General features: G+C 69.8%; 45 protein-coding genes and 2 pseudogenes (1 of these 47 cut by a window edge). 14 read left to right on the forward strand and 33 right to left on the reverse strand.

The genetic code is table 11. From position 1 onward, the window contains the following. The 3 genes in view from ABS73_RS07830 to ABS73_RS07840 are tightly spaced (each overlapping or abutting the next) and all read left to right on the forward strand, a layout consistent with a single transcriptional unit that may run on beyond the window. On the forward strand, positions 1-113 hold the end of the coding sequence (locus tag ABS73_RS07830) for an ABC transporter permease (RefSeq protein WP_277019619.1). Its footprint begins 994 nt before the window's first position; 113 of the gene's 1,107 nt are visible here — the last part of the coding sequence; its start codon lies beyond the left edge, outside the window; it ends in the stop codon at positions 111-113. Then, complete coding sequence (locus ABS73_RS07835) at positions 110-1,138, forward strand: ABC transporter permease (protein ID WP_277019621.1); 1,029 nt, start codon at positions 110-112, stop codon at positions 1,136-1,138. Before ABS73_RS07830 ends, ABS73_RS07835 begins: the two co-directional genes overlap by 4 nt. After that, complete coding sequence (locus ABS73_RS07840; protein WP_277019623.1) at positions 1,122-1,928, forward strand: purine-nucleoside phosphorylase; 807 nt, start codon at positions 1,122-1,124, stop codon at positions 1,926-1,928. The genes ABS73_RS07835 and ABS73_RS07840 overlap by 17 nt, the downstream gene beginning before the upstream one ends. Here ABS73_RS07840 and yghX read toward each other — a convergent pair. From yghX to ABS73_RS07855, 3 genes are all read right to left on the reverse strand, one after another. Next, positions 1,916-2,797 (reverse strand): YghX family hydrolase, encoded by an 882-nt coding sequence (gene yghX / locus ABS73_RS07845; protein WP_277019625.1) that lies wholly within the window; start codon positions 2,795-2,797, stop codon positions 1,916-1,918. The two genes, ABS73_RS07840 and yghX, sit on opposite strands and share 13 nt — an antisense overlap. Before the next feature lie 105 nt (positions 2,798-2,902). Beyond that, complete coding sequence (gene mnmH / locus ABS73_RS07850) at positions 2,903-3,958, reverse strand: tRNA 2-selenouridine(34) synthase MnmH (RefSeq protein WP_277019627.1); 1,056 nt, start codon at positions 3,956-3,958, stop codon at positions 2,903-2,905. A 2-nt stretch (positions 3,959-3,960) separates the two neighbouring features. Beyond that, a complete protein-coding gene (locus ABS73_RS07855) occupies positions 3,961-4,521 on the reverse strand; it encodes a L,D-transpeptidase (RefSeq protein ID WP_277019629.1) in 561 nt (186 codons plus the stop codon). A gap of 387 nt (positions 4,522-4,908) precedes the next feature. Here ABS73_RS07855 and ABS73_RS07860 point away from each other — a divergent pair, with 387 nt between their 5' ends. Then, positions 4,909-7,317 carry a heavy metal translocating P-type ATPase gene (locus ABS73_RS07860; protein ID WP_277019631.1) on the forward strand — a complete coding sequence of 803 codons (2,409 nt, stop codon included), beginning with the start codon at positions 4,909-4,911 and terminating at the stop codon, positions 7,315-7,317. Beyond that, complete coding sequence (locus tag ABS73_RS07865; protein ID WP_277019633.1) at positions 7,314-7,958, forward strand: arylesterase; 645 nt, start codon at positions 7,314-7,316, stop codon at positions 7,956-7,958. The genes ABS73_RS07860 and ABS73_RS07865 overlap by 4 nt, the downstream gene beginning before the upstream one ends. 9 nt (positions 7,959-7,967) lie before the next feature. On the opposite strand, the gene ABS73_RS07870 is transcribed toward ABS73_RS07865, so the two are convergent. From ABS73_RS07870 to meaB, 5 genes are all read right to left on the reverse strand, one after another. Continuing rightward, positions 7,968-8,453 (reverse strand): copper chaperone PCu(A)C, encoded by a 486-nt coding sequence (locus tag ABS73_RS07870; protein ID WP_277019635.1) that lies wholly within the window; start codon positions 8,451-8,453, stop codon positions 7,968-7,970. A gap of 31 nt (positions 8,454-8,484) precedes the next feature. After that, positions 8,485-8,811 (reverse strand): hypothetical protein, encoded by a 327-nt coding sequence (locus tag ABS73_RS07875; protein WP_286693427.1) that lies wholly within the window; start codon positions 8,809-8,811, stop codon positions 8,485-8,487. A gap of 149 nt (positions 8,812-8,960) precedes the next feature. After that, positions 8,961-9,257 (reverse strand): 50S ribosomal protein L28, encoded by a 297-nt coding sequence (gene rpmB, locus ABS73_RS07880; RefSeq protein ID WP_136855416.1) that lies wholly within the window; start codon positions 9,255-9,257, stop codon positions 8,961-8,963. Positions 9,258-9,383: 126 nt separating this feature from the next. After that, the gene (locus ABS73_RS07885; protein ID WP_277019640.1) at positions 9,384-10,418 is read right to left on the reverse strand and encodes a bifunctional transcriptional activator/DNA repair enzyme AdaA; all 1,035 of its coding nucleotides are present in this window, start codon (positions 10,416-10,418) and stop codon (positions 9,384-9,386) included. 70 nt (positions 10,419-10,488) lie between these two features. Then, positions 10,489-11,460: a methylmalonyl Co-A mutase-associated GTPase MeaB gene (gene meaB, locus ABS73_RS07890; protein WP_277019642.1), complete on the reverse strand. Its 972-nt coding sequence runs from the start codon at positions 11,458-11,460 to the stop codon at positions 10,489-10,491. A gap of 127 nt (positions 11,461-11,587) precedes the next feature. On the opposite strand from meaB, the gene ABS73_RS07895 reads away from it, so the two are divergent. The 4 genes from ABS73_RS07895 (at position 11,588) to ABS73_RS07910 (ending at position 14,471) form a co-directional block, all read left to right on the forward strand. Further along, positions 11,588-11,995: a SoxS protein gene (locus ABS73_RS07895; protein WP_277019644.1), complete on the forward strand. Its 408-nt coding sequence runs from the start codon at positions 11,588-11,590 to the stop codon at positions 11,993-11,995. Further along, a complete protein-coding gene (locus ABS73_RS07900; RefSeq protein ID WP_423805160.1) occupies positions 11,992-12,306 on the forward strand; it encodes an ArsR/SmtB family transcription factor in 315 nt (104 codons plus the stop codon). The genes ABS73_RS07895 and ABS73_RS07900 overlap by 4 nt, the downstream gene beginning before the upstream one ends. 77 nt (positions 12,307-12,383) lie before the next feature. Next, positions 12,384-13,676 carry a serine--tRNA ligase gene (gene serS, locus ABS73_RS07905; protein ID WP_277019700.1) on the forward strand — a complete coding sequence of 431 codons (1,293 nt, stop codon included), beginning with the start codon at positions 12,384-12,386 and terminating at the stop codon, positions 13,674-13,676. A gap of 51 nt (positions 13,677-13,727) precedes the next feature. After that, positions 13,728-14,471 carry a hypothetical protein gene (locus tag ABS73_RS07910; protein ID WP_277019646.1) on the forward strand — a complete coding sequence of 248 codons (744 nt, stop codon included), beginning with the start codon at positions 13,728-13,730 and terminating at the stop codon, positions 14,469-14,471. Here the strand turns inward: ABS73_RS07910 and der are convergent. The 9 genes from der to ABS73_RS07955 all read right to left on the reverse strand — a co-directional run bounded on the left by der (position 14,468) and on the right by ABS73_RS07955 (position 24,376). After that, the gene (gene der / locus ABS73_RS07915) at positions 14,468-15,952 is read right to left on the reverse strand and encodes a ribosome biogenesis GTPase Der (RefSeq protein ID WP_286693428.1); all 1,485 of its coding nucleotides are present in this window, start codon (positions 15,950-15,952) and stop codon (positions 14,468-14,470) included. The genes ABS73_RS07910 and der overlap by 4 nt on opposite strands. Further along, complete coding sequence (locus ABS73_RS07920) at positions 15,949-17,265, reverse strand: outer membrane protein assembly factor BamB family protein (protein ID WP_277019648.1); 1,317 nt, start codon at positions 17,263-17,265, stop codon at positions 15,949-15,951. Before ABS73_RS07920 ends, der begins: the two co-directional genes overlap by 4 nt. Positions 17,266-17,320: 55 nt before the next feature. After that, the gene (locus ABS73_RS07925; protein WP_277019650.1) at positions 17,321-17,962 is read right to left on the reverse strand and encodes a tetratricopeptide repeat protein; all 642 of its coding nucleotides are present in this window, start codon (positions 17,960-17,962) and stop codon (positions 17,321-17,323) included. A 135-nt stretch (positions 17,963-18,097) separates the two neighbouring features. Beyond that, complete coding sequence (locus ABS73_RS07930; protein ID WP_277019652.1) at positions 18,098-18,697, reverse strand: superoxide dismutase; 600 nt, start codon at positions 18,695-18,697, stop codon at positions 18,098-18,100. Positions 18,698-18,806: 109 nt separating this feature from the next. Beyond that, complete coding sequence (locus tag ABS73_RS07935; protein ID WP_277019654.1) at positions 18,807-19,325, reverse strand: sarcosine oxidase subunit gamma; 519 nt, start codon at positions 19,323-19,325, stop codon at positions 18,807-18,809. Further along, positions 19,318-22,248, reverse strand: a complete 2,931-nt coding sequence (locus ABS73_RS07940; RefSeq protein WP_277019656.1) for a sarcosine oxidase subunit alpha family protein — start codon at positions 22,246-22,248, stop codon at positions 19,318-19,320. The genes ABS73_RS07935 and ABS73_RS07940 overlap by 8 nt, the downstream gene beginning before the upstream one ends. Then, complete coding sequence (locus ABS73_RS07945) at positions 22,245-22,592, reverse strand: sarcosine oxidase subunit delta (protein ID WP_277019658.1); 348 nt, start codon at positions 22,590-22,592, stop codon at positions 22,245-22,247. Before ABS73_RS07945 ends, ABS73_RS07940 begins: the two co-directional genes overlap by 4 nt. A 165-nt stretch (positions 22,593-22,757) precedes the next feature. Continuing rightward, entirely contained in the window at positions 22,758-23,018 is a 261-nt protein-coding gene (locus tag ABS73_RS07950; RefSeq protein WP_136855404.1) for a hypothetical protein, read from the reverse strand. 92 nt (positions 23,019-23,110) lie between these two features. Then, the gene (locus ABS73_RS07955; RefSeq protein WP_277019660.1) at positions 23,111-24,376 is read right to left on the reverse strand and encodes a sarcosine oxidase subunit beta family protein; all 1,266 of its coding nucleotides are present in this window, start codon (positions 24,374-24,376) and stop codon (positions 23,111-23,113) included. 188 nt (positions 24,377-24,564) lie between these two features. On the opposite strand from ABS73_RS07955, the gene ccmI reads away from it, so the two are divergent. The 3 genes from ccmI (at position 24,565) to ABS73_RS07970 (ending at position 26,555) form a co-directional block, all read left to right on the forward strand. Next, positions 24,565-25,782: a c-type cytochrome biogenesis protein CcmI gene (ccmI, locus tag ABS73_RS07960; RefSeq protein WP_277019662.1), complete on the forward strand. Its 1,218-nt coding sequence runs from the start codon at positions 24,565-24,567 to the stop codon at positions 25,780-25,782. Continuing rightward, positions 25,779-26,255 carry a Holliday junction resolvase RuvX gene (gene ruvX, locus ABS73_RS07965; RefSeq protein ID WP_277019664.1) on the forward strand — a complete coding sequence of 159 codons (477 nt, stop codon included), beginning with the start codon at positions 25,779-25,781 and terminating at the stop codon, positions 26,253-26,255. Before ccmI ends, ruvX begins: the two co-directional genes overlap by 4 nt. Before the next feature lie 114 nt (positions 26,256-26,369). Further along, positions 26,370-26,555, forward strand: coding sequence for a DUF1289 domain-containing protein (locus ABS73_RS07970; protein WP_136855400.1), 186 nt, complete (start codon positions 26,370-26,372; stop codon positions 26,553-26,555). Here ABS73_RS07970 and ABS73_RS07975 read toward each other — a convergent pair. Both ABS73_RS07975 and ABS73_RS07980 read right to left on the reverse strand, forming a co-directional pair. Next, positions 26,519-27,469, reverse strand: a complete 951-nt coding sequence (locus ABS73_RS07975; protein ID WP_277019668.1) for a DnaJ C-terminal domain-containing protein — start codon at positions 27,467-27,469, stop codon at positions 26,519-26,521. The two genes, ABS73_RS07970 and ABS73_RS07975, sit on opposite strands and share 37 nt — an antisense overlap. A 57-nt stretch (positions 27,470-27,526) precedes the next feature. Then, positions 27,527-28,585 carry an aldo/keto reductase gene (locus tag ABS73_RS07980; protein ID WP_277019670.1) on the reverse strand — a complete coding sequence of 353 codons (1,059 nt, stop codon included), beginning with the start codon at positions 28,583-28,585 and terminating at the stop codon, positions 27,527-27,529. 309 nt (positions 28,586-28,894) lie between these two features. On the opposite strand from ABS73_RS07980, the gene ABS73_RS07985 reads away from it, so the two are divergent. Continuing rightward, complete coding sequence (locus tag ABS73_RS07985) at positions 28,895-29,566, forward strand: helix-turn-helix transcriptional regulator (protein WP_277019671.1); 672 nt, start codon at positions 28,895-28,897, stop codon at positions 29,564-29,566. On the opposite strand, the gene ABS73_RS07990 is transcribed toward ABS73_RS07985, so the two are convergent. The 9 genes from ABS73_RS07990 to ABS73_RS08030 all read right to left on the reverse strand — a co-directional run bounded on the left by ABS73_RS07990 (position 29,563) and on the right by ABS73_RS08030 (position 38,453). After that, positions 29,563-31,059 (reverse strand): phospholipase D-like domain-containing protein, encoded by a 1,497-nt coding sequence (locus tag ABS73_RS07990; protein WP_277019673.1) that lies wholly within the window; start codon positions 31,057-31,059, stop codon positions 29,563-29,565. The genes ABS73_RS07985 and ABS73_RS07990 overlap by 4 nt on opposite strands. Before the next feature lie 141 nt (positions 31,060-31,200). After that, positions 31,201-32,598, reverse strand: coding sequence for a GntP family permease (locus tag ABS73_RS07995; protein WP_277019675.1), 1,398 nt, complete (start codon positions 32,596-32,598; stop codon positions 31,201-31,203). A gap of 50 nt (positions 32,599-32,648) precedes the next feature. After that, positions 32,649-33,578, reverse strand: coding sequence for a D-erythronate dehydrogenase (denD, locus tag ABS73_RS08000; RefSeq protein WP_277019677.1), 930 nt, complete (start codon positions 33,576-33,578; stop codon positions 32,649-32,651). Continuing rightward, entirely contained in the window at positions 33,575-34,357 is a 783-nt protein-coding gene (locus ABS73_RS08005) for a DeoR/GlpR family DNA-binding transcription regulator (protein WP_277019679.1), read from the reverse strand. Before ABS73_RS08005 ends, denD begins: the two co-directional genes overlap by 4 nt. Further along, entirely contained in the window at positions 34,354-35,142 is a 789-nt protein-coding gene (gene otnI, locus ABS73_RS08010; RefSeq protein WP_277019681.1) for a 2-oxo-tetronate isomerase, read from the reverse strand. The genes ABS73_RS08005 and otnI overlap by 4 nt, the downstream gene beginning before the upstream one ends. 1 nt (position 35,143) lies before the next feature. Further along, positions 35,144-35,770: a 3-oxo-tetronate 4-phosphate decarboxylase gene (gene otnC, locus ABS73_RS08015; RefSeq protein ID WP_277019683.1), complete on the reverse strand. Its 627-nt coding sequence runs from the start codon at positions 35,768-35,770 to the stop codon at positions 35,144-35,146. Then, positions 35,767-37,014, reverse strand: a complete 1,248-nt coding sequence (otnK, locus tag ABS73_RS08020; RefSeq protein WP_277019685.1) for a 3-oxo-tetronate kinase — start codon at positions 37,012-37,014, stop codon at positions 35,767-35,769. The genes otnC and otnK overlap by 4 nt, the downstream gene beginning before the upstream one ends. After that, entirely contained in the window at positions 37,011-37,919 is a 909-nt protein-coding gene (gene ltnD, locus ABS73_RS08025; RefSeq protein ID WP_277019687.1) for an L-threonate dehydrogenase, read from the reverse strand. Before ltnD ends, otnK begins: the two co-directional genes overlap by 4 nt. A 99-nt stretch (positions 37,920-38,018) precedes the next feature. Then, positions 38,019-38,453 carry an Lrp/AsnC family transcriptional regulator gene (locus tag ABS73_RS08030; protein ID WP_277019688.1) on the reverse strand — a complete coding sequence of 145 codons (435 nt, stop codon included), beginning with the start codon at positions 38,451-38,453 and terminating at the stop codon, positions 38,019-38,021. Between the two features lie 132 nt (positions 38,454-38,585). Here ABS73_RS08030 and ocd point away from each other — a divergent pair. Next, positions 38,586-39,511, forward strand: a pseudogene (ocd, locus tag ABS73_RS08035) (ornithine cyclodeaminase). A 211-nt stretch (positions 39,512-39,722) separates the two neighbouring features. Here ocd and ABS73_RS08040 read toward each other — a convergent pair. The 5 genes and pseudogenes from ABS73_RS08040 to ABS73_RS08060 form a co-directional block, all read right to left on the reverse strand. Then, positions 39,723-40,517 carry an SDR family oxidoreductase gene (locus tag ABS73_RS08040; protein WP_277019690.1) on the reverse strand — a complete coding sequence of 265 codons (795 nt, stop codon included), beginning with the start codon at positions 40,515-40,517 and terminating at the stop codon, positions 39,723-39,725. A 154-nt stretch (positions 40,518-40,671) separates the two neighbouring features. Further along, positions 40,672-41,514 carry a DMT family transporter gene (locus ABS73_RS08045; protein WP_277019702.1) on the reverse strand — a complete coding sequence of 281 codons (843 nt, stop codon included), beginning with the start codon at positions 41,512-41,514 and terminating at the stop codon, positions 40,672-40,674. A 130-nt stretch (positions 41,515-41,644) separates the two neighbouring features. Continuing rightward, positions 41,645-42,784, reverse strand: coding sequence for an ABC transporter permease (locus tag ABS73_RS08050; protein WP_277019692.1), 1,140 nt, complete (start codon positions 42,782-42,784; stop codon positions 41,645-41,647). Beyond that, on the reverse strand, positions 42,781-43,932 hold the full coding sequence (locus tag ABS73_RS08055; RefSeq protein WP_277019693.1) for an ABC transporter permease: 1,152 nt from the start codon (positions 43,930-43,932) through the stop codon (positions 42,781-42,783). The genes ABS73_RS08050 and ABS73_RS08055 overlap by 4 nt, the downstream gene beginning before the upstream one ends. Before the next feature lie 9 nt (positions 43,933-43,941). Further along, positions 43,942-44,033, reverse strand: a pseudogene (locus ABS73_RS08060) (IS5/IS1182 family transposase); the annotation flags it as partial.

Raw genomic sequence — 44,033 nt, forward strand, 5'->3', positions numbered from 1 at the left:
TGATCCAGGCGCTGGTCATCCTGTTCACCGGCGCGCTGGACAACATGGTCCGCATGCCGCTGGAGCGGCTGTTCCTGACCATGAAACGGACCAGCCGGGGGGCGGTGAAATGAACATCCGCGAATCGCTGATCGCGATCATCGTCCTGTCCATCTGCGTGATCTGGGCGCTGGCCGACGGGGCCGCCGCCCAGCAGGGCATCGGCAGCGCGCTGCGCCTGATGACGCCGCTGCTGCTGGCCTGTCTGGCGGGGCTTTATTCCGAACGCGCCGGGGTCTTTGACATCGGGCTGGAAGGCAAGATGCTGATGGCGGCCTTTACCGCCGCATCGGTCGCCTATCTGACCGGCAGCGCTTGGCTGGGCCTGGCGGCGGGCATCGCGGGGTCGCTGTCGCTGTCGCTGATCCACGGGCTGGCCTCGATCACCTTCATGGGCAACCAGCTGATCTCGGGCGTGGCGATCAACTTCCTGGCCTCGGGGCTGACCGTGCTGATCGGGCAGAACGCATTCGGCCTGGGCGGGCGGACGCCGTCCCTGACCGGGGCGGGTCGGTTCCAGCCGATCACCCTGCCCTTTGCCGATGCCCTGCGCGATGTGCCGGTGCTGGGGCCGATCTATTCGGGGCTGATCTCGGGGCAGACGATCTTGGTCTATGTAGCCTTCGCGATGGTGCCGATCACCTGGTGGGTGCTGTTCCGCACCCGTTTCGGCCTGCGCCTGCGGGCGGTGGGGGAAAACCCCGCCTCGGTGGACACGGCGGGCGTGTCGGTCACCCGGCTGCGTTATACGGCGGTGGCGATCTGCGGCATCCTGTGCGGCATCGCGGGCGCCTATCTGGCGACCGGCCTGTCGGCGGGCTTCGTCAAGGAGATGACCGCCGGGCGCGGCTTCATCGCGCTGGCGGCGCTGATCTTTGCCAAGTGGCGGCCCTGGCAGGCGCTGTTCGCGACCTTCCTCTTCGGTCTGCTGGAGGCGATCGCGAACCTCTATCCGAACCTGGATCTGGGCATCGTGGTGGTGCCGTCGATGTTCATGAACGCGCTGCCCTATATCCTGACGGTGGTGATCCTGGCCGGTTTCGTCGGCCGCGCCATCCCGCCCCGCGCCGGAGGAGAGCCCTATGTCAAAGAGCGCTGAGCTGGCCGCCCTGATCCGCGACCGCGCGGGCCCGGAGGCCCCGGAATACGGGCTGATCCTGGGATCGGGCCTGGGGCATCTGTCGGGCCAGGTCGATGGCGTGGCGATCCCCTATGACGATCTGCCGGGCTTTCCCCATGCGGGCGTGTCGGGCCATGTCCCACAGCTGGTCATCGGCCAGCTGGAGGGGCGGCGCGTCGCAGTCTTTGGCGGGCGGTCGCATTACTACGAATCGGGGCGCGCGGACGCGATGCGGCTGCCGCTGGAGGTGCTGGCCGCCTTGGGGACGACCAAGCTGATCCTGACCAATGCGGCAGGCTCGCTGCGCGCCGACATCCCGACGGGTGGGCTGATGCTGCTGAACGACCATATCGCCTTTGCCGGCACCAACCCCCTGATCGGAGAGGCAACCGACGCGCGGTTCGTGCCCATGACCGACGCCCATGACGCGGAGATGCGCGCCGCCCTGCGCGACGCCGCCGCAGCCGAAGGGGTCGAGATGCCCGAGGGGGTCTATTGCTGGTTTTCCGGCCCCAGCTTCGAGACCCCGGCCGAGATCCGCGCCGCGCGCATCCTTGGCGCGGATGCGGTGGGCATGTCGACGGTGCCCGAGATCATCCTGGCGCGGTTCCTGGGGCTGCGCACGGCAGCGATCTCGGTCGTCACCAACATGGGGGCCGGGCTGTCCGACGAATCGATCAGCCACGACCACACCAAGGCGATGGCCCCCCTGGGCGCGGCCAAGCTGGAAACGGTGCTGCGCCGGTTCCTGAAGGGTCAGGTCAGGTAGCGGGCGAACCAGTCCAGCGTCCGCTGCCAGGCCAGATCGGCGGCCTCGGGGTCGTATCGCGGCGTCGAATCGTTGTGAAAGCCGTGGTTGGTGCCCGGATAGACATGCGCCTCATAGGTCTTGCCCTCGGCCTGCAGGGCGGCCTCATAGGCGGGCCAGGTGGCGTTGACGTTCTCGTCGATCTCGGCGAACTGGAACAGCAGCGGCACCTGGATCTTGGGCACATCCGCCACCGGCGCCTGTCGCCCGTAAAAGGGCACCGACGCGCCCAGCTCCGGATAGGCCACCGCCAGCGCGTTGCAGACCCCGCCGCCATAGCAGAATCCCACCGCGCCGACGCGGGTGGCATCGTCGCGGCCCATCAGATGCTCGGCCCCGGCAAAGAAATCGTTCATCAGCAGGGTGGGGTCAACCTCGGCCTGCAGGGCGCGCCCCTCCTCATCGTTGCCCGGATAGCCGCCCTTGGAGGTCAGCCCGTCGGGGGCCAGCGCCAGATAACCGGCCTTGGCCAGCCTGCGGGCGACATCCTCGATATAGGGGTTCAGCCCGCGATTCTCGTGGATCACCAGCACCGCGGGCCAGGGGCCGTCGCCTGCGGGTGCGACCTGATAGGCGCGCACCGCGCCATGCCCCTCGGGCGAGGGATAGGTCACGTATTCCGGCACGATGTCGGGGTCGTTGAAGTTCACCTGCTGGGCCAGCGCGTAATTCGGGCGCAGCATGTTCAGCAGCGCCAGCGCAGTCACGCTGCCCACCGCGAACTTGCCCGCGCGGTCCAGGAACTGCCGCTTGGTGATGCGGCCGTGGGCGTAGAAGTCATACAGCTCCAGCAATTCCTGCGGGAAATCCTTGGCACTCATCCGGGTCATCGGGCTCTCCTTGGGTGGCACGACGCGGAGCCTAGGTCGAACCCGCGCCGCCGCCCGATCACAAAAGGGCGACCTGTGCCGCGCGGCCCTGCGGCCAATGCCCCCTCAGCGGGCCATGACCGCCAGCGCAGCCTCGACCTGACCGGTCGCGGCGTCCAGGTCGGCCAGCCCCTCCAGTGCGACGATCTGTCCGCGCCCATCGTCATGCCGCGACCGGTGCTTGTCATAGCGCGGGTCGTAATGGTCGCGCAGCAACCCCTCGGACAGGGCCTGCCATTGGCCCTGCGCCAGTGCCGCGCGCCAGCCCTCGACCCGCTCGGCGGGGTGCAGGGGGGCCATCAGGTCCAGGATGGCGGCGACCTGATCGGGGTCCGCGACCATGTCGCGATAGGTGGCGGCGGTAAAGGCCGCGCGGGCCGCGACGGGCACCCGCAACTGCAGGCGCGGCGCGCGGCAGATGGCCTGCCACATGGCCTTGGGGACGGCGATCTGGCCGATGCGGCTGCTTTCGGCCTCGACCAGCAGGGGGCGGGTGGGGTCCAGACGCTCCAGCGCGACGGCCAGGCGACCCTCGAACATCTTCTGGCTGGGCTGGCCCTCGGGGTGGCCGCCGAACAGGCTGCCGCGATGGTTGGCCAGGCCCTCGAGGTCGATGACCTGATGGCCGCGCAGGGCCAGCCGCTGCAGGATCGCGGTCTTGGCGCTGCCGGTATTGCCGTCCAGCACGATCACCGGGGCCGCGATGGGCCCTTTCTGCACCCGGTCCACCACCAGCGACCGCCACGCCTTGTAGCCACCCTCGACCCGGCCCACGCGCCAGCCGATCTGGCCCAGGATGGTGCCGAAACTGCCCGAGCGCTGCCCGCCGCGCCAGCAATAAACCAGCGGCTTCCACGCCCCGCCCCGGTCGGCCAGCACCCCCTGCAGATGCCGCGCGGCATTGGCCGCGACCAGCGCCGCGCCCAGCTTGCGCGCGTCGAACGGCGACACCTGCTTGTAGATCGTGCCGATCCGGGCGCGTTCGTCGTCGGACAGCACCGGCAGGTTGATGGCGCCGGGCAGGTGATCCTCGGCGTATTCCGCAGGCGCGCGGACATCGATGATGTCGTCGTACCCGGCCAGGACCGGGTCCGCCGCACTGGCCAGCCGCAGCGCGTCCAAGATCAGAAGACGTAGACGGGCGTGCCGATCGGCACCTGGTCGAACAGGCTGATCACGGCCTCGTTGCGCATGCGCAGGCAGCCGTTGGACACCGCCCGCCCGATGGAGCCGGGATCGGTCGTGCCGTGGATGCGGATGGCGGTGTCGTTGCCGCGGTCGTCATACAGATACAGCGCCCGCGCCCCCAGGGGGTTCTGCGGCCCGCCCGGCATGCCGTCGGCGTATTTCTGATAGGCGTCGGGGTTGCGGGCGATCATGTCGTTGGTCGGGCGCCAGCTGGGCCATTCGACCTTGCGGCCGATGGTGGCCTTGCCCTTCCAGACCAGCTCGGCGGTGCCCACGGCCACGCCGTAGCGGATCGCCCGGCCGGGGGCCACGACGTGATACAGATAGAAATCGCGGCTGACCACGACGATGCTGCCGGTCTCGAAATCGTCGCGGATGGCGACCTCGGTCGGGGCAAAGCGGTCGCCTCCGGTGGCCGCAGGGGCGGCCTGCGCCATCGCCAGGGCGGGGGCGGCGGCCATCAGGGCGGCCAGCGAGATCATCTGACGACGGTTCATGGCGTGGTCCTTGGGGTCAGTGTGGTTTTCCCCCGGATACAGCCAAACCGCCCCGGCCCGCAACTCACGTCGGCGTTCTTGGAGCAGCCGGGCTTGACCGCGCGGCCCTGTGGCCACATCTGTAGGGCATGGACAGCCCCCGCCCCTGCTGCCGCACCCGCGCGGCGACCACCCGTCCGGCGCATCTGTGCCGGGGCCGGGGCGACCGGGCCTGCCGGTGCCACATGTCGGCGCGGCCCCGCCATGCGCGCCCCGCGCCCCGGCCCGCCCCGCGCGTGGCCGATGCCTGGGCGCGGCGCGATCAGCCCGACCGGGCCCCCGCCCGACCGCAGGCGCCCCCTGCCGCGATGATGCAGCACCCTCTTTGCATCATCAGCGGATATGGACATGACCACAGACATCACCCTTGACCTGCCCCTGCCGGGGATCAGCTGCGGCGCCTGCGCGGGCCGCGTGACCCGCGCGCTGAGCGCCCTGCCGGGCATCGCCGACCTGAGCGTGAACCCGGTCACGAAACACGCGCGGATGCGGCTGGACGGCGCGACCCTGCCGCAGGTTCAGGCCGCGCTGGACCAAGCGGGCTATCCCGCTGATCTGCCCGTCACCCGCCTGGACATCGCAGGGATGAGCTGCGGCGCCTGTTCGGGCCGCGTCGCCCGCGTGCTGTCGGCCCATCCGCAGGTGGCCGAGGCGCAGGTGAACCTGGCCACCCATCGCGCGCAGATCACCCATGCCCCCGACCTGACCCCGCAGGCGCTGGCGCGGATCGTGACCGATCTGGGCTATCCCGCGACCGTGGCGGATGACCGCCCCGCCCCCCCGCCCGTGGACGAGGCCCCCGCCCTGCGCCGCGCCTTCCTGACCGCCGCCGCCCTGTCCCTGCCCGTCGTGGTGCTGGAGATGGGCGGCCATCTGGTCCCGGCCTTTCATCACTGGCTGCACGGGCTGGTGCCGATGCGCGGGCTGTGGCTGGTGCAGATGGCGCTGACGCTGGCGGTGCTGGCGGGACCGGGGCGCGGGTTCTTTGCCAAGGGCCTGACCGCGCTCCGCCGCGGCGCGCCCGAGATGAACAGCCTGGTGGCCCTGGGCGCGGGGGCGGCGTTCCTGTTCTCGGCCGTGGTCACGCTGGCGCCCGATCTGGTGCCCGCGCCATCGCGCCATGTCTGGTTCGAGGCCGCCGCCGTCATCGTCACCCTGATCCTGATGGGCCGCTGGTTCGAGGCCCGCGCCAAGGGCCGCGCCGGGGCCGCGATCCGCGCGCTGGTGGCGCTGGCCCCCGATCATGCGACCGCCTTGCGGGACGGCAGGCCGGTCCGGGTCGCGGTGGCCGATCTGCGACCCGGCGACACGGTCCTGCTGGCGCCGGGCGAACGCATTGCGCTGGACGGCGTCCTGACCGAAGGGACCGGCGCCATCGACGAATCGATGCTGACCGGAGAGCCGGTTCCCGTGGTGAAATCGCCCGGCGACCGGATGACGGGGGGCACCGTGAACGGCAATGCCGCGCTGACCTGCCGGGTCACGGCGACGGGGGGCGACACGGTCCTGGCGCGCATCGTGGCGCTGGTCGAACAGGCGCAGGCCGCGCGCCTGCCGGTGCAGGCGCTGGTCGATCGCATCACGCGGGTCTTCGTTCCGGTGGTGATTGGGCTGGCGGCGCTGACATTCGCGCTGTGGCTGTCATTCGGGCCGGATCTGGCGCATGCGGTCGTGGCAGCCGTGTCGGTGCTGATCATCGCCTGCCCCTGCGCGATGGGGCTGGCGGTGCCGGTCTCGATCATGGTGGGCAGCGGGCGCGGCGCGCAGTTGGGCGTGCTGTTTCGGCGCGGCGACGCGCTGCAAAAGCTGGCGGGCGCGCGGGTCGTGGCGTTTGACAAGACCGGCACGCTGACCCAAGGCCACCCCCGCGTGACCGGGACCTGGGTCGCGGGGATCGCCCCCGATCAGGCCCTGCGCCTGACCGCCGCCGCCGAGGCGCGGTCCGAACACCCCCTTGCCGCCGCGATCCTGGAGGCCGCGCGCGACCTGGACCTGCCGCCCGCGCAATCGGTGACCGCCACGCCGGGTCGCGGCCTGACCGCCACGGTCGAGGGTCACGCCCTGCTGATCGGCAACGCGTCGGCGCTGACAGAGGCGGGCATCGCCCTGGACCCCACGCTGGCAACCCATGCGGACGCGGCCGCGCGCCAAGGCGCGACGCCGGTGCATCTGGCCGTGGACGGCACGCATCGCGGGGTCTTTGCCCTGGCCGACCCCGAGCGCCCGGAGGCCGCGGCCACCATCGCCGCCCTGGACGCGATGGGGCTGGGCACAGTCATGCTGTCGGGCGATCTGCCTGCGACGGCACAGGCGGTGGGCGCCCGCCTTGGGCTGGGCCGCATCCAAGGCGGCCTGTCGCCCGAGGCCAAGCTGGACGCGATCCGCGATCTGGGTCCGGGCAGCGTCTTCGTGGGCGACGGCATCAACGACGCCCCCGCCCTGGCCGCCGCCGAGACCGGGCTGGCCATCGGCACCGGCACCGACATCGCCATCGAATCGGCCGATGCGGTGCTGATGTCGGGCGATCCGCAGGGGGTGGTGCGCGCCATCCGCCTGTCGCGGGCGGTGATGCGCAACATCCGCCAGAACCTGTTCTGGGCCTTTGCCTATAACGTTGCGTTGATCCCGGTTGCCATGGGCGTGCTGGTGCCTTTTGGTGGACCGCAACTGTCGCCCATGCTGGGGGCGGGCGCGATGGCGCTGTCCTCGGTCTTTGTGGTGACCAATGCCCTGCGCCTGAGGACTGCCGCCCGATGACCCTGACCCGCCGATCCCTGCTGGCCGCCGCCGCCGCCCTGCCGCTGGCCCGCCCCGCGCGGGCGCAGACCCTGCCCCGCATCCTGTGCTTTGGCGACAGCCTGACCGCGGGGTATGGCCTGGCGCGCTCCGAGGGGTTGGTGCCGCAGCTGTCGGCCTGGCTGGCGGCGGCAGGGCGGCCTGCGGATCTGATCGACGGGGGACTGTCGGGGGACACGACCTATGGCGGTCGCGTGCGCCTGCCGGTGTCGATGCGCCGCCACCGCCCCGATGCCGTCATCGTGGAACTGGGCGGCAACGACATGCTGCGCCGCTGGCAGCCCGCCCAGGCCGAGGAGAACCTGGACGCGATCCTGGCCACGGCCCGGTCGGGCGGCAGGCCCGCGCTGCTGGTGGGCATCCACGCGCCTGCGGGCGACCCGGAATGGCGGCGGGCCTGGGGCCGGATGTGGCCGCGCCTGGCCGAGCGTCACAGCACGCTGCTGCTGCAGGACCTGTATGCGCCACTGGCGCAGGTGCCCGCGGCGCAGCGCGCGCCGCTGCTGCTGCGGGACGGGGTGCATCCTTCGGCTGAAGGGGTGCGGGTGCTGGTGCAGCACCTGGGACCGGTCGCGGCCCAGCTGGTGGCCCAGCTGGGCTGAGGCGGCTTTTCAGTGACCGGCGTGATCGCCCGCGCCATGGGCGTGGCCGTCGCCGTGGTCATGCCCGCCCGAGGCGCGCTGATTGTCCACCACCGCCTCTACGGTCTCCGTGCCGCAATCGCCGAAATCCAGCGTCAGCGTGACCGTGTCGCCATCCGTCAGCGGCGTGGTCAGACCCAGCAGCATGATGTGATCGCCGCCCCGGTCCAGGGCGTGGGTCTGACCGGCGGCGACGGGAATGCCGTCGTCGATCCGGGTCATCTTCATCACGCCATCCTCCTCCAGATGGGTGTGCAGCTCGACCCGCTCGGCGGCGTCGGAGGCCGCCGATTGCAGGGTGCAATCCACTTCGCGGTGGTTCTCGAGCTCCAGGAACACGGCACCCACCATCGGGTTCGTGCTGCGGGCATAGGCATCGTTGGCGTGCATGCCGTCATGGGCCAGGGCGGCCACGGGCATCAGGGCCGCCAGCGCGGCAAGGGTCAGGGTCTTCATGTCTTGGTCCTTCGATAGGGTCGGCTTGGGCTCAGGCGGGCGACCCCTGCGGGGGGTCGCGCACCCGGACCTGCGCCCGCGCCTGCGCTGTGGCGGGCGGACCGGTATCGGGGGACAGCGCGCGCGGCACGGCCACGCGCTGCGGCAGGGCCACGTCGGCGGGGGCCAGCCCCGCCATCAGCGACAGCGCCATGTCGGGGCACAGATGCACCCGCTTGCCCTGCCCGTCGGGGCGCGGCACGACGATGACACCGTGGCCGGTGCACAGGACGATCTGGTCGTCCATGCGGACCGTGCCCCGCGCAGCGCCCAGCCCGATGCTGGTCAGCATCACGGCCAGGATCAGGATCAGGGGCATGGGTCGGAACATGGCGCGTACTGTAACCGGTCGGCGGGGCGGGGTCAGCAGACAATCGGCCGCATCAGGGGTAACCGCATATGCAAAAGCCCCGCCGAAAGGGGCGGGGCGATGCAGGGGACGAAAAGCGTCCGATCAGGGCCGACCGCTCAGGCGGTGGCGGCAGCCGATTCGGCCTTGACCAGCTCGCGCTTGATCTTCTGGGCGCGGTCGGACAGCTCGGTGTCCTTGGCCTTCGCCAGGAAGGCGTCCAGGCCGCCACGGTGATCGACCGAACGCAGCGCCGCAGCCGAGATGCGCAGCGAATAGCCGCGGCCCAGCTTTTCGGACAGCAGCGTGACCTCGTTCAGGTTCGGCAGAAACCGGCGACGGGTCTTGTTGTTGGCATGGCTGACATTGTTACCGCTCATCGGGCCTTTGCCGGTCAGTTCGCAGACGCGCGACATGGTGTGTTCCTTCGTCTCAGCTGTGCGGGCGGGGGGTCCGTCCCAATGTGAAAGGGCGCCGCGAGGCAGCGCCCGGAATTCCGTTCGCGGGTGGCTACCGCATGAGGGGGTCGCCGTCAAGCCTGATCAGGCGATTCCATAGCCGCGTTCCAGCGCGATCAGGCGTTCCTTGCGCCACAGACCGCCCGCATATCCGGTCATGCTGCCATCCGATCCGATGACCCGGTGGCAGGGCACGACCAGTGCCAGCCGGTTCGCGCCATTGGCCGCGGCCACCGCGCGCATCGCCGTGGGCCGCCCGATGGCCGCCGCCAGCTGGGCATAGCTGCGCGTGGCACCGGGCGCAATCGCCTGCAATTCCTGCCAGACGCGGACCTGGAACGGCGTACCGCGCAGGGCCACCGGCACGTCCAGACGCCCACAGCGCCCGGCAAAGAACGCCTGCAGCGCGGCCTCGGTCCGGTCGGTGACAGCGCTGCGGCCCAGCCCGATGCGCCCGCCCGCCAGGACCGACAGCCGCCGCAGCCCCTGGGGCAGCGCCTTGCGGTCGGTGAATTCCAGCAGGTGCAGCGCGTCATCATCGGCAATCGCGATCATGCCGCCCAGGGGCGTGTCGATCCAGTCGGCGCGCAGGTCGGCCGCGCCCTGCATCCGGTGCGGCGGGTGGCCGAACAGCCGCGCGAAGGCCGCGCGGAACCCCGATGCCGAATCGAACCCGGCCTGCAGCTGTGCGTCGATCATGGCGCCTCCCTTCGTCAATGCAGCCAGGCCCTGGCGCAATCGGGCGGCCCGCGCCAGGGCCAGGAAACTGGTGCCGCGGTGGCGCAGGAACAGCCGCCGCACGGTCGAGGGGTCGTGGCCCAGGGCGCGCAGATCGGCCTCGGACCAGCGCCGGGCGGGGTCGGCGGCCAGCGCGGCCTCCAAGGTGGCGACCAGCGGCGGCAGGCGCCCCTCCGGGTGGCAGCGCAGGCAGGGGCGGAAGCCTGCGGCCCGCGCGGCATCGGCATCCGCGAACCAGCGGCAGTTGTCCGGGCGCGGCTTGCGCGCAGGACATGTCAGGCGGCAGAAGATCCCGGTCGAGGTGACGCCGACCAGCGCCCGCCCCTCGAACCGCGGATCGCGCGCCAGAAGTGCGGCGTAAAGCGTGTCGTGATCGGGCATCACCCCCTCCTGTCCAACCCGATCCGTCATAGCCGATTCGCGGATGGCATGGGGCGCGGTTTCGGGCATCTCATCGCGGCGCGCGCAGCCAATCCAGCATCTGGCGCGCGGCCTCGACCGGGGGCAGGCCGCCCTGGGCCACGCGGGCGCCCAGATCGGCGATGCGCCTGCGCGCGGCGGGCGCGTCCAGCTGCGCCAGCAGACCGCCGCGCAATTCTGCCATGAACCAGTCGCGGGCCTGTTCGGCGCGAATGCGGTCGAAATGGCCGTGATCGCGGCGCCAGGCGGTCAGGTCCTGCATCTGGGTCCAGGCCTCCTCCAGGCCCGCGCCGGTCGTGGCGCTGACCGGCATGGCCTTGGGAAAGCCCTCGGGGTCCTGCGCCCGCTTGCGCAGCAGGCGCAGCGCGCCCGCGTAATCGGCGACCGTGCGCCGGGCGGCGGCCAGCAGGTCGCCATCGGCCTTGTTGACCAGGATCAGGTCGGCCATCTCCATGATGCCGCGTTTCACGCCCTGCAACTCGTCGCCGCCCGCAGGCGCCAGCAGCAGGATGAACAGGTCCGACATCTGGGCGACCAGGGTTTCCGACTGGCCCACGCCCACGGTCTCGATCAGGACGACGTCATGGCCCGCGGCCTCGCACAGGCGGATCGCCTCGCGGGTGCGGCGTGCGACGCCGCCCAGATGCGCGCTGGAGGGGCTGGGCCGGATGAAGGCGCGCGGATTGCGCGACAAGAGCTCCATCCGCGTCTTGTCCCCCAGGATCGAGCCCCCCGACCGGGTCGAGGACGGGTCCACCGCCAGCACCGCGACCCGCAGCCCCTGATCGGTCAGGCGCGTGCCGAACGCCTCGATGAAGGTCGATTTGCCGACCCCCGGCGTCCCCGACAACCCGATGCGCAGCGCCCCGCCATCGGGCAGCGCGGCGATCAGCGCCTGCGCCCGGTCGCGGTGATCGGGGCGGGTCGATTCGACCAGCGTGATGGCCCGCGACAGGGCACGGCGGTCGCCCTGCAGCAAAGGTGTCAGAAGATCGTCCGTCATCGCAGCCCTACGCACGCCCCGCTTTGCGCCGAACAGTGGACCAGCGCCCGCCGGGGGGCAAGCCCGTTGGGCTTGTGCCCGACAGGCCGCCTGCCTAACTGTGAGGCGTGCAACCGAAGGTCCGCCCATGCCCACCCCATCCCGGCTTTTGTCCCGCCGCGCGATCCTGCTGGGCGCGGCCGTCGCGGTCCTGCCGGTGGCGGGACGCGCAGCCCCGCCCCCGGGCTGGCGGCTGATGATGGTCGAATCGCCCGCCTGCCATCATTGCCGCGCCTGGCACGCCCAGATCGGGCCGGGCTATGCCGCATCGCGCGCCGGGCGGGCGGCACCGATGATCCATGTCGATGTCGACGGCCCCTATCCCGACGGGCTGGCGCTGGATCGCAGGCCGTGGATCACGCCCACCTTCGTTCTGCTGTCCGACGGATTCGAACGGGGCCGGGTCGAGGGCTATGTCGGTGCGCGGCATTTCCACCCGGTGCTGGAGGCGATGATGCGCGAGGCGGGCCTGTCCCTGCCGGGGGCACCCGGATGAGCGCGCCCGATCAGCCGACCGCCGCCGACATGCAGGCCAGCGTGACCGAGGCCAGTGCCCTGATGAAGGCCCTGGCCCATGAGGGGCGGCTGATGATCCTGTGCCACCTGTCGGGCGGAGAGCGCACCGTCTCCGAGCTGGAGGCCCTGCTGGGCCAGCGGCAGGCCGCCGTCAGCCAGCAGCTGGCCCGCCTGCGGGCCGAGGGGCTGGTCGATTGTCGCCGCGAGGGCAAGACGCGGCTGTATTCCGTGTCCGACCCGCGCGCGGCCGAGGTGGTGGCGCTGATGTATCGGCTGTTCTGCGCGGCCTGAGGGTGGCGCTTGGGCTTTTGCCTGCCGCGCGGTTGCGCTAGGCAGTCGTGACCCAATTGACCCGCGAAGGTGCCGCCATGCATGACATCCGTGCGATCCGTGACAATCCCGAGGCCTTCGAGGCTGCGCTGAACCGGCGCGGGCTGACCGGCCTGACCGCGCAGATCCTGTCGCTGGACGAGGAGCGCCGCGCCCGGATCGCTGCCGCCGAGACCGCGCAGGCCGCCCAGAACAAGGCCAGCAAGGACGTGGGCGCCGCCAAGGCCCGCGGCGACGATGCCGAATTCGAACGTCTGCGCGCGCTGGTGGCCCAGACCAAGGCCGACATCGCCCGCCAGCAGGCCGAGGCCGCCGATCTGGACTGCCAACTGCGCGACCTGCTGCTGGGCGTCCCGAACCTGCCGCTGCCGCAGGTGCCAGATGGCCGTGACGAGGACGACAATGTCGAACTGCGCCGGTGGGGCACCCCCGCCACGCCCGATTTCACCCCGCGCGAGCATTTCGAGATCGCGGGCGTCGCCCCCGGCATGGATTTCCAGACCGGCGCGAAACTGTCCGGCAGCCGCTTTGTCGTGCTGAAGGGCGCGGTGGCGCGCATCCACCGCGCGCTGGCGCAGTTCATGATCGACATCCATATCGACCGCCACGGCCTGGAGGAGACCTGGACCCCGGTCCTGGTCCTGGAGGACATGATGCTGGGCACCGGCCAGCTGCCCAAGTTCGGCGAGGACAGCTACAAGACCCGCGAGGGATATTGGCTGATCCCCACCGCCGAGGTCACGCTGACCAATACCGTGCATGGCGACCTGCTGGATCAGACAGCCCTGCCCCACCGCATGGTCGCGCACAGCCAGTGCTTCCGATCCGAGGCGGGCAGCGCGGGGCGCGACACCACCGGCATGCTGCGCCAGCACCAGTTCGAAAAGGTCGAGATGGTGTCCATCACCGATGCCGAGACGGGCCTGGCCGAACACGACCGCATGACCCGCTGCGCCGAGACCGTCCTTGAGGCGCTGGCGCTGCCCTATCGCACGATCGTGCTCTGCACCGGCGACATGGGTGCGGGCGCGCGCATCACCCATGACCTGGAGGTCTGGCTGCCCGGCCAGAACCGCTATCGCGAGATCAGCAGCGTCAGCTATTGCGGCGATTATCAGGGGCGGCGGATGAACGCGCGCTATCGCCCGACGGGCGGCGGCAAGCCGGAATTCGTGCATACGCTGAACGGATCGGGCCTGGCCGTGGGCCGTGCGCTGATCGCGGTGCTGGAGAACGGCCAGCAGGCTGACGGCTCGGTCACCCTGCCTGCGGTGCTGCACCGCTATCTGGGCGGTGCGACCCGGCTGACGGCAGAAGGCGCGCTGGACTGACGCGATTGCGGGCCATGCGAAACTGCCGGACCCCGGCGCGCGTTGGCCCGCATGACACGGAACGGTTCACTCCTGCATCTGGTGACGGCGGCGATCTTCGTGATCGCCGGGTTGCGTCACGCGCTGTTTGCGCCCCGCGCAGTGGTCACCGATTCCGCGCATCTGGCGGGGCCGCTGCTGCCCCTTCCGGTGGCGCCGCAGGTGCCGATTCCCTCGTTCTATCTGGACCCTGACAATCCGCTGATGTGGGCGCTGTTGATCGCCATCTGGGCTATGGTGCTGCTGGATGCGGTCGGGCAATGGATCGACCCGACCGATTCCAAGGCGCTGCGTGACGGGCGCCCGCGCGTCTGGCCGCTGATCGTGGTGGCGGTGGGCGGGGCGGCGCTATGGCCGGGCCTGTCGGGCCATCCAGCGGTGCTGAGCGTGGTCGCCGGGGCGGGCGCGGGGCTGATGATCGTGGGCGCGCGGCGTGCGGCGAGGCGGCATCGACCGGCCGTCGGCTTTTTCGCCGGCTGGGCCACAGCGGTCGCATCCGCCGCGCTGGCCCAGCTGGCATCGACCCAGCTGGGCCTGCCGGGCCATGTCATTCCCGTCATCGCCATCCTGCCTGCAGCCGCCGTCGGCATGGCCGCCCAGCTGTGGATCGGCCCCAGTATCGGCTATTCGGCGGCACTGATCTGGGCGTTCTGCGGGCTGGCCATCTCGACCATGGGGACCGATCCGATGATCGCCCTGGCCGCGATCCTGGGGATCTCGGCCATGGCGTCGGTTCTGGTGCGTGCCGCCAGTTAATTGCCCTTGGGCTTCTGGCGGTTCTTGTGCTTGGACAGGGCGCCCGACTGCACGATCTTGGTGGCCTTGGCCTTGAACGGGTTGTCCCCGCCCTGATCGCGGAAGAACAGCCGGATCGGCGTGCCCGGCATGTCGAAATCGGTTCGCAGCCCGTTGATCAGATACCGCTGATAGCTGGTGGGGATCTGGTCGGTATGGGTTGATTTCACGATGAAGGCGGGCGGACGCGTCTTGACCTGAGTCATATAGCGCAGGCGGATACGGCGGCCACCGGGCGCCGGGGGCGGGTGGCTTTCGGTCATCGCGCCCAGCCACTGGTTCAGGCGGGCGGTCGGCACGCGGCGGTTCCAGACCTCATGCGCCTTGATGACGGCATTATGCAGACGGTCCAGCCCCTTGCCGGTCTTGGCCGACACAGTGACCAGCGGCGCGCCGCGCAGCTGCGGCAGCAGCTTTTCGAAGCTGGCGCGCATTTCGTTCAGCTTGTGGGACTTGTCGTCCTCGGTGTCCCACTTGTTCACGGCGATGACGACGGCGCGGCCCTCGGTCTCGGCGAAATCGGCGATGCGCAGGTCCTGCGTCTCGAACGGGATCTCGACGTCCAGCAGCACGACCACGACCTCGGCAAAGCGCACGGCGCGCAGCCCGTCCGCGACCGACAGCTTTTCCAGCTTTTCGGTCACGCGGGCGCGCTTGCGCATGCCCGCCGTGTCAAAGATGCGCATGGGCGTGCCCATGAAATTCGTGGTCACGCTGATCGAATCGCGGGTGATCCCGGCTTCGGGACCGGTCAGCAGGCGGTCCTGGCCCAGGATCTTGTTGATCAGCGTCGATTTTCCCGCATTCGGACGACCGATCACGGCCATCTGCAGCGGACGCGCCTCGGACGGGCGCCACTCCTCAGAGCCTGCGCCGGATTCGGCGTCCTCCTCGGACAGGTCCAGGTCGGTCACGGCCTCGATGGGGGCGGGACGCTCGGCCTCCAGCTGGTCGGCCAGGGGCATCAGGACGCGATAAAGATCGTCCATCCCCTCGCCATGCTCGGCCGAGATGCGCAAAGGCTCGCCCAGGCCCAAGGCATAGGCCTCCATCGCGCCCGATTCCCCGGCGCGGCCTTCGGACTTGTTGGCGGCGACGATGACGTGTTTTGCCCGCCGGCGCAGGATCTCGGCGAAATATTCGTCGGCGGCGGTGATGCCGATGCGGGCATCGACCACGAACAGGCAGATGTCGGCCTCATCGACGGCGCGCTCGGTCAGGCGCCGCATGCGGCCCTGCAGGCTGTCATCCTCGGCCATTTCCAGGCCGGCGCTGTCGATCACGACAAAGCGCAGGTCGCCAAGGCGGCCCGCGCCCTCGCGGATGTCGCGGGTCACGCCGGGCTGGTCATCGACCAAGGCCAGCTTTTTCCCGACAAGTCGGTTGAACAGGGTGGACTTGCCCACATTGGGCCGCCCGACGATGGCGAGTGTGAATGTCATCTCAACGCATGCAACTGGCCGTTGCGCGCAACGACGTAAAGGGTTTGACCGGCAACCACCGGGGCCGATGCCGCCCCACCGGGGATCGTCACCTGACCGACCAGCGCGCCGGAGGCGGGATCGAAGCTGCGCAACATGCCATCACTGGAGGTGACATGCAACCGCCCCCCCGCCAGCACCGGGCCGTAATGCGCGTGGATGGCATCCTGACGCCGCACCCGCTCGGTCGTGAAATAGGGCAGCGCCTGGCGCCAGATCACCCCGCCGGTGGCCGCATCCAGCCGCACCAGCTGCGCCTGGTCGTTCACCGCAAAGACAGACCCGCCTGCCACGACGACGGGGCTGTTCGCGCCCTCGCGCGCGGACCAGTCCTCCAGCCCGGAGGCCAGATCGACGGCGGCGATGCGCCCCGACGAGGTGCCCGCATAGACGCGACCGCCCGCGATCACCGGATCGCCGGTCACATCGCGGATCACCGCGATGGCGCGGCCGGGACGGGTGCCCGCGATCTGCGCGGTCCAGTTGGTCAGGCCGGACTGGCGATCCACCGCCAGCATCTGCCCCGAGGAGAAGGGAAAGACCACCGTGCCGCCCTGAACCGCAGGCACCGACACGCCCATGACCCCCGAGCCAGAGCCCGTCCCCGAGGTCTGCCACAGCACGCGCCCGTCGCTGGCGCGCACCGCCCAGCCCACAGAGTTGCGCCCGGCCACATAGACGACGCCGTCCTGCACCGCCGGGCCACCGCCGATCGAGGCATTGACCCGCTGGCGCCACAGCACGCCGCCGCTGGCCGCGTCCAGCGCGACCAGTTCGCCGAAACCGGTGGTAACGAAGACGCGCCCGCCCTCATGCGCCAGCCCGCCGCCCGAAGCGCTGTCGGGGTTCTCCAACGCGGGCGTCACGTCGGTGGACCAGGCACGGGCGCCGTTCAGCGCCGTGGCGGTGACGCGGGCGCGGCTGTCCAGGGTAAAGATGCGCCCGCCCGCGACGATCGGATCGGCGGTGATGCGGTGGCGCCGGGTATCGCCTTGGCCGATGGGCGCGGACCACAGCCGCTGGCTGGCCGTGCCCAGGGCCACATGGCCGGGCGCATGGGCCGCATTGCCGCCGCGATGGGACCATTCGCCATTGGTGACCGGGGCCGCCAGCGACAGGGCCGTGCTGCTGACGCCGGGCGCGCCCAGGACCGCAGGCCCATCGGGCGAGGTGACCGCCATCGGGTCCAGACGCTCTCCGGGCAGGATGATGTCGCGGTCGGCGCAGCCCGCCAGTCCCAGTCCGGCGGCCATCGCCAAGGTCAGTCGCAGCATGGCGGTCATCCCTGTCTATCCCTCAAGCAATCCGTCTTGGCCGCGCGGGCAGCCGTTATTCGATGGGTTCGGGCTCGGTGCCCAAGGCGATCATCATCTCGGACAGGCGACGGCGCAAGGCCTCGGTCAGGCCGTCCTTGTCCTGGATCTGGCGGATCAGGGTGATCGCATCGTCGGGCCGCCCCGCGCCGATCAGCGCCACGGCCTTCTGCTCCAGCGCCAGCAGCTCGAACGGCGCACCCGCGCGCGACAGGCGCGTCAGCATCGCGTCGCGTTCGGCCACGTCCATCTGCTGGCCCTGCAGCATCACCAGCTTCAGCTGGGCCAGCTCTCCCAACACGGTGTCGGGCTGGGCGGTGGCCACATCGCGCAGGGCCTGGGCCGCGGCATCCGCGTCCTGCTCCGCACCCGCGGCCAGCAGGCCGGACAGCGCCTGGCGGCCCGCCGATCCCTGCGGATCGACCGCCAGGATTGCGGCGGGGTCGCCCCCGGCCTCGGCCGCAAGGACGGCATCGCCCCAAGCCTGGGCCGCGGCCCTGTCCTGGGCGCGGTCATATTCGCGCCAGGCGGTATAGCCCACGACCGCGACCACCAGCAGGATCACGATCCAGCCATAGCGCCGCATCAGGCCATACAGCCGGTCGCGGCGCAGTTCCTCGGTGACCTCGTCGATGAAGGTGTCGTTCTGGTTGGCCATGCCCGCCCTGCCCGATCTGTCTTGCGTTCCCGTGGTCTTATACCGGCGCGCGGGGAAATGCCAATGCCGGCGCAGGGCCCACGCGAAAGGCCCGCCCCCTGCGGGACGGGCCTTCGGTCGCGATGGCAGCAGGGGTCAGAGGCGCGAGGCCACGTTCTCCCAGTTCACCAGCTTGTCCAGGAAGTTCTCCAGGTATTTCGGGCGCGCATTGCGGAAATCGATGTAATAGCTGTGTTCCCACACGTCGCAGCCCAGCAGGGCGGTCTGACCGAAGCACAGGGGGTTCACGCCGTTCTCGGTCTTGGTCACCTCAAGCCCGCCATCGGCGTTCTTGACCAGCCAAGCCCAGCCCGACCCGAACTGGCCGACGCCAGCCTCGGTGAACTTTTTCTTGAAGTCGTCGACCGAACCAAAGCTGTCCTTGATCACCGCTTCCAGCTCGGAGGGCATCGCGTGGTTGTTCGGGCCCATCATCTCCCAGAACTGGGCGTGGTTCCAATGCTGGCTGGCATTGTTGAAGATGCCGTTCTGCGCCACGGCACCCTTCTGATAGGTGCCCTTGACGATATCCTCCAGCGATTTGCCGTCCCATTCGGTCCCGGCCACCAGCTCGTTCAGCTTGGTGACATAGGCGTTGTGGTGCTTGTCGTGGTGGTATTCCAGCGTCTCGCGCGACATGCCGGCGGATTCCAGGGCGTCGTGCGAATAGGGAAGATCGGGAAGGGTGAAGGCCATTTTGCGGTCCTTTCGAAAGGGTTGGTCGGCTCGGCGCGAAAGGTCGCGCATTCGGGGGACCAACGCAAGGGGCGGGCGGGGGGTCCAGCCCGCCCGCGCCACAGTGCCGCTAGCGGGGTGCCAGCCCGCTGCCGGGAATGGCCGCGTTGGTCAGGATCAGCGCCAGATAATCGGCGGTCGACCGGAACCCGATGACCCGGAACCCGCCATCCACCCGCCAGATGCCCGCCGCCGTCTGCGCCATGCGCGTGCGGCGCAGATGGCCCTGGGGCATGGCGGCGGCATCCATCGGCGCCAGCTTGGCCACCACATCCGCGGCCCCCGTGCCGATCACGTCGAAGACCGCGCGGGCATCCGACACATCGGCCACCAGCCCGTGTTCGCCCATCAGCGCCTGCGTCAGGTCGTCCAGCGCCTGCGCCAGCTCCGCCTGCGGCAGGATCAGCAGCAGCTCGTCGGGCGACATCCAGGCCAGGGTGCGGCTGCCATCGGTGGTGGCGCCGGTGGTGTCGGGGATGGCCAGGCCCGCGGCCTCGGCCAGGGCGTCGCCCGCGCGGTCCAGATCGGCGCGGAGGGTGATCATGCCCAGCCCCGCGACGCGGGTGATGGTAGCCAGCGCTTCAGCCATTCTGACGGCTTCCTTCCTTGTCGTAGAAGACCGGATCGACGATCCGTGCCTGCATCACCGTGCCGTCGGGCATCGGGAAATCCAGCACCTGCCCCATGCGCGACGGCCCGTGCCGCACCAGCCCCATCGCGATGGGCTTGCCCAGGGTCGGCGAATGATAGCTGGAGGTGACGCGGCCTTGGGTCTTGCGCTGGCCGTTGCCGTTCACGCCCTCGGCCACCGCATAGGCGCCATCGGGAATGACCTTGTCCGACAGGCTTTCAAGGCCCACCAGTTTCCAGCGGGTGCCATCGGTCATGTGGCCGCGGCGTTGGGCGCGCTTGCCGATATAGTCGGCCTTCTTCTTCGAGATCGCCCAGTCCAACCCCAGATCCTGCGGGATGATGGTGCCGTCGGTCTCGTCCCCGATCATGATGAAGCCCTTTTCGGCGCGCATGACATGCATCGCCTCGGTCCCATAGGGGGTGATGCCCAGATCGGCCCCGGCCAGGTGCAGCGCCTCCCACAGTTCCAGGCCGCGATTGGCGGGCACCGCGATCTCATAGCTGAGCTCGCCCGAAAAGCTGATGCGGAAGACGCGCGCGGGAATGCCCGCCAGCTCCCCTTCGGCCCATTGCATGAAGGGCAGCGCCTCGGCCGACAGGTCGATCGTGCCGGACAGACGCTCCAGCACGTCGCGGGCCTTGGGTCCGGCGACGGCGATCTGGGCGAATTGCTCGGTCAGGTTGGCGGTATAGACCTTCCAATCCCACCATTCGCATTGCAGCCAATCCTCCATGTGGCCATGGATGCGGTCGGCGCCGCCGGTGGTGGTGTGGCACAGCCAGGTGTCGTCGGACAGGCGCGCGACCACGCCGTCGTCCATCAGGAACCCGTTCTCGTTGCACATCAGGCCATAGCGGCATTTGCCGACCGGCAGGGTGGACATCATGTTGGTATACAGCATGTCCAGGAACCGCCCCGCATCCGGTCCCTTGATGATGATCTTGCCGAGGGTCGAGGCGTCCAGCGTGCCGACGCCCGCACGCACCGCCAGGATCTCCCGGTGGACGGCGGCGTGGTGGTCCTCTCCGCCGCGGGGATAGGCATAGGGGCGGCGCCAGTGCCCCACCGGCTCCCAACTGGCGCCGTGGGTTTCGTGCCAGGCATGGATAGGCGTCTTGCGCAGGGGCTGAAAGGCGTCGTCCTTGGCCTCAGCCGCGATGGTGGCCAGGGTCAGCGGCGTATAGGGCGGCCGGAAGGTCGTGGTGCCGGTCGCCTGGATGGGCTGGTTCAGCGCATTGGACAGGACCGCCAACCCGTTGATGTTGGACAGCTTGCCCTGATCGGTCGCCATGCCCAGGGTGGTATAGCGTTTGGTATGCTCGACGCTGGCATAGCCCTCCTGGGCGGCCAGTTCGACATCGGTGACCTTCACGTCGTTCTGGAAATCCAGCCACATCTTGGCGCGCAGCTTGTAGGGCGCGCGGGCGGGCATGACCCAAACGGGCATGGTCGCGCCCTCGGGGTGTTCCAGATCGCCGGCGCAGCGCAGATCGCCGTTGGCGGCGCCCGCGACGGTCACGTTGCCCTGCCCGTCCGCGCCCAGTGGCGGGCGGTCGGGGTCGGGGCGGAACATCGACTGGCCCTCATCCCAGATCAGCTTGCCGCCGCAATGGGAATACAGGTGCACAACCGGCGACCAGCCGCCCGACATGGCGACCACGTCGCAATCGATGGTCTGCGTGGGTCGGCCGTCGCCCTGATGGCTGCACAGCACCACGCCCTCGACATGCTTGGCACCCTTGACCTTCGCGATGGCGGTGCCGGTCAGGACGGTGATGCCCGCGGCCCGCGCGGCCTGAGGCAGCGCGCCGTCGGCCAGGGGCCGCGCGTCGATGATGGCCGGCACCTCCAGCCCCGCGGCATGGGCGGTCAGGGCGGTGCGATAGGCGTCGTCATTATTCGTGACGACCACGATGCGCCGTCCCGGCGCCACGCCGAAATCGGAAATGAAATCGCGGACGGCACTGGCCAACATCACACCCGGCACGTCGTTGCAGGCGAAGGACAGCGGGCGCTCCAATGCGCCGGTCGCGGCGATCACCCGGCCCGCCCGGATGCGCCACAGGCGCTGGCGGGGGATGCCCTGGTTCGGGTCATGATCGGCCAGCGATTCCCGCGCGATCAGATAGCCGTGATCGTAGAGGCCCGTGGCCATGGTGTTGCGGCGCAGGGTGACGGTGTCGCGCCCCCGCAGGTCGGCCAGAGCCGCGTCTATCGCCGCCTGCCCGCCGTCATGGTCGGTGGGCGTGCGCCCGCCCCAATGGCCGTCCTGTTCCAGGACCAGCACGGTGCCGCCCGCATCGGCCGCGTCGCGCGCGGCGGTCAGGCCCGCGATGCCGCCGCCGACCACGACCGTGTCGGCAAAGGCGTAGGCCTGCTCATAGCGATCGGGATCGGGATCGGTCGGCGCCCGGCCCAGACCCGCGCTGCGGCGGATGATGGGTTCGAACACATGTTTCCAGAAGGGGCGCGGATGGATGAAGGTCTTGTAGTAGAAACCCGCCGGAAAGACCGGCGACAGCCAGTTGTTGATGGCACCGATATCGGCCTCCAGGCTGGGCCAGCAATTCTGGCTGCGGGTGATCATGCCATGGGTCAGGGGCGTGGTGGTGGCGCGCTGGTTCGGCTCGAACCGGCCGCCCTCGCCCAGGCCGAGGAGGGCGTTGGGTTCCTCGGCTCCAGACGCCATCGGGCCGCGCGGGCGGTGGTACTTGAAGGACCGGCCCATCAGCATCTGGCCGTTGGCCAGCAGCGCCGAGGCAATGGTGTCGCCGGTCAGGCCGCGCAGGTGGCGGCCGTCAAAGCGGAACGGGACCTGCCAGGCACGGTCGATGCGGCGGCCACCGGCGGGCAGGCGGAAGGGGGGCGTGTGGGTCATTCGGCGGTGCCTTCGGCGGGGGTCCAGTCGGGTGTCCAGTCGGGGCGGGCCTTGCGGATCGCCTCCACGATGTCGGCAGGCGGGTGGGACGTCTGCGCCCGGTAGGTGCCGAAGACCTGCAGCGTCGCGGTGCAGCGCGCAGCCAGGAACCACTTGCCGCAGCCATAGGCGTGGCGCCAGCGTTCGAAATGCACGCCCTTGGCGTTCTTGCGGGCGAACAGATAGGCCTCGAACTCGTCGTCGGTGCCGTTCGGGCCGATGCGGGCCAGATGCGCCTCTCCGCCGGGATGCAGCTCGGTTTCCTCGGCGTTCACACCGCAATAGGGACAGGTCAGGATCAGCATCGGGCTTCCTTGGGGTGCGAGAGTTGCGGATGCGAAAAGGCACCGCAGCGGCGCAAGCCGGCGGTGCCGTCTGTCCGACATGCTGTCGGACGATGGCCGGGGGCTGACTGCCCCCGGACCCCCGTTGCAGCGCGCGCGGCCAAAGGCTGCGCGCGCGTCGGGCCGTCAGTTGGCCGGAGCGGGCGCGGCCGGCTCGGCAGGCGATTCGACAGCCGGGGGGCTGTCGGTCTCGACCGTGACGGGGGGCGCTGCGGGTGCGGGATCGGCGTCGGGGGTGTCGACATTGATGGTCGTGGTGTCGCCTGCGACCGGATCGGTCGTGGCCACGCCGGTATCGCTGCCCGACATGAAGAAGAACAGCAGCGCGACGACGACAACGATGCCGCCGACGATGAAGTAGAGACCATTGTTGTTGCGGTCAGCCATGATGAACCCTTTCGGTCGAACCTGTCATGCCAGACAAAGTCGCACGCCGCCCCCAAGGTTCCGTTCGAAAAGGACATTCCCGCACCCCCCGGTCAGTGCGCGACGCCGGCGGCGACCGATTCGTCGATGAACCGGCCCTCGCGGAAGCGGTTCAGCCCGAAATCGGCGGCCAGCGGGCCGGGCGTGCCCTTGGCGACCAGTTCGGCCATGGCCCAGCCCGATCCGGGGATCGCCTTGAACCCGCCCGTGCCCCATCCGCAATTGACGAAGATGCCGCCCACCGGCGTGGTGGACAGGATGGGCGAGCGGTCCCCGGTCATGTCCACAATGCCGCCCCATTGGCGCAGCATTTTCAGGCGGCTTATCATCGGGAAGGTCTCGATCAGGGCGCGGACGGTTTCCTCGACATGCTGCCAGGAGCCGCGTTGGGTGAAGTTGTTGAACCCGTCGGTGCCGCCGCCGATCACCATCTCTCCCTTGTCGGATTGCGACATATAGCCGTGGACGGTGTTGGCCATCACCACCACGTCCATGCAGGGCTTGATCGGTTCGCTGACCAGAGCCTGCAGGGCGACGGATTCGATGGGCAGGCGGAACCCGGCCATCTGGGCCAGCTGGCTGGAATGGCCCGCAACCACGATCGCCAGCTTGTCGCAGCCGATGCGGCCCTTGGAGGTGTTGACGGCGCGGACCTGTCCGGCCTCGGTCTCGACCCCCGTCACCTCGCAGTTCTGGATGATGTGCATGCCCATGTCGGAACAGGCCCGGGCATAGCCCCAGGCCACCGCGTCATGACGCGCCGTGCCACCCCGCGCCTGATACAGCCCCCCCAGCACCGGATAGCGCGGCCCGTCCAGGTTGATGATCGGCACCTTGGCCTTGAGCTGCTGGGGGTCCAGCCATTCGGTCGCGACGCCCTGCAGGTTATTGGCATAGACGGTGCGCTTGTAGCCGCGAATCTCGTGCTCGGTCTGGGCCAGCATGATCAGGCCGCGCGGGCTGAACATGATGTTATAGTTCAGGTCCTGCGACAGGTTTTCGTACAGGCTGCGCGCCTTTTCATACAGCGCCGCCGACGGGTCCTGCAGATAGTTCGACCGGATGATCGTGGTGTTGCGGCCCGTGTTGCCGCCACCCAGCCAGCCCTTTTCGATGACCGCCACGTCGGTGATGCCGAAATTCTTGCCCAGGTAATAGGCCGTGGCCAGCCCGTGCCCGCCCGCACCCACGACGATGACCTTGTAGCGGTCCTTGGGCTCGGGGCTCGCCCAGGCCCGTTTCCAGCCGGTATGCTGGCGCAGCGCCTCTCGGGCGATGGCAAAGACGGAATAGCGGCCGGCGCGGGGGGTGTCGGGCATGGGGCCTCTCAGGGGGTGGGTTGCTGGCACCATGGCGGGGCGGGGCCGAACCCTCAAGGCGGCTTGCGGCAGATCGCGGCGAAATGCGACATGCGACAATCCGGCGGGCCTGTTCCCGCCCGCCATGACGGCGCGCGCTTTCGGTCGGCGGCCATCCGGGATAGGAACGGGCCAACTGGAGGTGACGCATGTTCTGGATACTGGCTGCGGGTCTGACCGCGATCACGGCTTTTGCCATCCTGTCGCCGCTGCGCAAGGGCCGCGCCGGGCCTGCGCCGGCCGCCTCCTATGACCTGCGCGTCTATCGCGACCAGCTGGCCGAGGTCGAGCGCGACCTGGAGCGTGGCGTGATCGGCCCCGAGGATGCGCAGCGCCTGCGCGCCGAGATCGGCCGCAAGGTGCTGGATGCCGACCGCCGTCTTGGCCAGACGGGGCCTGCGGGCCGGGCCGGTCGCGCGCTGGTGCCCGCGCTGGTCCTGGCGCTGATGCTGGCCGGGGCGGTCGTGCTGTATCTGCGCGAGGGCGTGCCCGGCGCGCCCGACATGCCGCTGGCCGAACGCGTGGCCGCCGCCGATGCCGCCTATCGCGCCCGCCCCGCCCAGGCCGAGGCCGAGGCGCAGGCCCCCGCCCGCCCCGCGCCCGACCTGTCGCAGGCCGACCCCGAATATCTGGCGATGATCGACCAGCTGCGCGCCGCCGTCGCCCGCAACCCGCAGGATCAGCAGGGCCTGGCGCTGCTGGCCACGAACGAGATGCGTCTGGGCAACCTGACCGCCGCGCGCGACGCCCAGCAGCGCCTGGTCGATCTGCGGGGCGACCAGGCCGATCCGGTGCAGCTGATGCAGCTGGCCACGCTGATGGTCGAGGCCGCCGCCGGCGTGGTCACCCCCGAGGCCGAGGCCGTGCTGGCCCGCACCCTGACCTTGGACCCCGACCAGCCCCAGGCCCGCTATCTGCGCGGCGTCATGCTGATCCAAAACGGCCGCCCCGATCTGGCCTTTCCGATCTGGCGCCGCCTGCTGGAGGAGGGTCCGACCAACGCGCCCTGGGTCCCCTCGATCCGCGCCGCCATCGAGGAGCTGGCCTGGCTGGCCGGAGAGGCCGGCTATCGCGCGCCCTCGGACCAGCCCGGCCCCGACGCCCTGGACCTGGAGGCCGCCCGCGACATGTCCCCCGAGGATCAGGCCCGCATGGCCGAGGACATGGTCGCCCGCCTGCAGGACCGCCTGGCCAGCCAGGGCGGCACGCCGGACGAATGGGCGCGGCTGATCTCGGCGCTGGCGGTCCTGGACCGCGACGATCACGCCCGGCGCATCCTGTCCGAGGCCCGCAACCGCTTTGGCGCCACCCCCGAGGCCATCGCCCCCATCGAGGCCGCCGCCGAACGCGCCGGATTGACCCCATGATCCACGAAGAGATGACCGAATTCGCAGCCAACCTGCCCCGCCACGGCGCCCTGGCCGGGCTGGATCTGGGCACCAAGACCATCGGCGTGGCCGTCAGCGACGGTCTGCGCAGCGTGGCCTCGCCCATCACGGTGATCCGCCGGACCAAGTTCACGCAGGATGCGCAGGCCCTGCTGGCACTGATCGCCGACCGGGGCCTCGCAGGCCTCGTCCTAGGCCTGCCGCGCAACATGGACGGCTCCGAAGGCCCGCGCGCCCAAGCCACCCGGGCCTTTGCCCGCAACATGACGCGGCTGACCGACCTGCCGATCGCCTATTGGGACGAACGCCTGTCGACGGTGGCGGCCGAACGCGCCCTGCTGGAGGGCGACACCTCGCGCAAGCGCCGGGCCGAGGTCATCGACCAGGTCGCCGCCGGCTATATCCTCCAGGGCGCGCTGGACCGGTTGCGCCACATCGCCACCCATGGCTGACCGCGCCACCGCCGCGCGCCAGCGCGGCGCGCGGCCCAGCGGCATCGACCGGGTCGGGCTATGCCCGACCCGTCCCCCGCACTCCTCGACAACCTCCCGGAAAGACCGACGCTCGTGACCCAAAGCCCCTGCATCAAGCTGTGCCGCATCGACCCCGACAGCAGGCTGTGCCTCGGCTGCCACCGCACCCTGGACGAGATCGCCGCCTGGGGCCGCATGACCCCCGCCGCCCGCGCCCGCGTCATGGCGGACCTGCCCGCCCGTCAGGAAACGTCGGACATGCCCCGCCTGGGGTCATAGGCGTTCTCGCAGCGCCATTCCTCGAAAAAGGCCGCCAGTGCCGGGTCCACGTGCGGCGGCATGGCAATGCGCAGCTCGACATGCTGATCGCCGCCGTTGATCCCCCGCCCCCGCAGCCGCAGCCGCTGACCCGAGGTGGCGCCACGCGGAATGGTCAGGTTCACCGGCCCGTCGATGGTCGGTGCCGCGACCTTGCCGCCCAGCACCGCCTCGTCCAGGCTGATCGGCAGCACGACATGGATGTCGTCGCCGTCGCGCCGGAACTGGGGATGCTCGCCCACGCGAACCTCCAGATAGGCGTCGCCGGCCTCGCCGCGCCCGATGCCCGGCTCTCCCTTGCCGCGCAGGCGGATGACCTGGCCCTCGCGCACGCCCTTGGGAATGGCCACCTCCAATGATCCGCCCTGGGGCATGGTGATGCGCGTGCGCCCCCCGCGCGCCGCCGTCAGGAAATCGACCTGCAGCACCAGCCGCAGATCCTGCCCCCGCATGTCCGCGCCGCGCCCGAAACCGCCGAAACCGCCAAATCCCCCGAACCCGCCGCGCGGCCCCCCCGTCTGGCCGCCTGGCTGGCGCTGGCCGAACAGGTCGGCGAACACGTCCGACAGGTCGGGGTCCCCGCCATGCCCCGGTCCCTGGCCGAAGGGGTTGCCCTGCGCGCCGGGGCGCCCGCTCCAGCGCGGGCCCTGGTCCTGGCCCTGATCGTTGATCTCGCCCGCGTCGAACCGGCGGCGCTGTTCGGGGTCCTTGAGCAGGTCATAGGCCGCCGAGGCCGCGGCAAAGCGTGCCGCAGCGGCCGGGTCCTGGTTCAGGTCCGGGTGATCGGTCTTGGCGATGCGCCGATAGGCCCGCTTGATCTCGTCCGCGCTGGCGCCGCGCGACACGCCCAGGGCCGCATAGGGATCGCCTGCCATTGCCATATCCTTGTCTTCGTCTGCCTGTCTCTCAAGATAGAGACCACGCGGTTCACATCAATAGGGCAGCGGATGGGCGCGGTGCAGACGCTCGATCCCGCGACGCAGCTCGTCGGGCAGGTCGCGGTCCAGGCCCGCGATCAGGTGGCGCAGCTGGTCGGTCGTCGTGGCGCCAATGATCGGCACCACCTTGAACGGCCGCGTCAGCTGCCAGGCGATGACCATGTGGATCACGTCCCAGCCATGCTCGGCCGCCAGCGCGCCATAGGCGGCCGCAGCCTTCAGCCCGCGCCCGGTCTTGCGCCCGCCCAGGTTGCCCTGCCCGCCGGTGGCCTTGTCCACCGCCGCGCGGCTGCCCTCGGGCAGCGCGCCCTCGGCGTATTTGCCGGTCAGCAGGCCCGCCGCCAGCGGCGAATAAGACAGCAGGGTGACATCCTCGTTCACCGCCGCCTCGGCCAGGTCGGTGTCGTACAGGCGGTACAGCGGCGAATACTCGTTCTGGATCGCGGCCATGCGCGGGGCGTCCATCGCATCGGCCACGTCGCACCAGCGCGTCAGCCCCCAGGCCGATTCGTTGGACAGGCCCACCGCGCGCAGCTTGCCCGCCGCCACGGCCTCCTTGAGCGCCTCCAGCACGTCGCGCATATGCGCCAGGGTCTGCGCCTTGTCTTGACCCGAGGGGTCAAAACCCCAGTTCTGCCGGAACCCATAGGAGCCGCGCACCGGCCAGTGCAACTGATACAGGTCGATACGGTCCGTCTGCAGCCGCCGCAGCGAGGCGTCGATGCAGGCGCGCACGGTCGCCCCGTCAAAGGGCGCGCCGTCGCGGACCATCTGGCTCGGCCCGGTGATCTTGGTGGCGATCTCGACGCGGTCGCGATTGCCGGTGCGGGCCAGCCAGCGGCCGATGATCTCCTCCGAGACGCCGATCGTCTCGCGGCGGACGGGATTGACCGGATACATCTCGGCGCAGTCCAGGAAGGTCATCCCGGCCTCCAGCGCCATGTCCATCTGCTGGTGGCCCCCGGCCTCGTCGGTCTGGTTGCCAAAGGTCATGGTGCCCAGGCAGATCCGGCTGACCTCGACCGCGCTGCCGCCCAATGTCACGCGTTCCATCCGTCGCCTCCTCGATGCTGTTCAGCCGCGCAGGCTAGCGATCCGCCCGCCGGGCGCAAGGCCGCGCATCGCGCTGAGCGCGCATGAAAAAAGGGACGCCCCGAAAGGCGTCCCCGAACGACTGAAAAGCGGGGCAAGTCGCCCTTTACCGGTAAAATAAGCGCAACCTGCGCCCGACAGGGGTTACCCCGCCCGCACCCCGCAACGAAATAGCCCCAGAAGGCTATGTTGCACAAAGGACACGGCCCTTGCCCGCGACCGGCTCATGGGCCTACATGCCTGCACATAAACGGTGACCGGGTCCGCATCATGTCCCCCTCTTCCCTCGAACAGATCGACGAGGCGCTGGCCGCGCTGGCGCCGCGCGGCTTTACGATCGGTCTGCACATCCGCTATTCGCGGCCCGTGCGGCGCATCTCGACCTATCCGTCGCGCTGGATCCAGGCCTATACCCGCGCCAATCTGGGGGTGGGCGACCCGATGGTCATCTGGTGCGTGCTGCACCAGGGCAGCATCCGCTGGAGCGATCTGGCCCGCATCATGCCCGACCCGCTGAACGTCATGGGCCAGGCCCGCGACCACGGCCTGACCCACGGGGTGGCGCTGTCCTGGGGTCCGCCGGAATCGCGGTCCTATATCGGGGCTGCCCGCGACGACCGCGACTTCACCGATGCCGAAATCGCCCGGATGAGCCAGCTGCTGCGCCGCGCGCATGACATCGCAGAACGCGGCGCATCGCTGCGCCCGATCCTGGTGGACGCGCTGGAGGCGATCGCCTGCGGCATGACCTATGATCAGGCCTGCGCGGCGCTTGGCATCTCGCGCACGGCGCTGCGCTATCGGTTGGGGCAGGCCCGCCGCGCCCTGGGGGTCGAGGATAACGGCCATGCCATCCGCAAGGCCATCGATGCGGGGCTGTTGAACGGGGTCAGCGTGTCCGGTCTCAGCAAGGGGCTGCCCACCGGGCCGGACGAGGGTTAGCCCGCCTTGCGCCGCCGCCAGGACAGCCGGCGCGGCCAGCGCCACCGGCGGATCAGACCCTTGCGCTTGCCCAGGGGCTCAAAGATCTTGTCGGGGCCCTCGGGGTCCAGAATCTCGTTGTCGGCCAGCCACGCCTCGAAATCGCTCAGCTCGGGGATCTCGTAGGGGATCAGGGTGCGGCCCTGTCCCTGCGGCCCGCGGCTGGCCTCGATCATGGCGATCAGGCTGCCGTGTTCGGCGATGGCCTGGGCGACCTCCTCGGGGCGCATGGCCAGATGCTCGGCCAGAAGGTCGTCGCGCAGGGCGGTGATGCTGGCGCGGGTGACGTCGGCGCCGGGGCGTTCGGCCGCCAGCATCACGTCGCATTCCGTGTCCAGCCGCATCGAGCGGTTGTTGAAGTTGGACGAGCCGACCCGAAGATAGGTGTCGTCCACAATCGTGACCTTGGCATGGACATAGATCTCGGCCCCCGCATCGGTCACCGGGTGATAGATACGCAGCCTGTCGCGATGATCCAGCTTGCGCAGCGCCTCGATCAGCTGCGCGCGGGCGGTGTCCATCGCCAGCGGCTCCAGCCAGCCCTGCGCGCTGACCGGGTTGATGATCACGATCTCGGGGGGGTCGTCCTCGATCAGCCGCTTGGCGATGGCCTGGGCGATGCGGCGGGATGCGAAATACTGGCTTTCGGCATAGATCACCCGCCGCGCGCGGGCGATCAGGTCCAGATACATCTGCTCGATCTCGAAGGCGGGATGCACGTCGGGGATCTCGGGGCGGGTCCGCGCGATGGCCAGCGCCACGTCGCGGAACGTCGGCACCAGCCCTTCGGGCCAGCAGCCCGAGGAATCGCTGATCGGGGCCAGCACCTCGCCCGAGGCGATGCGCCAGCGGTCGCGCGCCAGATCGCCCAGGGCCCGCGCGGCGGGTCCGTCAAAGGCGCTGGTCGCATCGTGCCATGGCTTCAACGGCTTGCCGCCCGCGCTGGTGCGGCGGGGATCGTCATCGATATGCTCGCGCGTGTCCCACCGGCCCTCGGTCATGTCGATGCCGCCGCAGAACGCCAGGCAATCGTCGATCACCACGATCTTCTGGTGGTGGCTGCTGGCAAAGGGATGCTTGCCGTCCAGGCGCAGCGTGATGCGCGGATGCATCTTCCAGCGCAGGATGGTCAGCAGGGTCGATCCGCGAAACAGCGCCTTGAGCGCGCCGGTATCCCACCGCAACAGCCGCACATGCAGCGTGGGGCTGCGGCGCGCCAGCCACATGACGAAATCGCCCAGGGCCGGGGGGCCGCCGTCCGAGGCGTCGCCCAGATGGATGCGGGCGTCGAAATCCCACCCGATCATCAGGATGCTGTGACGCGCCTGCAACATCGCCTGGCGCACGGCGCGGAAATAATCGTCGGCGTCGGCGATGACGGCAAAGCGCCCCGACTGTTCGACCCGCCAGCAATTCCACCCCGGACGGGCCAGCCGGTCACTCGAAGCATCCATCCTGTTTCGCCAACCCTCTGTTGCTGTGTCGCAATCGCGCGCGACAGCGGAACCCTGTCGCGCCATTTTGGTTCCGCGCGGCCGACATGGCAAGGGGCGGGCACGTCGCGCCCGCCCCTGCCCGCCGATATCAGGGTCGTGTCAGCCGAACAGCGCGTTGCAGATCAGCAGCATCGCCAGCGACGATCCCCAGGCCAGCGTGGTCGGCACCGACCACAGCAGCATCTGATGTTTCGCCTGCTTCACGCCCAGCATCCGGTTGATCACCCAGAAATAGCTGTCGTTGAAATAGCCGAAGACCATCGACCCGATCGCCGCCGCCTGTGCGGCAAAGACCATGTTCACGTCCGGCATGTTCATCAGGATCGGCGCCGAGATCGACGCGCCCGTGATCATCGCGACCGTGCCCGACCCCTGGATCAGCCGCACCAGCGAACTGATGACAAAGGGGATCAGCACCGCCGGAATAGCCAGGCCGGCCACCGCCTGGCCGATCACGTCGCCCGCGCCCGAATCGCGCAGGACCGAGCCCAGGGCGCCGCCTGCACCGGTCACCAGCAGGATGATGCCGGCGCTTTCCACGCCCTGCTCCATGTATCCCAGCACCTCGTCGCGCGGACGGCCGGGCAGCAGGGTATAGATCGCGACCAGCAGGCCCATCGCCACGGCGATGACTGGGTTGCCAAAGAACGACATCGCCTGCACCGGCAGGCTAGTCGCCAGGTCGGGGTTGTCGGATGCGCCCACCAGCGTGGTGGCAATGGTGTTCAAGAAGATCAGCACGATCGGCAGCAGCAGCGGCAGGATCGACAGACCCAGGGACGGCAGGACCTTCTGGCGGTCGTCCACGGCCTCCTCGAACTGGCGATAGGTGGCGGACAGGTCCTCTCCGGTATCGGTCTGGATCATCCGTTCGATGCGCGGGCCCATGGCGCGGGCGTAAAAGACGATGACCGCCATGCCGGGGATCGTGAAGACGATGCCCCACAGGATCATCAGGCCCAGATCGACGTCGAAGATGCCTGCGACGCCCAGGGGGCCCGGGGTCGGCGGCACCGCGTGGTGCGTCAGCATCAGACCGCCCGCCAGCGCGATGCCAAGCGTCAGGACCGACTTGCCCGACGACCGCGCCAGCGCCTTGACCAGCGGCGACAGGATCACGAAGGCGCTGTCGCAGAAGATCGGGATCGACACGATATAGCCCGTCAGGACCATCGCCCAATCCTCGCGCTTTTTCCCGACCCAGCGGATCAGCGAATAGGCCATCTGCTCGGCTGCGCCCGACACCTCCAGGATGCGGCCCATCATGACGCCGAAGCCGATGACCAGGCCGATGGTGGACAGCGTGCGGCCAAAGCCGGTGGTGATCGAGGTGATCACATCGGCGGGCATCATGCCGCCGATCAGGCCCGACACGGATGCGGCGATGATCAGCGCGATGATCGCGTGGACCTTGGTCTTCACGACCAGAAAGATCAGCAGGAAGATGGCAAAGCCAAGCCCTGCGATCAGCTGGAACTCCATTCCGGGTTCAGCCATGGGTTACTCCTCCACTGCGCCCAGCTTTGGGCGCCTCCAGTTGAAAACGCTCAGCGATCGGCCAGGAACTGGCGCAGGATCGCGTCGAAATCGGTATCCGCGCCAAAGCCCAGGGCACGCGCGCGGGTCACGTCGAACGCCCCGGGCCAGCTGCAGACGATGGCCTCGACGCGGGCATCGCGGGTCAGGGCCACGCGGTCGCGGGCCTCGGCGCCCACCAGCCGCTCCAGGCTGTCCAGCATTTCGGCCGGGGTCGCGGTGATGCCCGGCATGTCCATGACGCGGTTCAACCCCAGGTCGGCGGCCGGAATGCGGCCCGCGCGGACCAGGTTGTCTACCGCCACGCCGGGGGAGCTGATCCACAGCCGCGTGTCCAGCGGCACCGGGCATTCCGACGCCTGCCCCGCCACCGGTTCGCGGATGATGCCGGACACAAAGCTGGAGGCCGCGGAATTGGGCGCGCCGGGGCGCACGCAGATCGTGGGCAGGCGCACGGTCAGCCCGTCGACAAAGCCCTTGCGGCTGTATTCGCTGACCAGCAGCTCGCCGATGGCCTTGCCGCAGCCGTATGACGATTGCGGCATCAGCGCCATGGTCGGCGGCACGATCTGCGGCATCTCTCCGCCGAACACCGCAAGCGAGCTGGTGAAGACGAAGCGCGGCGCGCGGTCCAGCCTGCGGCAGGCCTCCAGCAGCAGGCGGGTGGCATCGACGTTGATGTGCAGCCCGGTGTCGAAATCCTGTTCCGACTGGCCCGACAGCACGGCGGCCAGGTGATAGACCGTGTCGGCCCCGCCCGACAGCGCGCGGGCCACGGCGTCCGCGTCGTCGATGGAGCCCACCAGGCTCTCTACCCGCGCGTCATCGACCGGGCAGGCCACCCGGTCCAGCGACAGGATGCGCTCTGCGCCGTCCTTCAGCAGGGCGGCGATCAGGCGCGCGCCCAGAAAACCGGCGCCGCCGGTCACCACGATGGTCATGCTCTCTCTCCCTTCAGGTCGGGGGCCAGGATCACCTGGACGCCCATGTCGCGCAGGGCGTCCGCCGCCTCTGCGTCGATGCCCGCATCGGTCACGACCGTGTCAAAGACCGAGACGGGCAGGATGTTCATCGCCGCCACCGCGCCGTATTTTGTCGAATCCGACACCAGCACGGCGCGCCGCGCGCGATCGACCGCGACGCGTTTGACCGGGCCCTTGGCCTCGGAGGGCGAACTCAGCCCCGCCACCGTCCAGGACGAGGTCGAGATGAAGGCGATGTCATAGTTGAACCGCGCCAGCGCCTCGGAGGCGGCGCCCCCCACGCAGGACTGGTTCGCGCGTTCGACAAGACCGCCGCTGTGATACAGCGTGCAGTCCGAATGCGTGGACAGCCAGGCGCAGATGACGAAATCGTTCGTCACCACCGTCAGCCCCCGCCGCCCGGCGATCTGGCGCGCCAGCTCCAGCAGCGTCGTGCCCGCGTCCAGATAGATCACCATGCCGTCGCGGACCAGATCGGCCGCGGCCTGCCCCACGGCACGCTTGGCGTCGGTGTTGATCGCGGCCTTCTGCAGATGCGGCAGCTCCTGCGCCAAGCGGCGCGACAGGCGCACCCCGCCGGTGACCGACGTGACGCGGCCCGCATCCTCCAGCGCCTGGATGTCGCGGCGCACGGTCATGTGCGACACGCCCAGACGGTCCACCAGATCGGCGATGCTGACGATGTCGCGTTCGGCCAGGCAGGACAGAATAAACTGCTGGCGTTCGGCGGGGATCATGCGGGCGTGCGCAGATAGGGCGCGGCCCAGCCCAGACCGTCCTCGGTCCGGCCGCGCGGGTTGTATTCGCAGCCCAAGGGCCCGTCGAACCCGGTCCGGTCAAAGGCCGCGAAGATCTCCGCGTAATTCAGCTCGCCCGTGTCGGGTTCGTGGCGGTCGGGGACGCCCGCGATCTGGACATGGCCATAGGCGCCCTTCAGCCGCTCGATCCGGCGGATGATGTCGCCGTCCATGATCTGCGTGTGATAGACGTCGAACTGCAGCAGCACGTTGCGGCGGTCCAGCCCCTGGATCAGGGCCAGCGTCGGGTCCTGATGCGCGATGAAATAGCCCGGCACGTCGCGGCTGTTCAGCGGCTCGATGCTGATGAACAGGCCGGCGCTTGCGGCCATGTCGGCGGCCTCGCGCAGGTTCTCGGTCCAGACCGCCTCGCAGGCGGCGCGGTCTGGCTCACCGGCGGTGATGCCCGACATCACGTGGATGCGCGGACAGCCCAGGCCCGTGGCATAGGTGATCGCCTGCTCCACGCTGGCCCGGAACTCGGCGCGCTTGGACGGACGCGCGGCAAAGCCCCGCTCTCCCGCCGTCCAATCGCCCGCGGGCGCGTTGATCAGCGACAAGCGCAACCCGTTGCGGTCCAGCCGGGTCTTCACCACGTCGATGGGATGGTCATAGGGGAACAGGAACTCGACCGTGTCAAAGCCCGCAGCGCCCGCCCGGTCGAACCGGTCCAGAAACGGCGCGTCGGTGAACAGCATCGAAAGGTTCGCGGCAATGCGGGTCATGTCAGTATCCTCCGCCCAGTTCGGCGATCTCGGCCTCGGTCAGGTAATGCAGCTTTTCGCCGCGCAGGATGAACTGCAGCTTGGCGGTCTCCTCCAGCTCCTCGGCGTTGTTCACGGCATCGTCGATGTCGCGGCCCAGCACCACGACCCCGTGCGAGGCCAGCAGGAAGGCCTGCGCGCTGCTGCCCTTGGCGGCGGCAGCCAGGTCCAGCCCGATCTGCGGCGATCCGGGACGGGAATAGGGGATCACCGGCATGTGCCCGATGCGCATGACATAATAGGGAGTAAAGGGCCGGATCGCATTGTCGCGGGGCAACCCCTCCAGACAGGACAGCGCCGTCAGATAGGTCGAATGCAGATGCACGATCGCCCCCGCCTGCGGCCGCACATCGTACAGCGCGCGGTGAAAGGCAAATTCCTTGGACGGCTTCGGGCCGGGCAGTGGTTCGCCATCCGCGCCGATCACCGACAGCGCATCGGCCGACAGGCGGCCCAGACTGCTGCCCGTGGGGGTGACGATAAAGCCGCCATCGGGATTGCGAACCGACACGTTGCCCGCCCCGCCCACGGAATAGCCACGCTCGAACAGACTGCGGCACAGCAGGACCATGCGGTCGGCGGCGCTCATGTGGGCACCTGCTGGGCATCGGTGAAAAAGGTCTCGGCCCCGAAGTTGCCGGATTTCAGCGCCAGCGACAGTGGCTTGTCCACCGCGCGGACCCAGGGCACGCCGGGCGCGATCTGCGGCCCGATGGCGAAACCGGTGACCTGCAGCGCCTGCGTGACCGAGCCCGAGGTCTCTCCCCCCGCGACGATGAAGCGGGTGATGCCGCCCTGCACCAGCCGGGCGGCGGCGGCGGCAAAGGTCCGCTCGAGGGCGTCGGATGCGGCGGCGCCGTGGGTGCCTTGGATCTCGCGCAGGCGCGCCGGATCGGCGGTCGCGGTGATCATCGGTGCGCGGCCCTGCGGCTGCGCCAGCACCCATTCGGCCAGCTCGGCGCCATAGGCGTCCGCATCGGCCAGGCAGCGGTCGACCGCCACGTCCAGCGTGGGGGCGAGTTCGCGATAGGCCGCGACCTGCCGGTTGGTCATCACCGAGCACGAGCCCGAGATCACCACCCCCGGCCCCGCCAGCGGCGCGCCCGCATCCTGCGCCTGCGCATCGGCCCCGCCCGACGCCGCGCGCGCGATGCCATAGCCCAGACCCGACCCGCCGGTGACCAGCGCCATGTCCGCCACGGCCTGCCCGAGGGTCGCCAGATGCACGTCGCTGATCGCGTCCAGCACGACATAGCGCACACCATCCGCCCGCAGTGCCGCGATACGGTCACGCACGGCCTGCGGCCCCTGATCGACCGTTGCCGCATCGACCAGCCCGCAGCGGCCCTGCGCCTGCCCCTCCATCAGCCGGATCAGGCTGCTGTCGCGCATCGGCGTAATCGGGTGATCGCGCATCCCTGAATCCTGCAGCAGGTCCTGTCCCACGAACAGATGGCCCAGATAGACCGACCGCCCGTTCACCGGCAGCGCCGGGCAGACCACCGTGATGTCGGTCCCCAGGGCCGCCATCAGCGCATCGGCCACCGGGCCGATATTGCCGTCAGCGGTCGAATCGAAGGTCGAGCAGTATTTCTGATAGATCTGCGCGCAGCCCCGCGCGCGCAGCCAGTCCAGCGCGGCCAGGCTGTCGACCACAGCTTCTGCCGCCGGGTTTGAGCGGCTTTTGAGAGAGATCACCACCGCATCGGCATCCACTTGCGCATCCGCACCCGGCACGCCGATCATCTGCGTGGTGGTCAGGCCGCCTGCGACCAGAAAGCCCGCGATGTCGGTCGCTCCGGTGAAATCATCCGCGATGACGCCGATCTTCATGCCTTGCCCTCCGGCAGGGTGATGCCTGCAAAGGTCTTGATGACCGCGCTGTCATCTTCGGCCCCGTGGCCCATGTTGGACGCCTGCTGGAACATCGTGAAAGCCGCCGATGCCAGCGGCAGGGGAAAGCCCATGGCGCGGCCGGTTTCCGTGACCAGCCCCAGATCCTTGACGAAGATGTCGACCGCAGAAGTGGGCGTGTAATCGCCGTCCACCACATGCTTCATCCGGTTCTCGAACATCCAGGAATTGCCGGCGGCGTTGGTGACCACGTCGTACATCGTGTCCAGCGGGATGCCCGCGCGGGCGGCCAAAGCCATCGCCTCGGCGCCGACGGCGATATGCACGCCCGCCAGCAGCTGGTGAATGACCTTGACCGTCGCGCCCTGCCCGATCTCGGAGCCGATGCGATAGGTCTTGGCGGCCACCGCCTCCAGCACCGGGGCCAGCGCGTCAAAGGCCGCGTCCGGCCCCGAGGCCATCACCGTCATCGCCCCCTGCGCGGCCTTGGCGGCCCCGCCCGACACCGGCGCGTCCAGCATCAGCACGCCGCGCGCCGCCAGATCGGCGCCCAGGGCGCGCGCGTCATCCGCCGATTGGGTGCAGCTGACCATGATCGCGCCGCCCGGTGCCACGCGATCCGCGACGCCCCCCTGACCCAGGATCACCTGCCGCGCCTGCGCTCCGTTCACGACCAGGACGATCACCGCGTCGAAAGCGTCGGTCAGGCCCGTGATCGCGTCGGCGACGCCCTCGGCGCCCTGCGCCGCAAAGGCGTCGCGACGGCCCGCATCCAGGTCGATGCCGCTGGTCGCCAGCCCGGCGCGCAGGCAGGACAGCGCCGCCCCCATGCCCATCGACCCCAGGCCGATCACGCAGACACGATAGCTGGAATTCACGGTCATGATGCCTCTCCCTCACGGTTTGTCACAATTAGTCACAAACCGCCCGGGCAGGCAACAATTCTTATCGTTTCATCCCGTTTTTTAACATTGTAAAGGGTTCTACCCCCGCGACCGCGCGCGGCGGGACGACAGCAGCAGGTTCGTCTCGGATGTCATGACCCCCTCCAGATTGCGGATGCGGCGCAGAACGTCGTCCAGCTCGGGCAGCGACAGGGCCGATATCTCGACGATCAGGTCCCACCGGCCATTCGTGGCATGGACCGCCGTCACCTCAGGCATGCCGGACAGGCGCGCCATGATCCGGTCGCCGCCGCGCCCCTCGATCCCGATCAGCATCAGCCCGCGCACCGGCGCATCCGCCACATCGCCGCGGGTGATGGCGGTAAAGCCCAGAATCTCGTTCGCTTGCTGCAGGCGGGCCAGGCGCAGGCGCACGGTCGCGCGGCTGACGCCCAACCGCTCGGCCAGGGCCTGAACGGGGGCGCGCCCGTCGCGGCGCAGCTCGGCGATCAGCCTCTGGTCCAGTTCGTCCATTTCGGAATCCCTTCTGTCCGTTTCGGTCAGCAGGGTCACCGCACTGCCGGATTGTCCAGTTGAAACCGGCCCGTTTCGCACAGCATCCTGCCCCAAAGGCCGCAATGCCCCTTTCCCGCAGGAGCCCAAACCATGACCCCGCCCTCCCGCCACGCGATGGTGCCCTTTGTCAGCGTCGATCACATGATGCGCCTGGTCCGCCACATCGGGATCGAGCCGCTGATGGTCGAGCTGGCAGACGCGATCCGGGCAACATGCGCCGCGGCCTGCAGACGGTCACGGCCTTTGGCGTGCTGGCGGATGTGGCGACGGGCTACGCGGTGCTGCTGTCGGAAATGACCATCCTGACCGCGCTGCGCACCGCCGCGACCAGCGCCATGGCCGCGAAATGGTTGGCCCCCCGCGACGCCCGCGTCATGGCGATGATCGGCAACGGCGCGCAGGCCGAGTTCCAGGCCCTGGCCATGAAGGCCGTCTGCGGCATCACCGAGGTGCGGCTGTATGACATCGACCCCGCCGCCACGGCCAAATGCGCGGCGAACCTGGCCGGGCGCGGCCTGCGCGTGACCCCCTGCACCAGCGCCGAGGAGGCGATCTTGGGCGCGCAGATCATCACGACCTGCACCGCGGACAAGCAATATGCCACGATCCTGACCGACAACATGGTCGGCGGCGGGGTCCATCTGAACGCGGTCGGCGGCGACTGTCCCGGCAAGACCGAGCTGGCCCCCGCGATCCTGCATCGCGCCGGGATCTTTGTCGAATATCCGCCCCAGACCCGCATCGAGGGAGAGATCCAGCAGCTGGACCCCGACCATCCCGTGACCGAGCTGTGGCAGGTGATCGCGGGCCAGGCGCCGGGTCGCACGGACGCGGCGCAGGTCACGTTGTTTGACAGCGTGGGCTTTGCCATCGAGGATTTCAGCGCCCTGCGCCACATCCACCACCGCCTGCAGGGCACCGGCCTGTCGCTGGAACTGGACATGATCGCCGATCCCGACGACCCGCGCGACCTGTTCGGCATGATCTGCCGCGCCGAGGCCGACCGGCCCGCGTGACCCGCTGAAGCCCCCGGCGATCAGGCGGCCGAAGGCCCATGCCGGGTGTGCCCGGGCACCATCCCTGATCCGCCGCGCCTCCGGTGGATATGCAGGGCGGCGGGGTCACGCCAGCCGCAGACCCCATGTCGGCGCGGATCGCATCCAGCGCGGTGGGGGAGGTCGGTTCCTGAAGGCCGGCAGGGCGCAGATCTGCCACCGCGGGCTGCGCCTAGCTGCCCGGCGCGGCGGCAGATCCGGCCAGGATGCCGCCGTCGATGGTCAGCTCTGCGCCGGTCATGTAGGCGGCCTCGTCCGAGGCCAGCAGGACGGCCAGCGCCGCGACCTCCTCGGGCCTGCCAAAGCGGCGCATCGGCGTGTCCGCGACCATGGCCGCCTCGCGGTCGGCGCGGTCGGGGCCTTGGCCCAGCATCGGCTCCCACATGGGCGTCATCACCGCAGCGGGGTGGATGGAGTTGCAGCGGATGTTCAGGCCCTGCGCCGCGCAATACAGCGCCACCGTCTTGGTGTGATTGCGGATGGCCGCCTTGGACGAGGCATAGGCCGCGGCCATCGGAATGCCGACCAGACCCGAGCGGGACGAGATGTTGATGATCGACCCCGCGCCCCGACCCCGCATCGCGCGGATCGCATAGCGGCAGCCCAGGAACGTCCCGTCCAGGTTCACCCGGTGCACGGCGTGCCAATCGACCAGCGTGGCATGTTCCGGGTCATGGGCCGGCGGGGTTGCGTCGGACGGCCCTTCGAAGCCGGTGATGCCGGCGTTGTTGACGACCACGTCCACCCCGGGAAACCGGTCCGCGATGTCCGACCAATCGGCCTCGGAGGCGACATCCAGGCGGGCAAAGGTGCCGCCGATTTCGGCGGCGATCGCCTGGCCAAGGGGCATGTCGATATCGGTGACGATGACATGGGCCGCCTCGGCGGCAAAGGCGCGTGCGATGGCCGCGCCGATGCCGCGCGCGGCCCCGGTCACGAGGGCGGTCTTTCCTGACAGTCTGGGCATGATGGTTCCCTGGATGCGGTTGCTGGGCAGGTCTGGGTTACCGGTCCGGTCTGTCCATCGTCACGCACTCCTCATCCAGGTCCCCAGCGTAGCCGCCCGCGCGCGGGCCGGTCAAGACCGGCAGGGGCGCGCGGCATCACCCGATGCCCACGGATCAGCCGACCGCCGCCCGCCTTTGGCCGCGCCACAGGATGAACAGGCCCGACAGCACGATCAGCCCGGACCCCGCCAGCATGCCAAGGGTCAGCGTCTCTCCGAACAGCACGATGCCCAGGGCTGCGCCGAACAGCAGCCGGGTATAGCGGAACGGCGTGACCGCCGAGACGGCCCCGGTGCGCATGGCCTTCATCAGGCAGGAATAGGCGCCCACCCCCACCAGGATGGTCCCGGCCAGCGCCAGGCCCGCCCGTGCATCGGGGATGCGAAAGGCCTCGCCCTGCCACAGCCAGACGATCAGCCCGGCGACCGCCAGCGCCAGAAAGCCGTAAAGGCCCAGGATCGCCGTGCTGAGGCTGCGCGGCGCGGCCCGGCTGGCCAGGTCGCGCCCGGCGAATCCCAGCATGCCCACGACGGCCAGCAGCGACAGGGCCGAGAACCCCTCGGTCCCGGGCCGCAGGATGATCAGCACGCCAGACAGCCCCAGCCCGATGGCGGTCCAGCGCCGCCAGCCCACCCGCTCTCCAAAGATCACGGCGGCTGCGGCCACGACGACCAGCGGCGTGGCCTGCAGGATCACCGTCGCGGTCGACAGCGGGATCAGCGCCAGGGCCAGCACATAGAACAGCCGCCCCGTGATCTCAAAGACGACCCGGACGCGCATGGCGGGCGAGACGACATCGCGGGTCATCAGCGCATCGCCCCGGCGCCAGGCGATCACCGCAAAGATCAGCGCGCCCCCCAGGCCAAAGACGATCAGGATCTGCCCGATGGGCAGCGCGGTCGTCACGGCCTTGACCAGCGCGTCCTCGACGGCAAAGGCCGCCATCGCGGCGATCATCCAGGCGGCGCCGACGATGTTGTGACGGTGGGCGGCTTCGGCGTTCACGGTGCGGGTCCTTCCGGGGCCGGGCTGTGCTGCTGCCCTGCCTAGGGCACGCCGCGCGGTTTCGCAAACCCCGCTCTGCCCGTCAGGTGGGCAGCCGGTGGCCTTGCCGCGCGGCGCGGCGCGTCTCAACCGCCAGCACGGTCAGGCCCAGCCCCGCGGCCAGTGCCCAGAGATGCCACAGGACCGGCGCGATCTGCGGCAGGGTCGCGCCCATCTGCGTCACCCGCACCAGCCCGTCGATCGCCGGGGTCGAGGGGATCAGCTGCGCCACCGCGTTCAGATGCGCAGGGATCGCCTCGACCGGCCAGGCAAAGCCCGACAGGAAGAAGAACGGCAACCCAAGCGCCAGCAGCACGACCTGCACAACCTCTCCGCGCCGGAACAGTGCCGCGACCAGCTGCGCCAGGAACCCGGCCGCCAGCAGGAAGGGCAGGCCCAGCATCATCAAGGCCCCCGGCCCGCCCAGGATCGGCAGGCCATAGAGCACCGGCAGCACGATCAGGTACATCGGCAGCAGCCCCGCCCAGATCGCCAGCCACGCCCCCGCCCGGCCCAGCAGCCGCCAGACCGGATGGCCAGGCAGCGGCCCCCGCCGGGTCGCGGCCAGCGCCAGGCCCATCATCATCGTCTGCTGCAGGATCAGCACGAAGGCCGCAGGCAGGACATAGGTCGCGTAGCCTGCGGCGGGGTTGAACAGCGGCACCTCGACCTGGGTGGCCGGGCTGACCTGGGCCATGGCCACGGCGCGGGGCGTGCCCTGGGCGATCAGGCGCCCGGCCTCGATCTCGGCGCCCATCTGGCGCAGGGGGACGGCGGCGCCCTGCATCACGCGCTGATACATCAGGAAATAGCTGGCATCGGCATAGAGCGCGACGGGGCTTTGATCGCCGCGCAGCAGGGCGCGTTCGAACCCGTCGGGGATCAGCATGACACCGTAAGCGCGCCGTTGGTGGACCAGCCGCGTGGCCTCGGCCATGTCGGGGGCGTGGTGGGTCAGGGCCACGGCCTCCGACGCGTCCACGCGCCGCGCCAGATCGGCCGAGGCGGTCGAGCCATCTTGATCGACCAGCACCACCGGCACATCGCGCAGCAGTTCGGCCCGATAGGGCAGCGGATAGATCACCGCATAGAGGACCAGTGCCAGCAGCACGATCATCCGCACCTGCTTGTCGCCTAGCACGGCGGCCAGTTCCGCGCGGAAGGCGGTGGAAAGCGCGGTCATGGCGCGACCTCCTGCCGGGCCAGGCGCGACAGCTGCGCGAGGATCAGCGCCGCCAGAACGCCCGCGATCACCGCCAGCCACAGGACCGACATGGCGGATATGTCCAGCGGAGTCGCGCGCAGCGACTGGTCGATGCGCAGCTGCACATACCAGGTGCCGGGAATGGCCGCGCCCCAGGCCTGGGCTAGGGTCGACATCGCCTCGCGCGGGAAACCCAGGCCCATGAAGCCGAACGCCGGCGCGGTGATCAGCGCGATCATGCTGGCCGCCCGGCCCATGTCGCGGGTCAGCACGAAGGCCAGCGCCCCGATCATCTGCGAGGCCAGCACGAACAGCACCGCCCCAAGCGCCATCAGCCAAAGCGACCCCCGCAGCGGCACCGCCAGCCAACCATACAGCGCCACATCCGACAGGCCCAGGATCAGCAGGAAGATGATCGTATAGGGCAGGATCTTGCCCAGCATCGCGGGCAGGATGCCGCCCGCCATGCGCATCAGCACGCGCGGATGCCGCCCCGGCCCGAAATCCAGCGACACCGCATAGGCGGTCGCGGCGGCGGCGATGATCTGCAGCACCGTGGGGATCAGCGCGGCCAGCAGGAAATGCACATAATCAAAGGCCGGGTTGAACAGCGCGTGGGCCTGCATCGGGATCGGCTGCAGGGCGACCATGGCCTGAAAGGGCGCCTCTCCCTGGCCCTGACGCACCGACAGGCGCAGGCCGGCCAGCGCGGTGTCGATGGCGTTGCGGGCGCCGCGGGCGACCAGCGATCCGGCGCTCATGTGCTGGTTGTCGTAGAAGGTCACGATCTCGGGGCGCGCGCCCCGGGTGATGTCGCGTTCCAGGTTCTGGGGCATCAGGACCGCGCCGCGCACCGCGCCGGACACGATCAGCGACCGCGCCTCGGACAGGTCCGAGGCGCGATGGGTCACGGTCAGTTCGGGCGCCGCATCCAGCATCCGCGTGACGGCCCGCGACAGGTCGGATCGGTCCAGGTCGATCACCGCCACCGCCATGCCCGTGGGAATGCCCGCGCGAAAGATGCCGCCCAGCACCAGCAGCATGATCAGCGGCAGCACGATCACCAGCCCCGCCAGCGCCGGGCGGCGCGGCAGCAGGCGGATCTCGCGCGCCATGACGGCCAGCATGGCCCTAGGTCATGTTGACAAATGGCGGACCCAAAGGCGTATCGACGTGATATCGATGAAGCCCAGGAAGCTCTCCGCAGTCTTGTCGTAACGGGTGGCAA

Source organism: Paracoccus sp. SCN 68-21, from assembly GCF_001724535.1.
In the GTDB taxonomy this organism is placed as follows: Bacteria; Pseudomonadota; Alphaproteobacteria; order Rhodobacterales; family Rhodobacteraceae; genus Paracoccus; species Paracoccus hibiscisoli.

What these genes read in the sequence shown, in the direction of transcription:
- ABS73_RS07835 (WP_277019621.1), top strand. Translation starts at nt 110, where the DNA reads ATGAACATCCGCGAATCGCTGATCGCGATCATCGTCCTGTCCATCTGC.
- ABS73_RS07840 (WP_277019623.1), top strand. Translation starts at nt 1,122, where the DNA reads ATGTCAAAGAGCGCTGAGCTGGCCGCCCTGATCCGCGACCGCGCGGGC.
- yghX (WP_277019625.1), bottom strand. Translation starts at nt 2,797, where the DNA reads ATGACCCGGATGAGTGCCAAGGATTTCCCGCAGGAATTGCTGGAGCTG.
- ABS73_RS07855 (WP_277019629.1), bottom strand. Translation starts at nt 4,521, where the DNA reads ATGAACCGTCGTCAGATGATCTCGCTGGCCGCCCTGATGGCCGCCGCC.
- ABS73_RS07860 (WP_277019631.1), top strand. Translation starts at nt 4,909, where the DNA reads ATGACCACAGACATCACCCTTGACCTGCCCCTGCCGGGGATCAGCTGC.
- ABS73_RS07865 (WP_277019633.1), top strand. Translation starts at nt 7,314, where the DNA reads ATGACCCTGACCCGCCGATCCCTGCTGGCCGCCGCCGCCGCCCTGCCG.
- ABS73_RS07870 (WP_277019635.1), bottom strand. Translation starts at nt 8,453, where the DNA reads ATGAAGACCCTGACCCTTGCCGCGCTGGCGGCCCTGATGCCCGTGGCC.
- ABS73_RS07875 (WP_286693427.1), bottom strand. Translation starts at nt 8,811, where the DNA reads ATGCCCCTGATCCTGATCCTGGCCGTGATGCTGACCAGCATCGGGCTG.
- rpmB (WP_136855416.1), bottom strand. Translation starts at nt 9,257, where the DNA reads ATGTCGCGCGTCTGCGAACTGACCGGCAAAGGCCCGATGAGCGGTAAC.
- ABS73_RS07885 (WP_277019640.1), bottom strand. Translation starts at nt 10,418, where the DNA reads ATGCCCGATCACGACACGCTTTACGCCGCACTTCTGGCGCGCGATCCG.
- meaB (WP_277019642.1), bottom strand. Translation starts at nt 11,460, where the DNA reads ATGACGGACGATCTTCTGACACCTTTGCTGCAGGGCGACCGCCGTGCC.
- ABS73_RS07895 (WP_277019644.1), top strand. Translation starts at nt 11,588, where the DNA reads ATGCCCACCCCATCCCGGCTTTTGTCCCGCCGCGCGATCCTGCTGGGC.
- ABS73_RS07900 (WP_423805160.1), top strand. Translation starts at nt 11,992, where the DNA reads ATGAGCGCGCCCGATCAGCCGACCGCCGCCGACATGCAGGCCAGCGTG.
- serS (WP_277019700.1), top strand. Translation starts at nt 12,384, where the DNA reads ATGCATGACATCCGTGCGATCCGTGACAATCCCGAGGCCTTCGAGGCT.
- ABS73_RS07910 (WP_277019646.1), top strand. Translation starts at nt 13,728, where the DNA reads ATGACACGGAACGGTTCACTCCTGCATCTGGTGACGGCGGCGATCTTC.
- der (WP_286693428.1), bottom strand. Translation starts at nt 15,952, where the DNA reads ATGACATTCACACTCGCCATCGTCGGGCGGCCCAATGTGGGCAAGTCC.
- ABS73_RS07920 (WP_277019648.1), bottom strand. Translation starts at nt 17,265, where the DNA reads ATGCTGCGACTGACCTTGGCGATGGCCGCCGGACTGGGACTGGCGGGC.
- ABS73_RS07925 (WP_277019650.1), bottom strand. Translation starts at nt 17,962, where the DNA reads ATGGCCAACCAGAACGACACCTTCATCGACGAGGTCACCGAGGAACTG.
- ABS73_RS07930 (WP_277019652.1), bottom strand. Translation starts at nt 18,697, where the DNA reads ATGGCCTTCACCCTTCCCGATCTTCCCTATTCGCACGACGCCCTGGAA.
- ABS73_RS07935 (WP_277019654.1), bottom strand. Translation starts at nt 19,325, where the DNA reads ATGGCTGAAGCGCTGGCTACCATCACCCGCGTCGCGGGGCTGGGCATG.
- ABS73_RS07940 (WP_277019656.1), bottom strand. Translation starts at nt 22,248, where the DNA reads ATGACCCACACGCCCCCCTTCCGCCTGCCCGCCGGTGGCCGCCGCATC.
- ABS73_RS07945 (WP_277019658.1), bottom strand. Translation starts at nt 22,592, where the DNA reads ATGCTGATCCTGACCTGTCCCTATTGCGGTGTGAACGCCGAGGAAACC.
- ABS73_RS07950 (WP_136855404.1), bottom strand. Translation starts at nt 23,018, where the DNA reads ATGGCTGACCGCAACAACAATGGTCTCTACTTCATCGTCGGCGGCATC.
- ABS73_RS07955 (WP_277019660.1), bottom strand. Translation starts at nt 24,376, where the DNA reads ATGCCCGACACCCCCCGCGCCGGCCGCTATTCCGTCTTTGCCATCGCC.
- ccmI (WP_277019662.1), top strand. Translation starts at nt 24,565, where the DNA reads ATGTTCTGGATACTGGCTGCGGGTCTGACCGCGATCACGGCTTTTGCC.
- ruvX (WP_277019664.1), top strand. Translation starts at nt 25,779, where the DNA reads ATGATCCACGAAGAGATGACCGAATTCGCAGCCAACCTGCCCCGCCAC.
- ABS73_RS07975 (WP_277019668.1), bottom strand. Translation starts at nt 27,469, where the DNA reads ATGGCAGGCGATCCCTATGCGGCCCTGGGCGTGTCGCGCGGCGCCAGC.
- ABS73_RS07980 (WP_277019670.1), bottom strand. Translation starts at nt 28,585, where the DNA reads ATGGAACGCGTGACATTGGGCGGCAGCGCGGTCGAGGTCAGCCGGATC.
- ABS73_RS07985 (WP_277019671.1), top strand. Translation starts at nt 28,895, where the DNA reads ATGTCCCCCTCTTCCCTCGAACAGATCGACGAGGCGCTGGCCGCGCTG.
- ABS73_RS07990 (WP_277019673.1), bottom strand. Translation starts at nt 31,059, where the DNA reads ATGGATGCTTCGAGTGACCGGCTGGCCCGTCCGGGGTGGAATTGCTGG.
- ABS73_RS07995 (WP_277019675.1), bottom strand. Translation starts at nt 32,598, where the DNA reads ATGGCTGAACCCGGAATGGAGTTCCAGCTGATCGCAGGGCTTGGCTTT.
- denD (WP_277019677.1), bottom strand. Translation starts at nt 33,578, where the DNA reads ATGACCATCGTGGTGACCGGCGGCGCCGGTTTTCTGGGCGCGCGCCTG.
- ABS73_RS08005 (WP_277019679.1), bottom strand. Translation starts at nt 34,357, where the DNA reads ATGATCCCCGCCGAACGCCAGCAGTTTATTCTGTCCTGCCTGGCCGAA.
- otnI (WP_277019681.1), bottom strand. Translation starts at nt 35,142, where the DNA reads ATGACCCGCATTGCCGCGAACCTTTCGATGCTGTTCACCGACGCGCCG.
- otnC (WP_277019683.1), bottom strand. Translation starts at nt 35,770, where the DNA reads ATGAGCGCCGCCGACCGCATGGTCCTGCTGTGCCGCAGTCTGTTCGAG.
- otnK (WP_277019685.1), bottom strand. Translation starts at nt 37,014, where the DNA reads ATGAAGATCGGCGTCATCGCGGATGATTTCACCGGAGCGACCGACATC.
- ltnD (WP_277019687.1), bottom strand. Translation starts at nt 37,919, where the DNA reads ATGACCGTGAATTCCAGCTATCGTGTCTGCGTGATCGGCCTGGGGTCG.
- ABS73_RS08030 (WP_277019688.1), bottom strand. Translation starts at nt 38,453, where the DNA reads ATGGACGAACTGGACCAGAGGCTGATCGCCGAGCTGCGCCGCGACGGG.
- ABS73_RS08040 (WP_277019690.1), bottom strand. Translation starts at nt 40,517, where the DNA reads ATGCCCAGACTGTCAGGAAAGACCGCCCTCGTGACCGGGGCCGCGCGC.
- ABS73_RS08045 (WP_277019702.1), bottom strand. Translation starts at nt 41,514, where the DNA reads ATGATCGCCGCGATGGCGGCCTTTGCCGTCGAGGACGCGCTGGTCAAG.
- ABS73_RS08050 (WP_277019692.1), bottom strand. Translation starts at nt 42,784, where the DNA reads ATGACCGCGCTTTCCACCGCCTTCCGCGCGGAACTGGCCGCCGTGCTA.
- ABS73_RS08055 (WP_277019693.1), bottom strand. Translation starts at nt 43,932, where the DNA reads ATGCTGGCCGTCATGGCGCGCGAGATCCGCCTGCTGCCGCGCCGCCCG.